This window comes from Mucilaginibacter dorajii (assembly GCF_024808255.1).
In the GTDB taxonomy this organism is placed as follows: Bacteria; Bacteroidota; Bacteroidia; order Sphingobacteriales; family Sphingobacteriaceae; genus Mucilaginibacter; species Mucilaginibacter dorajii.
On sequence record NZ_JANTYS010000011.1, the window covers coordinates 1 to 57,671 of the forward strand.

At 41.5% G+C, this 57,671-nt stretch carries 59 protein-coding genes, 1 other RNA gene and 1 riboswitch (1 of these 61 running past the window's edge); of the genes, 34 read left to right on the forward strand and 26 right to left on the reverse strand.

Translation table 11 applies throughout. From position 1 onward, the window contains the following. Positions 1-102 precede the first annotated feature (102 nt). The 7 genes from FHS10_RS15810 to FHS10_RS15840 form a co-directional block, all read right to left on the reverse strand. Positions 103-564, reverse strand: coding sequence for a lipocalin family protein (locus FHS10_RS15810; RefSeq protein ID WP_259092187.1), 462 nt, complete (start codon positions 562-564; stop codon positions 103-105). Positions 565-662: 98 nt separating this feature from the next. Then, entirely contained in the window at positions 663-2,042 is a 1,380-nt protein-coding gene (locus tag FHS10_RS15815) for a sigma-54-dependent transcriptional regulator (protein ID WP_259092196.1), read from the reverse strand. Between the two features lie 121 nt (positions 2,043-2,163). Next, an RNA gene (rnpB, locus tag FHS10_RS15820) (RNase P RNA component class A) lies at positions 2,164-2,557 on the reverse strand. Between the two features lie 164 nt (positions 2,558-2,721). Next, entirely contained in the window at positions 2,722-3,138 is a 417-nt protein-coding gene (locus FHS10_RS15825; RefSeq protein WP_259092199.1) for a c-type cytochrome, read from the reverse strand. Then, complete coding sequence (locus FHS10_RS15830) at positions 3,135-3,785, reverse strand: SCO family protein (RefSeq protein WP_259092201.1); 651 nt, start codon at positions 3,783-3,785, stop codon at positions 3,135-3,137. Before FHS10_RS15830 ends, FHS10_RS15825 begins: the two co-directional genes overlap by 4 nt. Beyond that, positions 3,782-4,183: a hypothetical protein gene (locus FHS10_RS15835; RefSeq protein ID WP_259092204.1), complete on the reverse strand. Its 402-nt coding sequence runs from the start codon at positions 4,181-4,183 to the stop codon at positions 3,782-3,784. Before FHS10_RS15835 ends, FHS10_RS15830 begins: the two co-directional genes overlap by 4 nt. A 56-nt stretch (positions 4,184-4,239) precedes the next feature. After that, complete coding sequence (locus tag FHS10_RS15840) at positions 4,240-4,710, reverse strand: DinB family protein (RefSeq protein WP_259092206.1); 471 nt, start codon at positions 4,708-4,710, stop codon at positions 4,240-4,242. A 331-nt stretch (positions 4,711-5,041) separates the two neighbouring features. On the opposite strand from FHS10_RS15840, the gene FHS10_RS15845 reads away from it, so the two are divergent. After that, positions 5,042-6,448 (forward strand): GH1 family beta-glucosidase, encoded by a 1,407-nt coding sequence (locus FHS10_RS15845; RefSeq protein WP_259092207.1) that lies wholly within the window; start codon positions 5,042-5,044, stop codon positions 6,446-6,448. On the opposite strand, the gene FHS10_RS15850 is transcribed toward FHS10_RS15845, so the two are convergent. Together FHS10_RS15850 and FHS10_RS15855 are read right to left on the reverse strand one after the other, a co-directional pair. Next, positions 6,420-8,447, reverse strand: coding sequence for an ATP-binding protein (locus FHS10_RS15850; protein WP_259092209.1), 2,028 nt, complete (start codon positions 8,445-8,447; stop codon positions 6,420-6,422). The genes FHS10_RS15845 and FHS10_RS15850 overlap by 29 nt on opposite strands. Before the next feature lie 149 nt (positions 8,448-8,596). Next, positions 8,597-9,778: an acyl-CoA dehydrogenase family protein gene (locus FHS10_RS15855; protein ID WP_259092211.1), complete on the reverse strand. Its 1,182-nt coding sequence runs from the start codon at positions 9,776-9,778 to the stop codon at positions 8,597-8,599. A gap of 273 nt (positions 9,779-10,051) precedes the next feature. On the opposite strand from FHS10_RS15855, the gene folB reads away from it, so the two are divergent. Together folB and FHS10_RS15865 are read left to right on the forward strand one after the other, a co-directional pair. Then, positions 10,052-10,414, forward strand: a complete 363-nt coding sequence (folB, locus tag FHS10_RS15860; protein WP_259092212.1) for a dihydroneopterin aldolase — start codon at positions 10,052-10,054, stop codon at positions 10,412-10,414. Continuing rightward, the gene (locus tag FHS10_RS15865) at positions 10,411-11,808 is read left to right on the forward strand and encodes an FAD-binding oxidoreductase (protein WP_259092213.1); all 1,398 of its coding nucleotides are present in this window, start codon (positions 10,411-10,413) and stop codon (positions 11,806-11,808) included. The genes folB and FHS10_RS15865 overlap by 4 nt, the downstream gene beginning before the upstream one ends. A 90-nt stretch (positions 11,809-11,898) precedes the next feature. On the opposite strand, the gene FHS10_RS15870 is transcribed toward FHS10_RS15865, so the two are convergent. Further along, positions 11,899-12,345: an acyl-CoA thioesterase gene (locus FHS10_RS15870; RefSeq protein WP_259092215.1), complete on the reverse strand. Its 447-nt coding sequence runs from the start codon at positions 12,343-12,345 to the stop codon at positions 11,899-11,901. A 135-nt stretch (positions 12,346-12,480) separates the two neighbouring features. Between FHS10_RS15870 and FHS10_RS15875 the strand changes: the two genes are divergently transcribed. After that, complete coding sequence (locus FHS10_RS15875; RefSeq protein ID WP_259092217.1) at positions 12,481-12,918, forward strand: Hsp20/alpha crystallin family protein; 438 nt, start codon at positions 12,481-12,483, stop codon at positions 12,916-12,918. Positions 12,919-13,031: 113 nt separating this feature from the next. Then, on the forward strand, positions 13,032-13,943 hold the full coding sequence (locus FHS10_RS15880) for an SAM hydrolase/SAM-dependent halogenase family protein (RefSeq protein ID WP_259092218.1): 912 nt from the start codon (positions 13,032-13,034) through the stop codon (positions 13,941-13,943). Positions 13,944-14,044: 101 nt separating this feature from the next. On the opposite strand, the gene FHS10_RS15885 is transcribed toward FHS10_RS15880, so the two are convergent. Further along, positions 14,045-14,458, reverse strand: coding sequence for an organic hydroperoxide resistance protein (locus tag FHS10_RS15885; RefSeq protein ID WP_259092220.1), 414 nt, complete (start codon positions 14,456-14,458; stop codon positions 14,045-14,047). A gap of 823 nt (positions 14,459-15,281) precedes the next feature. Between FHS10_RS15885 and FHS10_RS15890 the strand changes: the two genes are divergently transcribed. The 5 genes from FHS10_RS15890 to FHS10_RS15910 all read left to right on the forward strand — a co-directional run bounded on the left by FHS10_RS15890 (position 15,282) and on the right by FHS10_RS15910 (position 19,522). Then, a complete protein-coding gene (locus tag FHS10_RS15890) occupies positions 15,282-16,625 on the forward strand; it encodes a PhoH family protein (protein ID WP_259092223.1) in 1,344 nt (447 codons plus the stop codon). 120 nt (positions 16,626-16,745) lie between these two features. Then, positions 16,746-17,408 (forward strand): MBL fold metallo-hydrolase, encoded by a 663-nt coding sequence (locus FHS10_RS15895; RefSeq protein WP_259092225.1) that lies wholly within the window; start codon positions 16,746-16,748, stop codon positions 17,406-17,408. Between the two features lie 35 nt (positions 17,409-17,443). Next, positions 17,444-17,893 (forward strand): GNAT family N-acetyltransferase, encoded by a 450-nt coding sequence (locus FHS10_RS15900; RefSeq protein ID WP_259092227.1) that lies wholly within the window; start codon positions 17,444-17,446, stop codon positions 17,891-17,893. A gap of 193 nt (positions 17,894-18,086) precedes the next feature. Further along, entirely contained in the window at positions 18,087-18,719 is a 633-nt protein-coding gene (locus FHS10_RS15905; RefSeq protein WP_259092230.1) for an HAD family hydrolase, read from the forward strand. 29 nt (positions 18,720-18,748) lie between these two features. Further along, positions 18,749-19,522 carry a DUF6438 domain-containing protein gene (locus FHS10_RS15910; protein ID WP_259092232.1) on the forward strand — a complete coding sequence of 258 codons (774 nt, stop codon included), beginning with the start codon at positions 18,749-18,751 and terminating at the stop codon, positions 19,520-19,522. A 7-nt stretch (positions 19,523-19,529) separates the two neighbouring features. On the opposite strand, the gene FHS10_RS15915 is transcribed toward FHS10_RS15910, so the two are convergent. Beyond that, positions 19,530-21,011 carry an ATP-binding protein gene (locus FHS10_RS15915; RefSeq protein ID WP_259092242.1) on the reverse strand — a complete coding sequence of 494 codons (1,482 nt, stop codon included), beginning with the start codon at positions 21,009-21,011 and terminating at the stop codon, positions 19,530-19,532. A gap of 186 nt (positions 21,012-21,197) precedes the next feature. Between FHS10_RS15915 and FHS10_RS15920 the strand changes: the two genes are divergently transcribed. After that, entirely contained in the window at positions 21,198-21,587 is a 390-nt protein-coding gene (locus FHS10_RS15920) for a hypothetical protein (protein WP_259092244.1), read from the forward strand. Here FHS10_RS15920 and FHS10_RS15925 read toward each other — a convergent pair. From FHS10_RS15925 to FHS10_RS15940, 4 genes are all read right to left on the reverse strand, one after another. Next, a complete protein-coding gene (locus FHS10_RS15925; protein WP_259092247.1) occupies positions 21,584-21,904 on the reverse strand; it encodes a hypothetical protein in 321 nt (106 codons plus the stop codon). The two genes, FHS10_RS15920 and FHS10_RS15925, sit on opposite strands and share 4 nt — an antisense overlap. An 11-nt stretch (positions 21,905-21,915) precedes the next feature. Further along, on the reverse strand, positions 21,916-22,386 hold the full coding sequence (locus FHS10_RS15930) for a ferritin-like domain-containing protein (protein WP_259092249.1): 471 nt from the start codon (positions 22,384-22,386) through the stop codon (positions 21,916-21,918). Between the two features lie 114 nt (positions 22,387-22,500). After that, positions 22,501-22,872 carry a response regulator gene (locus FHS10_RS15935; RefSeq protein ID WP_259092251.1) on the reverse strand — a complete coding sequence of 124 codons (372 nt, stop codon included), beginning with the start codon at positions 22,870-22,872 and terminating at the stop codon, positions 22,501-22,503. A gap of 68 nt (positions 22,873-22,940) precedes the next feature. Further along, positions 22,941-25,943 (reverse strand): PAS domain-containing sensor histidine kinase, encoded by a 3,003-nt coding sequence (locus tag FHS10_RS15940; RefSeq protein ID WP_259092254.1) that lies wholly within the window; start codon positions 25,941-25,943, stop codon positions 22,941-22,943. 361 nt (positions 25,944-26,304) lie between these two features. On the opposite strand from FHS10_RS15940, the gene kaiC reads away from it, so the two are divergent. The 7 genes from kaiC (at position 26,305) to FHS10_RS15975 (ending at position 33,458) form a co-directional block, all read left to right on the forward strand. Further along, complete coding sequence (gene kaiC / locus FHS10_RS15945) at positions 26,305-28,047, forward strand: circadian clock protein KaiC (RefSeq protein ID WP_259092257.1); 1,743 nt, start codon at positions 26,305-26,307, stop codon at positions 28,045-28,047. Continuing rightward, positions 28,047-28,334: a circadian clock KaiB family protein gene (locus FHS10_RS15950; RefSeq protein ID WP_259092259.1), complete on the forward strand. Its 288-nt coding sequence runs from the start codon at positions 28,047-28,049 to the stop codon at positions 28,332-28,334. Before kaiC ends, FHS10_RS15950 begins: the two co-directional genes overlap by 1 nt. A gap of 10 nt (positions 28,335-28,344) precedes the next feature. Beyond that, positions 28,345-28,680, forward strand: a complete 336-nt coding sequence (locus FHS10_RS15955) for a circadian clock KaiB family protein (protein ID WP_259092261.1) — start codon at positions 28,345-28,347, stop codon at positions 28,678-28,680. Positions 28,681-28,682: 2 nt separating this feature from the next. Further along, positions 28,683-30,353 (forward strand): PAS domain-containing sensor histidine kinase, encoded by a 1,671-nt coding sequence (locus FHS10_RS15960; protein ID WP_259092264.1) that lies wholly within the window; start codon positions 28,683-28,685, stop codon positions 30,351-30,353. 221 nt (positions 30,354-30,574) lie between these two features. Beyond that, the gene (locus tag FHS10_RS15965) at positions 30,575-31,351 is read left to right on the forward strand and encodes an enoyl-CoA hydratase/isomerase family protein (RefSeq protein WP_259092266.1); all 777 of its coding nucleotides are present in this window, start codon (positions 30,575-30,577) and stop codon (positions 31,349-31,351) included. 42 nt (positions 31,352-31,393) lie between these two features. Next, positions 31,394-31,627, forward strand: coding sequence for a hypothetical protein (locus FHS10_RS15970; RefSeq protein WP_259092268.1), 234 nt, complete (start codon positions 31,394-31,396; stop codon positions 31,625-31,627). A 148-nt stretch (positions 31,628-31,775) separates the two neighbouring features. Further along, positions 31,776-33,458, forward strand: coding sequence for a MutS-related protein (locus FHS10_RS15975; protein ID WP_259092270.1), 1,683 nt, complete (start codon positions 31,776-31,778; stop codon positions 33,456-33,458). Positions 33,459-33,461: 3 nt separating this feature from the next. Here FHS10_RS15975 and FHS10_RS15980 read toward each other — a convergent pair whose 3' ends face one another. Then, entirely contained in the window at positions 33,462-33,755 is a 294-nt protein-coding gene (locus tag FHS10_RS15980; protein WP_259092271.1) for a chaperone modulator CbpM, read from the reverse strand. 6 nt (positions 33,756-33,761) lie between these two features. Beyond that, positions 33,762-34,667 (reverse strand): DnaJ C-terminal domain-containing protein, encoded by a 906-nt coding sequence (locus FHS10_RS15985; RefSeq protein WP_259092274.1) that lies wholly within the window; start codon positions 34,665-34,667, stop codon positions 33,762-33,764. 170 nt (positions 34,668-34,837) lie between these two features. On the opposite strand from FHS10_RS15985, the gene FHS10_RS15990 reads away from it, so the two are divergent. The 3 genes from FHS10_RS15990 to FHS10_RS16000 all read left to right on the forward strand — a co-directional run bounded on the left by FHS10_RS15990 (position 34,838) and on the right by FHS10_RS16000 (position 37,409). Beyond that, the gene (locus FHS10_RS15990) at positions 34,838-35,173 is read left to right on the forward strand and encodes a cupin domain-containing protein (protein WP_259092277.1); all 336 of its coding nucleotides are present in this window, start codon (positions 34,838-34,840) and stop codon (positions 35,171-35,173) included. 173 nt (positions 35,174-35,346) lie between these two features. Then, positions 35,347-36,651, forward strand: coding sequence for an MFS transporter (locus tag FHS10_RS15995; protein ID WP_259092279.1), 1,305 nt, complete (start codon positions 35,347-35,349; stop codon positions 36,649-36,651). A gap of 29 nt (positions 36,652-36,680) precedes the next feature. Then, positions 36,681-37,409 (forward strand): (Fe-S)-binding protein, encoded by a 729-nt coding sequence (locus FHS10_RS16000; RefSeq protein ID WP_259092282.1) that lies wholly within the window; start codon positions 36,681-36,683, stop codon positions 37,407-37,409. A 49-nt stretch (positions 37,410-37,458) separates the two neighbouring features. On the opposite strand, the gene FHS10_RS16005 is transcribed toward FHS10_RS16000, so the two are convergent. Further along, the gene (locus FHS10_RS16005; RefSeq protein ID WP_259092284.1) at positions 37,459-38,577 is read right to left on the reverse strand and encodes a hypothetical protein; all 1,119 of its coding nucleotides are present in this window, start codon (positions 38,575-38,577) and stop codon (positions 37,459-37,461) included. Between the two features lie 136 nt (positions 38,578-38,713). On the opposite strand from FHS10_RS16005, the gene FHS10_RS16010 reads away from it, so the two are divergent. From FHS10_RS16010 to FHS10_RS16040, 7 genes are all read left to right on the forward strand, one after another. After that, positions 38,714-38,878 carry a hypothetical protein gene (locus tag FHS10_RS16010; RefSeq protein WP_259092287.1) on the forward strand — a complete coding sequence of 55 codons (165 nt, stop codon included), beginning with the start codon at positions 38,714-38,716 and terminating at the stop codon, positions 38,876-38,878. 5 nt (positions 38,879-38,883) lie between these two features. Then, entirely contained in the window at positions 38,884-39,363 is a 480-nt protein-coding gene (locus tag FHS10_RS16015) for a hypothetical protein (protein WP_259092289.1), read from the forward strand. Between the two features lie 159 nt (positions 39,364-39,522). Next, positions 39,523-41,448, forward strand: coding sequence for a threonine--tRNA ligase (gene thrS, locus FHS10_RS16020; protein WP_259092304.1), 1,926 nt, complete (start codon positions 39,523-39,525; stop codon positions 41,446-41,448). A 1-nt stretch (position 41,449) separates the two neighbouring features. After that, a complete protein-coding gene (gene infC, locus FHS10_RS16025) occupies positions 41,450-42,016 on the forward strand; it encodes a translation initiation factor IF-3 (protein ID WP_259092311.1) in 567 nt (188 codons plus the stop codon). Positions 42,017-42,110: 94 nt separating this feature from the next. After that, positions 42,111-42,311 carry a 50S ribosomal protein L35 gene (gene rpmI, locus FHS10_RS16030; protein ID WP_174313688.1) on the forward strand — a complete coding sequence of 67 codons (201 nt, stop codon included), beginning with the start codon at positions 42,111-42,113 and terminating at the stop codon, positions 42,309-42,311. Between the two features lie 79 nt (positions 42,312-42,390). Next, positions 42,391-42,735, forward strand: a complete 345-nt coding sequence (rplT, locus tag FHS10_RS16035) for a 50S ribosomal protein L20 (RefSeq protein ID WP_259092314.1) — start codon at positions 42,391-42,393, stop codon at positions 42,733-42,735. A 246-nt stretch (positions 42,736-42,981) separates the two neighbouring features. Then, positions 42,982-43,650, forward strand: coding sequence for a LuxR C-terminal-related transcriptional regulator (locus tag FHS10_RS16040; RefSeq protein WP_259092322.1), 669 nt, complete (start codon positions 42,982-42,984; stop codon positions 43,648-43,650). A 97-nt stretch (positions 43,651-43,747) separates the two neighbouring features. On the opposite strand, the gene FHS10_RS16045 is transcribed toward FHS10_RS16040, so the two are convergent. Together FHS10_RS16045 and FHS10_RS16050 are read right to left on the reverse strand one after the other, a co-directional pair. Beyond that, on the reverse strand, positions 43,748-44,488 hold the full coding sequence (locus tag FHS10_RS16045) for an SRPBCC family protein (protein WP_259092334.1): 741 nt from the start codon (positions 44,486-44,488) through the stop codon (positions 43,748-43,750). 65 nt (positions 44,489-44,553) lie between these two features. Beyond that, complete coding sequence (locus tag FHS10_RS16050) at positions 44,554-45,810, reverse strand: serine hydrolase (protein WP_259092337.1); 1,257 nt, start codon at positions 45,808-45,810, stop codon at positions 44,554-44,556. Positions 45,811-45,844: 34 nt separating this feature from the next. Here FHS10_RS16050 and FHS10_RS16055 point away from each other — a divergent pair, with 34 nt between their 5' ends. Then, complete coding sequence (locus FHS10_RS16055) at positions 45,845-46,405, forward strand: hypothetical protein (RefSeq protein ID WP_259092340.1); 561 nt, start codon at positions 45,845-45,847, stop codon at positions 46,403-46,405. A 115-nt stretch (positions 46,406-46,520) separates the two neighbouring features. On the opposite strand, the gene FHS10_RS16060 is transcribed toward FHS10_RS16055, so the two are convergent. The 5 genes from FHS10_RS16060 to FHS10_RS16080 form a co-directional block, all read right to left on the reverse strand. Next, the gene (locus FHS10_RS16060; protein ID WP_259092342.1) at positions 46,521-47,618 is read right to left on the reverse strand and encodes a DUF5074 domain-containing protein; all 1,098 of its coding nucleotides are present in this window, start codon (positions 47,616-47,618) and stop codon (positions 46,521-46,523) included. 12 nt (positions 47,619-47,630) lie between these two features. Continuing rightward, a complete protein-coding gene (locus FHS10_RS16065; RefSeq protein ID WP_259092344.1) occupies positions 47,631-48,770 on the reverse strand; it encodes a DUF5074 domain-containing protein in 1,140 nt (379 codons plus the stop codon). A gap of 153 nt (positions 48,771-48,923) precedes the next feature. Continuing rightward, entirely contained in the window at positions 48,924-49,814 is an 891-nt protein-coding gene (locus tag FHS10_RS16070; protein ID WP_259092352.1) for a cell surface protein, read from the reverse strand. A 250-nt stretch (positions 49,815-50,064) separates the two neighbouring features. Next, complete coding sequence (locus tag FHS10_RS16075) at positions 50,065-51,213, reverse strand: YncE family protein (RefSeq protein ID WP_259092355.1); 1,149 nt, start codon at positions 51,211-51,213, stop codon at positions 50,065-50,067. A 9-nt stretch (positions 51,214-51,222) separates the two neighbouring features. Continuing rightward, positions 51,223-53,283 carry a TonB-dependent receptor gene (locus FHS10_RS16080; RefSeq protein ID WP_259092358.1) on the reverse strand — a complete coding sequence of 687 codons (2,061 nt, stop codon included), beginning with the start codon at positions 53,281-53,283 and terminating at the stop codon, positions 51,223-51,225. Between the two features lie 107 nt (positions 53,284-53,390). Beyond that, a riboswitch (cobalamin riboswitch) is annotated at positions 53,391-53,587 on the reverse strand. Positions 53,588-53,969: 382 nt separating this feature from the next. Here FHS10_RS16080 and FHS10_RS16085 point away from each other — a divergent pair. The 5 genes from FHS10_RS16085 to FHS10_RS16105 form a co-directional block, all read left to right on the forward strand. Beyond that, on the forward strand, positions 53,970-54,581 hold the full coding sequence (locus FHS10_RS16085) for a Crp/Fnr family transcriptional regulator (RefSeq protein WP_259092361.1): 612 nt from the start codon (positions 53,970-53,972) through the stop codon (positions 54,579-54,581). Positions 54,582-54,649: 68 nt separating this feature from the next. Continuing rightward, positions 54,650-55,369, forward strand: coding sequence for an alpha/beta fold hydrolase (locus tag FHS10_RS16090; protein ID WP_259092363.1), 720 nt, complete (start codon positions 54,650-54,652; stop codon positions 55,367-55,369). A gap of 235 nt (positions 55,370-55,604) precedes the next feature. Next, entirely contained in the window at positions 55,605-56,177 is a 573-nt protein-coding gene (locus FHS10_RS16095; protein WP_259092365.1) for a DUF6580 family putative transport protein, read from the forward strand. An 81-nt stretch (positions 56,178-56,258) separates the two neighbouring features. After that, positions 56,259-56,948, forward strand: coding sequence for an SIR2 family NAD-dependent protein deacylase (locus FHS10_RS16100; protein WP_259092366.1), 690 nt, complete (start codon positions 56,259-56,261; stop codon positions 56,946-56,948). Between the two features lie 72 nt (positions 56,949-57,020). Continuing rightward, positions 57,021-57,671, forward strand: partial view of a Dph6-related ATP pyrophosphatase gene (locus tag FHS10_RS16105; RefSeq protein ID WP_259092368.1) — the 5' portion only. It continues 66 nt past the right edge of the window; the window shows 651 of its 717 coding nt (coding positions 1-651); it begins with the start codon at positions 57,021-57,023; its stop codon lies beyond the right edge, outside the window.

The window sequence follows — 57,671 nt, forward strand, 5'->3', positions numbered from 1 at the left end:
AAACAAATTAAACAATAAATAGATATTTGAATTTACAGCAATAAAACATTAGTAATAAAAAAGAGGCTGATCATGATTTATGATACAGCCTCTTTCTGTTTTCTATTTAACCTTAACGTAGGTTTCAATAATAATATGATCAATCTTTAAGCTGTCTATCTTCTCAATGCCGGTTTGCACAAGGGTATCACCATTAAATTTTACTTTAAATTTAAAATCTCTGTTTTCCCAGTCGCGGGCGTCACAATAGGCAAGGTGCTCGGCATAATCATCACCAGATAGGGTGTAGGTACCGCTACCGGAGCTGTAAACAGGTTTGGCTGTTTTGCCGTGCAGCAGATCGTGGGTAAAGAACGCGAAATTTGTACCGTTAAATATTTTAACCATTTCCTCGTCCTTTGATGGTGTGGTTACCGCTGTATCGCCTTTGGTAATGCTTTTGCTTGATACCAAATGCCAGGTACCAATAAGTGGCTGCTCTGCTTTGGGTTCTGTTTTGTTTTCTTTAGATGTGCAGGATGCTAATACAATTGCGCAGAGAAAAGTAAAATGGTTTAGTTTCATGGTTTATGATTGGTTTGCACAATGTTAGCGATTTTGCTTACAATAAAAAAGAGGCAAACCCTTCGGACTGCCTCCTTTTTAAATTATTTTCAAATGTTTTACTCCCCGCGTTTAAGGCCGAATTTTTCGATCTTACTATAAAGGTGACTGCGCTGAATGTCGATATCGTCGGCAGTTTTTGAAACGTTCCAGTTGTTTTTCTCCAGCTTGAATTTAATGTATTCGCGCTCGGCAAAATCTTTATATTCCTGGAAATTATTAAACTGATCAAAATCTGTTTGTGGTGCAGCATTATTATCAGCGACGACAGCCACTGGTGCAGATGGGTTTGCAAAAGCGCGCACATCGTTATCGGTAATGGTTTTATCGCTTAAAATAATCAAACGTTCAACCATGTTACGCAATTCGCGGATGTTACCTGTCCATGGTAAGGCTTTAAGGGCATCAAGGGCCGCGTCAGAGATCTTTTTAACCGGCATGCCATATTCATTGCAGATCTCGTCTAAAAAGCTTTGTGTGAGCAAGGCAATATCGTCTTTACGGTCAACGAGTGGCGGCACGTGGATGAGGATCACGCTTAAGCGGTGGTAAAGGTCCATACGGAAATTACCTGCTTCAATCTCCTTCAGCAAATCTTTATTAGTCGCCGCAACCACACGTACATCTACGTCAATCTCTTTTTCGCCACCAACGCGGGTTATCTTGCTTTCCTGTAACGCACGTAATACTTTGGCCTGGGCAGATTGGCTCATATCACCAATTTCGTCCAAAAACAAAGTTCCGCCGTTGGCCGATTCAAATTTGCCTATGCGTTGCTTAATAGCCGACGTAAATGAGCCTTTTTCGTGCCCAAATAATTCGCTCTCAATTAATTCTGATGGAATTGCCGCGCAGTTAACTTCAATAATCGGGGCGTTTGAGCGGTTTGATTTTTCGTGTAGCCAGCGGGCCACCAACTCTTTACCACTACCGTTTGCACCGGTAACCAGCACGCGTGCATCGGTAGGGGCCACCCGATCAATAGTTTCCTTGATTTTTAATATAGCCTGTGAATCGCCCAGTATTGGGCGCACTTTGGATACTTTACGTTTTAAAACTTTTGCTTCAACTACTAAACTCCCGCGATCAAGGGCATTGCGTACCGTGATGAGCAAGCGGTTAAGATCAGGTGGTTTTGATATAAAGTCAAATGCGCCTTTTTTGCTTGCTTCAACTGCAGTTTCAACCGTGCCATGACCGCTTATCATAATAAAAGGCAGGTCGGGCTTTATAGCTAAACCTTCGGTAAGCACTTCCATGCCGTCCATCCGGTTCATTTTTATATCACAAAGTACCAGGTCGTAATCTTTTTTCTCAATCAGTTGTAAACCATCAACGCCATTATCAACATCCTCAACTTCGTAATCCTCATATTCCAGGATTTCGCGCAAGGTGCTGCGTATTGCCCGTTCATCGTCAATAATTAAAATTTTTGCCATGTTTTATATATGTGTAGGTAGTAATTGTTCAAACGCTAAATATATCAATTTGTATAGAAAAATAAACACTTTGATGCATGTAACAAAAATAACCCCTTCCTGTTTGCAGGAAAGGGCATTTTATCAGCAGCAAATCTGTAAGCCGGGTTCTGTATTGCTCCGGAGGGGGCAACTTCTATCATTAATCTGGCCCTGCCATTGCTGACAGGTTTAAACAACCTACCCATCTCAACGGCCCTGGCTAACCAGGATACGGGAACGAGCAGCTCCGCTTTCGAGACCTATTTGGTTTTTCAACTCCTGAGGTTTACCATCATCACCGGTCGCCCGGCAATGTCGTGAGCTCTTACCTCACGTTTTCACCCTTACCCCAATCAAAAGACTGCGGCGGTATTATTTCTGTGGCACTTTGCTGTCACCGGCTGCCGGTGCCTTCCCGTTAGGAAGCAGGATGCTCTGTGTTGCCCGGACTTTCCTCCGCCCAACAAGCAGGCAGCGATAGAACGTTTTGCGCTGTAAAGGTAGGGAATTATATTGAGGATCTTCGTTGAGGTTCGGGGTTCCTGTTTCAAGGCCCGAGTTTTTTGGGTTGAGAATCTAACTTGAGAACACCTAACAGAAGATGATTCAAAAACCACCACTTATTACTTGCTTCCCGCACCTTGAACTTCGACCCAGGTCAACGGCATTTAGCCATATCGCCTTCAACCATTTGTAAGTTGATAACCCCCATTTTATTGCCAAAAGAGTTGGTCACGTAAGTAAGTACTTTTGCTATTTCGATAGGGGCAAGTTCATCGGGTTTCATCTCATCATCAAATTCGCGTTTGTTGATTATTATTTTCCCTTTAAGGCCATTTTTAAGGAAGCAGGCTAAAAGGGTTTTGTTATTTTTTAGATAAATAGAATCGGTAAGGGGGGGGATCAGCGATTGTAGACCTTCGCCTTTTTCCCCATGGCAGTTTTGGCAATGTTGCTGGTAAATACTACTACCACCCGAATAATAGCGACTGAACTCAACCTGCTCATCGCTTTGGCAAGAAACAACAACCACTGTTATTAGTAACAATATCCCGGCTATCAGTTTAACTTTCATTTTGCGGCTACTTGTTCCGGCTCGGCTTTTAAGGTTTTGATATCGGCTATCAATTTATCAACCTCCTTAGGGTCGGTGCCCTCATAAGTACCGCGGATGCGTTTTTGCTTATCTATCAATATAAAAAAGCCATCATGGATGTATTGTCCGGCGGGATTCCTTTCCTGTACGCTTTGTAAATAACTTTTGGCAATGCCATAAGTGTCGCCCTTGTTGCCATGTAACAACCACCAGCTATTGCCGGCGATACCCATCTTATCTGCATAGCGTTTTAACACCGGCACCGTATCATATTTAGGGTCGATGGTATGAGATAGGATTCGAAAATTATTATCATCCTTAAATTCCTTATAAACATTAAGCATATTACGATGCATTAACGGACAAATAGAAGGGCAGGTGGTAAAAAAGAAATCGGCCACATATATTTTGCCATCCAAATTTTTAGCCGTAATGGTATCGCCGTATTGGTTAACAAACTTAAAATCCGGAATGGTGGCGTAGGTGGTATCAGTAACCTGTTTGCCATCAACTGTTTTAGTAACGGGGTTCTTGCTGCCTAAAATAGGAAGCCTGTTTGATTTTGAGGTGCATGAACTTAACAAGGCAAATGCCATGATGCCAATTAATGTTAGTTTCCTCATCATTTTTTATTTTGGTTAAGATATTTATCAGACTGTATGATGGCCTGATTAATTTGCGAATCAATTGCTTCGATTTTCTTCCTTTGATCATTAAGATAATCCATTATCTCCTGGTGCGATTTCCCCTTATTTTCTATGTCAAAATTGTGCATCCAATCGCCCATAACACTATCGGCACCATCAACAATTTTTAGATAAGCGATAGCCGAATCTTTTACAGTAGGTTTATTTTTTACCAGGCTATCCAGCAGCATTTTATTGTTCATTAAATGTCCATCGTTAGCCATTACTTTATCGTGCACAGCTATAACGCTATCTAAAAGCAACTTTTCTTGTTTTTTGGTATCGGCGCAACCAATTATGACAGCCGCAGTTAAGATAAATCCAATATGTTTTTTCATGTTTTGTGGTAATGAATATAAAACGGTAGCAAATATTGTAAATAAACAGGTTAATGTTAACTGTTTAATTGCCTTAAATAATAAACATAGTCAGTAATGGGTAAAGTTTCGGCGCCGGCAAGTTTTAGCTGCTGCCCGGCCTGCGCCCTTGTATGGGTACTATGGTTGATGACATGAGTAAGGATGTCACTTATCGCTGTGCTATAGCTATCGCCCATGGAGTTTTGGTAGCTTATTATCCTGATGAAATCAGCCTCCGGCATACGTTCCAAAAAGCCGATCCATTCCTCATGATATTCGGTGATTAGTTTTGCGCAATGTTCGGCGGTAAAATCGGTAGGCCATAATTCATTTGATGAATATGGGATAACTTCATTAACCCTATCTAACCAGCGCCGTTCGGCAACAAGCAAATGGGCCATCAATTGAATAGGCCTGCGTGGGCTATTGGCATCAATAATGAAGTTCAATAAAGCGTTATTGGCAAAGTTGTCGTAATTGAACAGTTTAATAAAATGGTTCTTCATAAGCACGAATTTCTGCAATGAATTTCAATTAACGTGAATAAGCCTTGGTTTAATTGAGAATAATTCCCGAAATTAGTACTGATGCTAAAATATAGCACTTAATGATTTGATAATATAGCTGTTACAGTAACTACACATCAGCGCAGTACCTTTAGATAAACAAAAATAAGGTTATGAAATTTATCAATGTGTTTTCAAGACTTATAAGCGGTTTACGCGAGTGGATGATGCTAAAAAGTATGAAATCGTCTTTCATACATTAATATTATTCGGTTTTATACCTGTCTTTCGCAAATATTATCGCAATTTTGGACCCTCGTAGTCCAATTTAATGAAAATTACTAATCAGCATACTGCTCTGAACAGAGAGTTTTTTGGCCCCGGTTTCGAGTGGGGTGTGTCTACAGCGGCTTTTCAAATTGAGGGCGCTCATGATGTTGATGGCAAAGGCGAATCTGTTTGGGATAATTTTACCGCAAAAAAAGGTAAAATATTAAATGCCGATCACGCGCTTACCGCATGTGATTTTTACAATCGCTATGAAGAGGATATCGACCTCATCAAAAAGTTAAACATTCCCAATTTTCGTTTCTCTATATCCTGGACACGTTTGCTGCCTAATGGCACAGGCGAGGTTAACCAGGCCGGCATTGATTATTACAACCGTGTTATTAATTATTGTCTTGAACAAGGCATTACGCCCTGGATAACCGTTTACCATTGGGATTTGCCCCAGGTATTGGAGCAAAAAGGTGGCTGGTCAAACCGCGAGGTTATTAACTGGTTTAGTGAATTTACCACCCTGTGTGTCAATAGCTTTGGTGATAGGGTAAAACATTGGATGGTGATGAACGAGCCGGTAGTATTCACTGGTGCCGGCTACTTTTTTGGCATTCATGCACCAGGCCGAAGTGGCATAAGAAGTTTTACATCGGTAATTCATCATGTTGTTTTAAGTATTGTTGCCGGTGCCCGTATTTTACGGGAGCAGCTTCCTGCCGATGCACAGATAGGCACAACATTCTCCTGTTCGCAAGTTGAACCTTTAACAGATAAGCCCCGCGATATTGCGGCAGCAGTTAGAGTGGATGCCCTGATCAATCGCTTATTTATTGAACCAATTTTAGGAATGGGCTACCCGGTTAGGGACCTGCCTGTTTTAAAAGGCATTCAAAAATATATTTTGTCTGGCGATGAGGATAATATGCATTTCGATTTTGATTTTATTGGTGTACAAAACTACACCCGCGAAATTGTTAAATACTCCTTCTTTACACCATATGTAAGCGCCCGCATTATTAAGGCCGAGAATAGAAAAGTTGAACTTACGGCTATGCGATGGGAGGTTCATCCACCATCAATTTATCATATGATAAAAAAGTTTGCCGCCTACCCAACAATCAAAAATATAATCATCACCGAAAACGGATCAGCCTTCCCCGATGAGGTTACCGATGGGGAAGTTAATGACCCTAAAAGGCTGCAATATTTGCAGGACTATCTTGCCCAGGTGTTAAAGGCAAAAAATGAAGGTTGTAACGTAAATGGCTATTTTGTTTGGACACTTACCGATAATTTTGAATGGGCGGAAGGGTATCATCCCCGTTTTGGTTTAATCCACGTTGATCATAATACGCAAAAACGCATCATAAAAATGTCGGGTAAATGGTTTGCCGATTTTTTAAAAAAGAAGGTAAAGCAGGAAGAACTCACTTTGGAAGCGAGAAATAAAATGTAGTCCCATTTTCAGTATCGCTTTCAAACCATATTTTGCCGTTATGTATCCCTATAATTTGCTGGCAAATAGAAAGGCCCAATCCAAATGATTTTTCGCCTTCTGTTCCTAAGCGTTTAGCATCAGTAAACATATTGAAAACCTGGCTTTTTAATTTATCAGGAATACCTATACCATGATCTTTTACAGATACCACAAATTCCAGATCCTGATCTTCAGCTTTTACCTCGATAACAGCGCCAGCCGGACTAAACTTAATGGCATTGCTGATTAAATTACTCACCACCCGCCATATTTTTTCACGATTAATGAAAAGTTTGACCCATGGCCGTGGAAGATCAACATTGATAGACTGCTGTTTGTCTGCGGCTTTAAACCTTAAAAGTTCAACACTATTATTTATCAGGGAATTTATGTCGACCCAATCTTTGTTAAAGGATACGTTTGCGGTATCGGCAACCTCAAGGATTTCGTTAATTAGCTCCAATGAGTTGAAAGAGGTTTCCTTGATAAGATTGATCATTTCCAGTTGTTCGGCTGTATATTCATCTTCGGTCATCACGTTTGAAAGTGATGCGATACCACTAAGAGGGTTGCGAAGATCATGAGCAACGGCTCTTAATATCCTATCTTTTTCCCGGCCGCCTTGTTTAAGTTCTTCGAGTGTGCTAACCAGGTGTCCCTTTTGGTCGTTGATTTTATCATTCAGTGTTTGAATAGCCTTTACATCACGACGAGAGCGTTTTAGGTTTCCGACAACCAGGAATATGATGATCACCGCCATTATTGATACCAAAACTGCAAGATAAATGTATATTAACTGTTGCCTGTTATTATCCTTTAAATTATCAATTTCACTTTGCTTTTCGTAATTGGCTTGCTGGGTGGCTACATCTATACGTCTAAGTGAATTCGATACTTTAAGCATTGAATCTTTTAAAGCCGAATATTTCTTTAAATGCGCTAAGGCTTTAAAATTGTCGATGTTTTCATAATAGCGGCTCATCAGGTAATTCCAGTTGGTTTCCACCTCGGCGTTGGGGATACTATCTAACTGGGCGTGTAGGTTTTGAAGCAGGTTCAATAAATCCGCCCGCCGGTTTAAGGTAAGGTATAAGCGACCGAGTTTTATTTCGGTTAATTGAGCGTCCTTGTTGTCATTTCCTTTTCTGAGGTTAATGATAATACTCTTTTTCAGGAAATTTTCTGCTATAATGTAACTACCAGTAGTCAGGGCGATGTCTCCCTGATCGCCATATATAACACCCCTGGCAATTTCAAGCATCTCTGCAACATTGCCAAAACGTTCTTTATTGGCATCAATATAATCGGTTGCTTTTTTCAAATAAAATGAAGCACTGTCAATTTTTCCGGCATTTTTATAGCTTTCTCCAACATCGGCCAATAATTCCTGTCGCTGATAAAACGACCTGAAATCATCTTTATAGGCGCTGCTTTTTTCAAAACTGATCTTGAAGTAACTGGCAGCCTCTAAAAAATGTGACTGCTTAAACATCACCATGCCCATGCGGTAAGTGTATTCGGCCAGGATCTCGTTATTAACCTGGCTTTTGCCGATATAATAACCCTGGTAAAAGCATTTGTAGGCGTCATCATAATGCGACATTGAAAAATAAGCGTCACCAAGGGCAAAATTTGCCTCAGCATAGTTAACCTGGTACTGGTGCTTGGTTACACTTTGTTTGGCCACCATCAGCATACTATCGGCATACAGCAGCGCCTTTTTATAGTCATGTTTTTGTTTCGACTGGTATACGAAATGGTAGCTGTATACACGAAACCTGTCATGAACAAAAGGGTGTTTAATTTTTTTAAAAGCCGAATCAACATATTGGGTGCCAATAAGCGGTCGCTTTTTTAGGTCTTTAAAATTATCAATAGTATCTGCAATGGCTTTAAATTCTTTAGAGTAATTGCCTGTGTCTTTGTTGTTTTGAGCGCAGGAATAAAAAAATAAAGAGAAAACGAGCGCAATACACAATCTGAGGTTTTGCGCCTGGTTTCTAAAGCAACTAAATGTAGATCGAACTGGAAACATTAAAATAGGGGGTGGTAACAAAAGTAGTATTTGTAAAATTTAAATACTATAGTTCTGCTACGGAATATTTACCTGTCTGTTTACAGCCGTTTTTATTTAAAAGCATCCTCGCCGGTGATATCCATACCGGTAATTAACAGGTGGATATCGTGCGTGCCTTCATAGGTAATAACAGATTCCAGGTTCATCATATGCCTCATAATAGGATACTCGCCGGTTATCCCCATGCCACCAAGTATCTGGCGGGCCTCGCGGGCTATGTTAATCGCGGTTTCTACGCTATTTCGTTTAGCCATCGAGATTTGGGCCGCAGTTGCCCTGTTCTCGTTTTTAAGCACTCCTAAGCGCCAAACTAAAAGCTGGGCTTTGGTGATCTCGGTAATCATTTCTGCTAATTTCTTTTGCTGTAGCTGAAAAGCGGCTATCGGCTTACCAAATTGCACACGCTCTTTAGCATATCTTAAAGCTGTATCGTAACAATCCATCGCAGCGCCAAGCGCGCCCCATGCAATACCGTACCGGGCCTGGTTTAAGCATCCTAACGGACCTTTTAAACCAATTGCATTGGGTAGGACATTTTCTTTGGGGACTTTAACGTTATCAAAAACAAGTTCGCCTGTTGCAGACGCCCTTAGCGACCATTTATTGTGGGTAGTAGGCGTGGTAAAACCTTCCATGCCGCGTTCCACAATCAGGCCGCGTACTTTTTTATCCTCGTCCCGCGCCCAAACGATGGCTATATCAGCAAAAGGGGAGTTGGAGATCCACATTTTAGCGCCATTGAGTATATAGTGATCGCCGGCATCTTTAATATTGGTGGTCATGCCACCTGGGTTTGAGCCATGATCTGGCTCGGTAAGCCCAAAGCAGCCCATGATATCGCCAGAAGCTAAGCGTGGTAAGTATTTTTTACGTTGCTCTTCAGATCCGTAAGCATAAATAGGGTACATCACCAACGAGCCTTGTACCGATGAAGCCGAGCGAATGCCCGAATCGCCACGCTCAATTTCCTGCATGATAATGCCGTAAGCCATGTAATCTAAACCTGCACCGCCGTATTCAACCGGGATGGTTGGGCCAAAAGCGCCTATTTCTGCCAGGCCTTTTACCAGGTGCATCGGGAACTCGGCTTTTTGGGCGTAATCCTCAATTATGGGGCTTAATTCCTTTTTTACCCAATCACGTACAGACGAACGGATCAGCTTATGTTCTTCGGTAAGCAATTCATCTAATTGATAGTAATCGGGCGATTCGTACAGATCTGTTTTGGCCATAACTTTATACTTGGTGGGCAAATATATAGCATTTAAGGTGGACTTATTTCATTCAAAAACCCCGTTTTTAGATACCGGAAGCCACTTTATATCAAAAACTATGTTTAGATGATTTAAACATAGTTTTTGGTGAAATTATTTTTTCAAAAAATTTTAAGCACGTGCAAAAACAAAGTCTCAACGGAAGTATTTGCTGGGGTACCTAACAGATTGAAGATGCATTTTGTTAATTAAACCGATTAGTAAACCAACAAAATCTGCTACTTTTGAAACATGATGACTATTGCTTTGCAGGGTGCTGAGTTTTTTGCATACCATGGATTTTATCCCGAAGAACAAAAATTAGGCTGCCGTTTTTTGGTAGATGTAGAGGTTGATTTTACGCCGAAAACCAATTTTAGTGACGATAATATCAATAATACTGTCGATTACGAAAAGGTATACAACATAGTTTGTGAAGAGATGAAACATCCGCGTAAACTGATTGAAACAGTAGCTGAGGCAGTTATTGACAGGATAGTGAAAAAGTATTCATTTGTGCAAGCCATCCGTGTGGCGGTTAAGAAACTCAACCCACCCTTGTTGGGTAAAATAGCTTGCTCAAGTGTTACCATTAATTATAAGCCGGCTAAATGAAGTATAATATCATAACACCAGGTGTGTTGGCACATATGAAAACCATAGTTGGTGCCGAGGCAATTATTACCCAGCATGCCGACCTGGAAAAATATAGCCACGACGAAACCGAAGACCTGGTATATTACCCCGAGGTTGTTGCCAAACCCAATACGCCAGAACAAGTGTCGGCCCTGATGAAGCTTTGTAATGATAACCGGATCCCGGTAACCCCCCGTGGTGCAGGCACGGGCTTAAGCGGTGGTGCTTTACCTGTAAAAGGTGGTCTGCTCATTGCCATGGAGCGTTTTAATAAGGTATTGGAGATTGACGAGCAAAACCTGCAAGCTACCGTAGAGCCCGGTGTGGTTACCGAAGAATTTATGAACCAGGCCGCTGCCAAAGGTTTGCTGTATCCCGTGGACCCGGCAAGTAAAGGAAGTTGTTTTATAGGCGGTAATGTATCTCATGGCTCTGGCGGCCCAAGGGTTGTTAAATACGGTACCATCCGCGAGTATGTGTTAAACCTGCAGGTAGTTTTACCAAACGGCGAAATTATTTGGACGGGAGCTAATACGCTAAAATACGCTTCGGGTTATAATTTAACGCAGTTGATGATAGGTTCAGAAGGTACCTTGGGGATAGTCACCAAAATTGTGGTAAAGCTGGTGCCCTTGCCAACGCTTGATGCGTTGATGCTGGCTTCATTTCCAACTAATGAGGCTGCCTGTAAAGCTGTTTCGGCTATATTCCGGGCTGGTATTATCCCGTCGGCTTTGGAGTTTATGGAACGAAGAGGGGTAGAATGGGTGAAAGAATATGACGACATCGCCTTCGATTTAAAGGACGGTGTTGAAGCATTTTTACTGATAGAAGTAGATGGCAATAACCAGGATGTGATTTTTGCCGATTGTGAAAAGATCAACACTGTTTTAGAGGCCCATGACTGCAGCGATGTGCTGTTTGCCGATTCATCGGCGCAAAAAGAAGAACTATGGCGCTTACGCCGTACCATGGCGGTATCAGTAAAATCAAATTCGGTTTATAAAGAAGAAGATACCGTGGTGCCACGTGCAGCCCTGCCGCAATTAATTAAAGGAATAAAGGAAACAGGTATTAAATATGGCTTTGAATCAGTATGTTATGGTCATGCAGGTGATGGAAACCTGCATGTAAATATCATCAAAGGCAACATGAGCGATAGCGACTGGAATCATAAGCTAAAAGATGGCATCAAAGAAATTTTTGAACTTACCGTTAGCCTTGGCGGCACGCTATCCGGCGAACACGGCATCGGCCTGGTACAAAAAGATTTTATGCCGATAAAATATTCTAACGTGCACTTTGTGCTTTGGAAAGGGATAAAAGCTGTGTTTGATCCGAAGGGCATCCTTAACCCGGGGAAAATATTTTAATTTAAGAATTTGAAGATTTGAGGATTTGAAAATGAAGTTAATTGAAGTTTCATTTTCAAATCTTCAAATTCTCAAATCTTCAAATAATAATTAATTTGTATTCAAAATCAACCTCGGCTCATCATAAGCAATCATACTCCGGCGCTCATCTGGCGGGATAGATACTGATTTATTAGCGTGGTAATCATAACTGATACACACCGTTTTGCCGGTGGTTACAATCTCTTCACCCTCGGCGGTAACTTTCACCAATACGTGCATTACATCAAAGCTGCTGTTACCAATGCGAATGGTGCGTACATAACAGGCAATTTTATCGTTAATGGTAATTTGCTTTAAATAATTGATTTCCGACCGGCCAATGATGATGCCCGCGTTATTCCAATCCCAACCAATAGCATCTTTCCAGTAATTGGTACGCGCAGTTTCAAAGTAGGTTAAATACACGGCATTGTTTACATGCCCCAGGGAGTCTATATCTGAAAAACGGATATGGATGTCCGTTTTGAACTTGTAATCGGTAAGTTTTTCAGTCATTTATGTCAATTTGTCTGTATGAAATCATTATATACGACAAAGTGTCGTGTATAATATTGATTTTATGTGTTGGTATAACAGTTGATTAATACTTCACGAAGTTAACAAAAACAAAAACTTAGAAAGATACATATCATGACATTAGTAAAATTTAACAACGGATTAAAAAACAACGCAAGGGGCCCATTCTTTAACGATGTATTCGATTCAATTTTAAACGATTCGTTTTTAGGCGATAAATTGGTTGCCCGTATCCCCGCTGTAAATATTGCCGAAACTGAAAATGAATTTGAAGTTGAGCTTGCAGTACCAGGTTTAAAGAAAGAAGATTTAAAAATAGCTTTAGATAAAAACATCTTAACCGTATCGGCCGAAAAGAAAACCGAAACTATTGAAGGTAAAAAATTCAGCAAACGTGAGTATAGCTATTACTCATTCAGCAGGTCATTCACCTTGCCAGAAAGTGCCGACCAATCAAAAATTGAAGCCGATTACACTGATGGTGTTTTGAAACTGACCATTGCCAAAAAAGAAGAAGCTAAATTTCAATCAAGAGAAATAGCTGTAAAATAATTTAAGACTGTTTTCATAAAGTAGTTAGTTTGGTTTGAAGGCCGTTCCCAATTGGGGCGGCCTTTTTTTGCGCTTAGTTACTTTTCTGGCGATTATTCCAAAAGCGTTACTAAATGATTATATTAGCTTCCATGAGCAAAAAACTACTCCTTATACTTTCCTTATTTATTTCCTATTGCAGTTATGCCCAAAACAAGATCGTTGTTTTTCAATCGGATTTTGGCTTGAAGGACGGCGCGGTATCGGCCATGAAAGGTGTGGCCATGGGTGTATCGCCACATTTGAAATTGTATGACCTTACACATGAAATTCCGGCTTATAACATATGGGAAGCCTCGTACCGTTTATACCAAACAGTAACCTATTGGCCGGCAGGTACCGTATTTGTATCGGTGGTAGATCCAGGCGTTGGTACTTCCCGCAAGTCAGTAGTGTTAAAAACCAATACCGGGCAATATATTGTTACGCCCGATAACGGAACTTTAACGCTGGTGTCTGAGTCGCTTGGTATAGCTGAGATTCGCCAGATAGACGAAAATGTAAACCGTCGGCGTGGATCCGAGAAATCATATACTTTTCACGGTCGCGATGTATATGCTTATACAGCCGCCCGTTTAGCTGCCGGCGTAATTACCTATGAGCAGGTTGGACCCGAACTGCCTAAAGAAGTAGTAAAATTACCTTACCAAAAAGCGGAATTGGAAAATGGAAAACTTAAAGGCACCATCGATATTTTAGATGTACAATACGGTAACCTTTGGACAAACATCGGCGATGACCTTATCAAACCATTAAACTTAAAAGTGGGCGATGTGCTGCATTTAATTGTTTACCACAATGGTAAAAAAGCCTATGAGGGCGATGCGCCATATAGCTCAACCTTTGGGCAGGTAGCCAAGGGCAAACCGTTAGCTTACCTTAATAGCTTGCTGCAATTATCATTTGCCTTAAACCAGGGCAGCTTTGCCGATGTATATAAAATTGGCAGCGGCAGCGAATGGAGTGTTTTGGTAAGTAGAAAGTAGTTGGCGGTTTGCAGTAAGCAGCTTTAAATATCAGTCGCCATTTAGTAGCTATGCATCGAGTCTTTGCTGCTAACTGAAAACTACCCACTGAAAACTGCCAACTAATCAGCAATTACCTTAACATCAATGTTACCCCTGGTGGCTTTTGAATAGGGGCAGCCTTTGTGGGCCGCGTCGGCCAGCTTTTGAGCTACATCCCAATCAATACCGGGGATATGTACATGTAATTCGGCAGAAAGGGCATAGGATGATGCGCCCTCTTTGTTGAAGGTGATATGTACATCAACCGTAGCCTGGGTAACGTTTACGCCGTCCCTTATGCCAACTGAGCCTAATGCACCCAGGTAACAGGCTCCCCAAGCGCCGGCAAATAATAACTCGGGATTGGCGTAACCATCTTCGCCACCCATCACTTTTGGTGCTTTCAGTTCCAGATCTATTACGCCATCTTCAGATTTTATGTGGCCGTCGCGACCGCCTTTTGCTGTTACTACAGCGGTATATATTTTTTCCATGATCAATTGCTCTTTTTTAAATCAACCGGAAAAGCATGGTTATGTTTGAATAAAGTGGAATTGTATGCTACCTGGTTTACCTGCAGCAGGGTTAACAAGTTGATTTAAATGGTACGCGCAATTCAAAATTAAAAATCATAATTGGCGACATTTAACAGAGAAAATTTACGATATTTTCAATTTTACGCATTTTTTGACTTTTAAAAACCTTCAATTTCCATTCAATGTGTGAATAAATGAGTTGTTGATAACGATGAACAATTACTATATTTTGATAAATAATATATTGTAAATCAACACATAGCATATGTTAGTAAAGGTACCACTGGTGTTAATAACCTGTTTATAACAAATTTATTTTTTTCTTGCCAAAACGTGATTATGTCCCGATATTGAAATCATCAAGAACGACGTACTTTGACAGCCTTTCAGGAAAACAGAAATTGAATCGGGCAAATCTTCGGAGGAGCTAAAGATCAAGTGAAGTTCACTGAGTCACATGAAAAAATGAAAATTACGAAAGTCTTTGAAAAAAGATTGTGATTAAAGGAGGTGCTGGAAACGATGCGGGGCTTTACGGAGACCCAAAACAGAACCAGTGATAATGCAGGAAATCAACCGTTCGCAAGAACAACAGATGGAAGGCTTATCCGTCATGGATACACAAAACTTGTTGCTACTGGGAAACTACGGTGGAGCAGTGGTTAGGAAACGGGAGTTCAAATCGAAAGAGGAGGCTCCCGTTTTCGCTTTTACAAGGTTTTTTTGTTTAGGATGACGTTTTCGTTTTAAACATATCTTAAAAAACCTAATTTAGTGGGATATGAATAAGGACGGCCAGCGTAACCAGAAGAAAATATTCGTTTTAGATACCTCTGTGATCCTTTACGATCACAATGCCTTTCAAAACTTCCAGGAGCATGATGTAGCCATACCTATACAGGTATTGGAAGAGCTTGATAACAAAAAGAACGGCAACGATACCCGCAATTTTGAAGCCCGCAGCTTTATCCGCCTCATGGACGAATTTTCGCGCAACACCATGGTGAACGATTGGATTCCGCTTAACGGCAAAAGCAAAGGCAGCTTTAAAGTGGCCATGGATGTTAAAACCACCGGTTTAAATGCCGAAGAAGTTTTTGGCTCCGAAAAAACAGATCACCGCATCCTGAATACCGCTCTTGGCTTGCAGGAAGAATACCCCAACAAAAAAGTGGTGCTGGTATCAAAAGATATTTGCCTGCGCTTAAAGGCCAAAGCGCTTAACCTGCATGCCGAAGACTATGAAACCGGAAAAATCAAAAACCTGGCCGAGCTTTACACCGGCAAAACCGATGTAGATAAGGTAACAGAAAAACTGATTACCCAGCTTAACAAACAAGAAAACCTGCCAGCCGAAAGTTTAAGTGTGCCCAGTTACACCAATAACCACTTTTATATACTAAAAAGCAAAAAAAATGACGTAGCGGGTTTTTACAACGCGCAAACCCAACAGTTAGAGAAAGTGACCGAGCAGCCAGTGTTCAATATTTCGCCCCGGAATATTGAGCAGGCATTTGCCATCCACGCCTTACTGCACCCGGATATTAAACTGGTGACCATACAAGGTAATGCCGGCACAGGCAAAACACTGCTGGCCCTGGCCAGTGCGCTGGAGCAACGAAAATTTTACCGGCAGATATTTGTTACCCGCCCTATAGTGCCTTTAAGCAATAAAGATATTGGCTTTTTACCCGGCGATATTAAATCAAAAATTGACCCATACATGGCACCAATATGGGATAACCTCAAATTCATTAAAGATCAGTTTGCTGATGATGATAAAATGCAGGCCAAAATTGATGAACTGGTAACTAACGATAAGATCTCGATAGCACCACTGGCTTTTATCCGTGGCCGTACGCTTAGCAAAATTTTCTTTATAGTTGATGAAGCGCAAAACCTTACCCCACACGAGGTAAAAACTATTATATCCCGCGCTGGCGAGAATAGTAAATTTGTATTCACCGGTGATATTTACCAGATAGATACCCCATATCTTGACGCTGAAAGTAACGGATTGTCATACCTGATTGATAAAGCTAAAGGTCATCCGCTTTATGCCCATATCACTTTACAAAAAGGGGAGCGGAGCGAACTGGCTAATTTGGCTACGGAATTGCTTTAACACGATTTATCGATTTTACAGGATTAGCAGGATTTAAAAATGTTAAACTTTATAAATCCTGCGCTGTATATTATATTGAAGTTAATCCTTTAAATCTTTTTAAAATCCTATAAATCGTGTATGAAGATCACCAAATACCTCCATTCCTGTCTTGTATTTGAGCTTGATGGTTATAAACTATTGTTCGATCCCGGTAAATTTTCTTTTGCAGAAGGTGAGGTTACCGCGGAGATGTTTAAAGATGTAAATGCGGTTATTATTACACACATCCACCCTGATCATTACGATGTTAAAATATTAAAAGAGATTTTAACGTTGAGTGGGGCAATTGTAATCACCAACACTCAAATTGGTGCCGATCTTGATAAAGCAGGTATTGTTTATACCATATTAGAAGAAGGTACAGCAAATTTCGGCCCTTTTATCCTCAAAGCTTTCCCGGTGGCGCACGAACCCATAATGGACAATCCCTTACCGCAAATGACGGGTTTTATCATCAACGACAAAGTATTGCACCCGGTTGATTCCATGGAGGATAAGCTATTGGAATATAAAGGCATCGAGTTGTTGTTAATGGTAACAATGGCGCCGTTCGCCAACGAACTTCGTATCTCGGGCTTTGCCGACAGGCTGGAACCCAAACAGATTTTGCCGGTTCATGATGGGTATGCCAAAGAGTTTTTCATTAAACAGCGCTACACGGCTTACGGCAAACACTTTGACAAACGGGGTATTAAATTTCACGAGATCTATAAAGTAGGCGATGGTATAACTATTTCATAGTTATATATTTACAGCCCACAGTTAAATCACCTAATATGCAAATCAAGCAGATTTCTATAGTCGACTACCAATTGGTTACCGGTTTGTTTAACCAATACAGGGTATTTTACAAACAAGTGTCAGATATTGCCCTTGCTGAAAGCTACATTAAAAACAGGCTTGAGCATAATGAGTCGGTTATTTTTGTGGCAATTGATGGTGATGAGCCGGTTGGATTTACCCAACTTTATCCGCTGCTATCATCGGTAAGGGCAACTAAGAACTGGTTATTGAATGACCTGTTTGTTGATGCTGCCCATCGTAAACAAGGTATTGGAGAAGCTTTACTACAAACAGCATATGATTTTGCCAAAAGCCATGGTGCAACATTTATTGAACTGGAAACCTCGGTTGATAATTTTACCGCGCAAAGTTTATATGAAGCTACCGGTTTTGTAAGGCAGCCGGCCAACACAACTTCATATTATTATCGTAAGGCTATTTAACTAATTTGGCATAAAATAAAAAAGTCCCCGCTTCTTACGGCGGAGACCTCTATGGAACCAACCTCCTGCTAAGCTGGCCCACATTAACCTTATCACACTTCAAAAGTGAAGATTAATAATGAAGAAAACATGAACTTCGTTTTCACAGCTTGGGTTAATTTTACATCTTTAGAAAAAACATCATTTACCCTATATGCTAAAGCCCGATAGCCTCATTTTTGACATGGACGGAACCCTTTGGGATGCCGTTGACACTTACGCCAACTCCTGGAACCTCACTTTCGAAAAATTACAAATTCAACGCATCATAAACAGGAATGAGTTAGTGGGCTTAATGGGGATGGAAGGTAAAAAACTCACCAAGGTGCTCATGCCCGATTTTGATGACGATAAGGCCCTGGATGTTTACCTTGATGTTAATGAAACCCGCCGGCAAATATTGCCAACCAGCGGTGGCAACGTGTACCCTGGCGTTACCGAGGGAATTAAGCGGTTAGCAACAAAATATAAGGTGCTTGTTTTAAGCAACTGCGCGATTGGTATCATCCCATTATTTATTAAATGGGCTGGTATTGAGGATGTTGTTACCGATTATATGGCTTACGGCGAAAACAATATGCCAAAACACCATAATATGCGTTTATTGATGGATAAACATCAGCTTGAAAACCCGGTTTATATTGGCGATACGCAAGGTGACGCTGAGCAGACACGTATGGCAGGTATACCATTTATATTTGTAAGCTACGGATTTGGCCATACCGGGGATTTTGATCTGAAGTTTGATGATTTTGAATCATTAACGGATTATTATATGAGCTTATAAACGGGTAGCAAGCCCGGTAAATTTACACAATGCTAAAACGCGGAATATATTTGTTGTTATTTGTGCTGATGACTGGCAATGCCTATGCCCAACGGGTAAAACTTGATTCTATCCGGTGGATTAATAAGGATCTGGGACATCTTTATTTTTCACGAGGGCACGTTTACTTTAATTTTGTTGGTTTTGATAAAGAGAAAAAAAACTACGCAGTAGTAAAAGATACCCTGTTGCTAACAGACACCTATACATCCAGCGCTGATAATTTTAAGGTAAAGCACCACATTAACGCGAAGTTCCTGATCAAGGATTTAACCAATAGCAGGCTTTACTTAAAAGCCATCGATTCAAATGCTATAGTATTAGCCGGGCCGGATACTTACCTGTTCACCAATTTTAAAAATAGTTATGATAAGGATGCAGGGTTCTCTAAAATCCGATTTTTATCATCTACCTGCCACGGTGATTGCCCCCAGTTAGAAATTACCGTTTTGGCTAATGGCGATTATCATTTAAGAGGAGGGGAGTATGCCGAACCTTTTAAGGGTGAGTTTACGGGAAAATTATCGCCACGCCAACTTGATACTTTAAATTACTGGGTGAAACATAGCGAGCTCAAAAAAATGTATAACTGGCAGCAAGCTGATACTGTAGCCGACGCGCCAAATTATTATTTCGAGATTGATTTTGAAAAAAGCAAAAAGAAATTGAGTATCACCACCAACCAACCGCCGTTAAACATAGCAGATTTGATTGAGTTTATGGTATCATCCTATAAAAAGATACATTTAACACCGGTTAAATAATATGGTATTAAGCGGGAATACTGAAATAAAATGTAGAACCGCTGCCTTCAATACTTTCTACCCAGATTTTACCGTGGTGGGAATGAATGATCTCGCTGGATAAATATAAGCCTATACCAAAGCCAGACACATTCCGTATTTTTTCATTATCCGCTCTATAAAAACGCTGAAATACTTTTTTTTGATCTTTGGGTTTAATGCCAACGCCTTCATCCGTTACAGCTACCCGCAAGCCTTCAGTAGTAAATGTACTGTTTACCAGTATTTTGCTCCCCCTGGCCGAATACTTAACGGCGTTACTTAAAAAATTATTCAATACCTGGCCAATCTTTCCTCTATCAGCTGTAACATTTAAAACCATCGAACCATCAAAAATTACAGTATGGTTATGGTTTGATTGTAAAAGCTCGGCAATACAATCGGCTATTAGCCGGTTCATATCAAACACTTCGGGTTTGGTTTGCAGCTTGCCCGATTCCAGTTTGGAAAGATCAAGAAAACCATGGATCAGATCGGTCATTTTATTGATCTGCGTATTGGCCTTCGCTAATGCGTTATGAATAAAAGCATCTTCAGATGCTTCCAGCTTTTTTGCCAGGAGCTGCACATATGATTTGATTGATGTAAGCGGCGTTTTTAACTCGTGGCTGGCCATTGCAATAAAATCATTTTTCCTGATCTCATCACGTTTATTTTCGGTAACGTCAATCACGGTTCCCAGCATTCTTGTTGGTTTACCATCTCTATCAGTTACCAATTTGCCTTTAACACTTATCCAATGTATAGAAGAGTTGGGCCAGGCTATCCGTACATCGTAAGCGTAAACTCCTGTTTTTATTGAATCGTTAAAGGCGTTCATCACAGCTGATCTATCTTCTGGCAATACTTGCGTATTAAATGCTTCTCTTGAAGACAGCATCGTATCTGCCGGATGACCTAATAGTTCAACCAACTGCGGCGAACATAAACTCAGCTCATCTTTAAATTCCCAGTCGAAAGTAGCAAAGCCGGTAGCTTCTGCGGCAAGCCTAAGCCGATGCTCACTTTCGGTAGCTTCCTGCCTTGCGTTAACTTCACCGGTAATCTCCACAATGGTATTTAAAATATACATCTCGTTACCCTCGCCGCAATAAAAAGGCGCGTTACTGCAAGACCAATACCTTATTTTATAATCACCGGTATCCGGATCGCGGGTGTCATATCGATAAGATGGGATATCGATTTTTTGTTTTGTTTCTACAACTTTGCTGAACGTTTTACGGGCGCCCGTTTCATCGTTAGGGTCGTGATCATCATCCGGAAAAACCTGGAAAAAACCTTTACCGATAATCAGTTCCCTTGTAGCATTGGTTATGGATAAATAAGCGTCGCTGGCGGCAACTATAGTAAAACGGGGTGCATCGGCCTTAACCAACAAAGAACCCGGCGATTTTTCAAAAATGATCCTGAAAATTTCGTCGGACAAGGCATTTGGTAGTTCGGCACACATTGATGTAGATTTTAGGTATTTAAGCTAAAAGTTATACTTTAAACTTGAAAGAAGTAATATTAGTAATAATATTTTTATTTAATCTGAAAGAAATGGCAATGATCTATAATTAAACCTGATTTTATTTGAGATATCTTATCGGCTTAATTTTAAGTTTTGTAGTTTTAGATAATTAAAACATCGTATATGAAAACCCGTACCCGAATTATTTTATTGTTGGTTGTATTGCTATTGCTTGGCGGCTTCTTTTATTACCGTTTTTACTTTGTTTTTGGCGAAGGCGCCAAAGCGGGCACAATGAATTATTTTGTTAAAAAAGGTTACCTATTTAAAACATATGAAGGCCGGCTCATACAAAATGGCATCCGTACCCAAACCCAGGGAACTATAGCCTCAAATGAATTTATGTTTTCTGTTACCGACGAGAAAGTAGCGCAGCAACTGAATAACAATGCCGGATCATACCTTGAGCTTCACTATAAAGAGTACCTGCATACATTACCCTGGAGAGGGGTAAGTGTATTTGTTGTAGATAGTATAATATCTGCTAAACCGTTAAGCCCGGTAACGCCTTAAAGCTCGTCGGCTTTACCCGAGTTTGCTTCGCGAATTTTATTTAAATTAAAAACCAGTTTACCGCCTTTGTTATTGGCTTTTATAAGGCCTTTATCAAAAAGGTAGTTCAAAATATCGTCGGCGTTTTTTTGATGAGTTGCGGGGCTTGTGCCGGGCTCAAGCGAACTTAGTTTCCGGGCCACTTCATCAGCCGTGGCCTCTTCAAGGTGGGCAAGTGCAAACACCACATTGTTTTGTGCACAAGCGCCGGCATCGTACTCGTGCGGTACATGCAGGGGCTTATATTCTTCCAAAAAATCCTGGTCGGCAGTATTCATTTTCCGCAATTTTAAACTGTAACAGAATCTCTTAAACCTTTAATAGTGTCATGGGCTGTTTTAAAACCGTTTAATTGCCAGGCCAGCAGGTTTACAACTTTATCATCTTCCCAAATCAGTTCTTTATCGTCCTGAGCTTTGCGGTAGTATTTTATAATAATATCTTCACCATATTCGCAATCGCTTAAAATGCCGTGTTTATCCTTGTTGATAAATGCCGCTTTTAAATTTACCCAGGTATGATAAAATTTGCCGGATAGCGTAGTGCCATCGGCAGGCTGACCGCCCAATACGTGTATATATTCTTTTAGCTCGGTAACGTAATTTTTGCTTTGATCAATGTGCTCATTAAAAAGCAAAACCAGGTTGGTGTCGTCGGTATCTTCCAATGCCTTTTGATAGCCTGTTATACGGTTATTATTTATTTTAATCAGATCGTTAAGTGCCGAGATCTGGTGTTGAATATGCTGTAATACTCCCATGATGCATTCTTTTTGAATAGCAACAATGGTTAAGTATTAATGTTTTATTTTTTAAGTATCAGGTAGTTAGTATCTGGTATCAGGATTTTATTATTACTGACAAATAATACCGGTTTAGCTGCCAGGTACAAGTAACGAGATCTTTTTGAGCAGCTCATCCATTTCAAAAGGTTTTGCTAAAAAGTCATCGGCACCAGCGGCAATGGCAGAGTCTTTTACATCGCGACTGGCCGAGATCATGATCACCGGGATATTTTTGGTTGACTCCAGTTGTTTCAACTTTTTACAAATGTCGCGGCCATCTTCGCCACTCATCCATATGTCTAACAGCAGCAAATCCGGCAGTTCATCTTTCATATCAAACACCGTAGAACCATCAACTGTTGATGTTACCTCATAGCCCTCAAACTCCAACAGTATTTCTATCGCATCTACAATACCCGGATCATCATCGGCTATCATGATCTTTTTATTTTTTTGGTTCATAATTGATATCGGCTTAATAAAGCCGGTAGTATATAAATAAACTATTTATTGTGCCTAATAAAGCAACCTTAACTGCCGTTACCATCTGCCGGTAATGAAAAGCAAAAAGTAGAACCCTTTCCTTCAATGCTGTTCACCCACATTTTGCCGCCTTCCCGTTTAATGATCTCCGACGAAATGTATAATCCTAAGCCCAACCCGGGGAAAGTATGTTGTTTATTGCCGCTTACACGGTAAAATTGTTCAAAAACCTTGTCTTGTTTGTCTTCGGGAATACCAATCCCAAAATCCTGCACGCAAACTATAGCCTCATTATCTTCTAACTTGGTGCTTATGATAATCTTATCGGTATGCGGACTATATTTTATAGCATTTGTTATCAAATTGGTAATCACCTGGCTAATACGGTCTTTATCTGAATAAATTTGACCGGTTGCGCTAAAATCCGCTATCAATTTATGTTTTTGGGTGGTATGCTGTAAATCGTCTACAGTTTCTTTAATTACCTGGTTAAAATCAAACCAAACCTTGTTAAACTGCAACCTGCCCGAATTGATCTTGGTAACATCCAATAAATCGCCTATTAAATTGGTTAACCGGTTTACCTGGGCATCCATACGGGTAACCATATCGGCTTTTTTGTGTTCGCCTTCTTTAGTTAACATAGCCCCGAGTACCTGCGCATATGCTTTGATGCTGGTAACGGGTGTTTTTAATTCATGACTGGCAATACCCAAAAAATCATCTTTTTGACGTTGCATCTGTTTCTGCTCATCAATATCAGTATTGGTGCCAAACCATTTGATGATTTTGCCATCATTTATAAAGGGTAAAGCCTGTGCAAGATGCCATTTATAGATCCCGTTTTTGTCCTCTAACCTAAATTCAAACTGGTAAATATCTCCGGTTTGCAATGAGCTTGTCCATGTTGCCATGCAGCCTTCCTGATCATCGGGGTGCACCCTGGTTAGCCATGAGGCCCCGGCAACTTCGTCGGCAGGCAAGTTAAAATAATCAACAGCCCGTTTGTTCACATAATCAAGCGTACCATCTGTACGTGCCGTCCATAACTGCACGGGCATAAAATCGGTAACAAACTCAAATTGGCTTATCTGGTCACTTAATTCTTCGTTTTTTAACTTTAGTTTTTGTTCGGCAATGGTTAAATCAGTGATATCGGTACATGAGCCAATATATCCGGTAAATCCTCCGTCGGTATTAAATTGAGGATTACCAATGGCGATGCATGATCTTATTTCACCATCGCCGCGGATTATTCTAAAATCTACCTCATAACTACTTCTGGCTGCAAGATCACTAAGAAATTTTTCGCCGGCACGTTGTCTGTCTTCAGGTACTATCGCGTTTGTCCACCCTGCGCCAAGATGTTCTTCATAAGGTTTGCCTGTCCAGTCAATCCACGTTTGGTTAAGGTAAACAATACTACCAAACTCATCAGACATCCAAAGCGCTATGGGCGAGGCATCGGTAATATTTTTCAATAAAGCTTCGCTATCTGTGAGCGCTTTTTTATCAGCTATCTCGCGTCGTAAATCCCGGGCAACGCTGGCGCGTCCCTGTGGTTTTCCGGTAACGGAATCATATACCAGCATGGTGGTACCCAATACAGGGATGGCCTCACCGGTTTCAAAATGTTTATAGTTTATCTCGCCGCTCCATTTACCGTCCCGCATCAGGCTCTTATTGATTTTATTAGCCAGTTTGGCGGTTTCACCCGGCATAATATACTGGCTGTTGTGGCGCTCTAACTCCTGCTGGCTTTTAATACCAAGCATCATTCTGCCGGCTGCATTTACATAGCTCACGTTACCATCCAGGTCACTTAAACTCACAAAATCTGAACTATGATCAATAAGCGTGAGTAGTTTATATTGTTCATTATGGGCTATTTTTTCAGGTCGAAGATCACGGGCAACGGATGCCATTCCAATGGGCTCACCGGTTAAAGGATCATCTATTCTGAAAGCATTTAAATAAACGGGGATGGGCTGTCCGGTTTGAAAATGGCGATATCGTACTTCGCCTTTCCAGTTACCTGTTTGCTGTACTGCCAATATCAGTTGATCATCTACAGTATCCTTATCATCTCCATAAAAATAATCAACCCCTGGCCTCAACGCCGCCCTGGTATCTTCTATGCCAAGAATTCCGTAACCAGCTTTATTGATATAAGTAACATCGCCATTCATGGCTCCAACTGCAATAACATCTGCGGTGCTATCAACAAGGGCAATTAGTTTTTGCTGTTCCTGCCTGTCAAGTTGTTCACGCGTTACATCCTGTACAATACCGGCAAAACGCCATAATTCGTTATCCTGATTAAAATATGCCCGTCCTTTGCACCTGATCCAGTGTTTGAGCTTGTCATTGTCATCAATTGTTCTGAACGTAATATCATAGTTACCGCCTGATTTAAAATCATAAGCGGTAGCTACAGCCTGTTTTAGCCGCTCGGCATCATCCGGATGTACATATTTTAAAAGACCGTCATAAGTGATTTCGGCATCTTTTGCGTAGCCACAAAGTACCTTACAACGTTCATCCCAAATAACAATTCTTTGCGGTGGGTAAAGGTCCCAGGTGCCAATATCTGCAGCTTCTAAGGTAAATTGTTTACGCTCCTCGCTTTCTTTTAGCTGCAACCGGGTTGATACCAATTCGGTAACATCGGTAGCTGTATTTAAAACTCCCCATACCTGCCCCTGGCTATTTTTCATTGGAGTAAATACAAAGTTGAAATAAAAGATCTGGAGCTGGTTATTTACAACAAGGTCAACCCGTGCTTCTGTAGCTTCATAAACGTTGCCGGTTTGGTAAACATCGTTCAGGATCTTGAAGATCTGCTGCGTTTTTAACTCGGGTAAAACGTCAAAATACGGCCTATTAGTTACTTCATCACCTTTGCCCCATATTTTAACTATTGATTTGTTGGCTATTTTAATTGTTAACTCCTTGCCAACATATAAACCAACCGGGCTCGGCGACTGCTCAATAAGTGTTTGGAAAATATGCTCGTTATTCAGAAAATCCTGGTCTGTTGAGATATTCATCTGAAAGTTAATTACGTAAATATAGGTCTTAAATTGATACGGATACTAACTAAAAAACGGGCAATTTGCATGTTTGGTTTTTAGCATAAAGTTTTATTGCCACAATTAACTTTACCACCGGATCTTTTAAATTAATTAAAAAGATAATAAATATATTATTTGTTTATTTGTTATTTGAATTTCGGGTCTATATTTAGTGTTAATTTATTGGCAAGACAAATGTGCTGTTAATCAATTTAATATTAAGATAACCGTAATAAATTATTGACAATTAAAACAATTTGGCCCGCAAAACATTATTCACCAATTAAAATTAAAGTAGGCGTTTTAAATGATACAGGCCGACAAAACCTTGTTTACTATGACAAATTTTCATAAACAACAAAAAAATAATTTTACAATGTTACCTAAAACCCCTACGGGCATAACGGGATTAGATGAAATAACAGGCGGCGGTTTACCTAAAGGCAGGCCATCATTAATTTGCGGTGAAGCTGGTTGTGGCAAAACGCTGATGTCGCTTGAGTTTATAATTCGCGGTGCTATGGAATTTCATGAGCCTGGTGTTTTTATGGCTTTTGAAGAAAAAGCAGAAGAGCTTACCCAAAACGTTGCTTCACTGGGTTTTGATTTAAATAAACTGCAACAGGAAAAGCTGGTAAAAATTGACCACGTACATATTGACCGCAGTGAAATTGAAGAGACGGGTGAATATGACCTGGAAGGCTTGTTTATACGCCTGGGGTACGCTATAGATAGCATTGGTGCTAAACGTGTGGTACTTGACACCCTCGAAAACCTGTTTTCGGGCTTATCAGATACTGCCATTTTACGTGCCGAGTTGCGAAGGCTATTTAATTTTCTGAAAGAAAAAGGAGTTACCGCCATTATCACCGGTGAAAAAGGGGACGGAAGTTCTTTAACCCGACAAGGATTGGAAGAATACGTATCTGATTGTGTGATATTGCTTGATCATAGGGTGATCAATCAGATTTCTACCCGAAGATTGCGTGTAGTAAAATACCGCGGCTCGCAGCATGGCACCAATGAATATCCCTTTTTGATTGATGAAGAAGGCATCTCTGTATTGCCGGTTACCTCTTTAAAATTAGAAAAAGAGGTATCATCAGAAAGAGTATCATCGGGTATTGCCGCGTTGGATGACATGTTAGGTGGCAAGGGCTTCTTTAAAGGCAGCAGCGTACTTGTATCGGGTACGGCTGGTACAGGTAAAACCAGTATCGCGGCTTATTTTGCCAATGAAACCTGTAGCCAGGGTAAAAAGTGCCTGTATTTCGCTTTTGAAGAGTCGCCAAAGCAAATCGTTCGTAACATGAAATCCATTAATGTCGATCTGCAAAAGCACATTGACAAAGGTTCATTGCAATTTTTCGCCTCGCGGCCCACGCTTTATGGTTTAGAAATGCACCTGGTTGCCATGTACAAAATGATCCATAAATTTAAGCCAGACGCAGTGGTGCTTGACCCAATAACCAATTTGATTACAGTTGGATCGGTAAGCGAGGTAAAATCGATGCTGGTTAGGCTTATTGATTTTTTACAGGAGATGCAGATCACGGTAATGTTTACCGCATTATCGCTCAATACTATTGTAAGCGAGCAGACGGACGAAGGTGTATCATCCCTGGTAGATGCCTGGCTGCTTGTACGCGATATTGAATATAACGGCGAGCGCAATCGTGGCATGTACATCATGAAATCGCGGGGGATGAAGCACTCTAACCAGGTACGTGAATTTATTATCACCGATAAAGGACTTGATTTGGTTGAGGTTTATCTTGGCCCGGAAGGCGTACTGACCGGTTCGGCACGTGAAGCACAAAAATTACGGGAAAAAACGGGCGTTGCCTTACGGGATTTTGCAGTATCACGCAAAGACAAGGAGATCATGCGCAAACGTAAAATGCTGGAATCAAAAATATCAACCTTGCAGGCTGAATTTGAATCGACAGAAGAAGAACTCAATAAGATTTACTTTGAAGAACAACTGAAAGAGGAGATCATTGAAAAAAACAGAGCTGAAATGACCAATTTGAGAAAAGGAGCCATTGATGCCGAGAACCAGATAAGGAGCAAAAAATAATGGAAGAGGAAGCGATAAATTACGAGTTGAGATTATATGTAGCGGGCAAGACAGCTAAGTCTGTCGCGGCGCTGGCTAATCTTAAAAAATATTGTGAAGAACACTTAAAGGGGCAATACGTTATAGAGGTGATTGATTTGCTGGTACAGCCCCAGCTTGCCGAGGGCGACCAGATATTTGCCATCCCAACGTTGGTGCGCAAAGTGCCTGAACCGATACGTAAAATAATAGGAGATCTGTCAAACGAAGAGAAGGTTTTGGTAGGTTTAAACATAAGGCCGCGTTAATACAATATAAATGTCAGAACAAGAACAATTGCCGTTATCTGCTGATAACCTGAATTATGACCATGATGATCATGTTTTCCGGTTGCGCTTGTTTGTAACAGGGGCTTCGCCAAACTCGTCGCGGGCGATAAGCAATTTGAAGGATATTTGCGAAACCTATTTAAAAGGGAATTACGAATTAGAGATCATTGATGTTTATCAACAACCGTTGATAGCCGAGAGTGAGCAAATTATAGCCTTGCCTTTATTGATAAAGAAGGCACCCGGAGTTGAGAGGCGCCTGATAGGCGATATGAGTAATAAAACAAAAGTTTTGCGCGGATTGGGTTTACCGGTTGAAAATTAAAAATGGATACTGCCAGATTAACATATGAAGAGCTTTTAGCTCAGCATCGCGAGCTCCGTTTTCAGTTGGAGGAAGCAAACGATACTATTGATGCTATCCGCAATGGGCAGGTAGACGCACTTATTGTTAAGGGCGATGAAGGGCATCAACTGTACACCCTTAAAACAGCCGACCAAACGTACCGCGTTTTTATTGAAAAAATGAACGAAGGGGCGGTTACGCTCAATCGCGGAGGGATGATCCTTTACAGCAATTCGCGTTTTGCAACAATGATGGGCCTGCCGCTTGAAAAAGTAATCGGTTTAACTTTTGAAACCTTCGTACCCGAGCTATCTGCAGAAAAATTCCAGGAAGTTATCAATAATGGCTGGGAGGAAGATTGCAAGGGTGAGATTCTGTTAATTAATAAAAACGGATTGTTTTTACCATGTTTATTATCGTGTACCACCCTTGATCTTGACGAAGGATTGTCGCTCAGTTTGATCCTTACCGATCTCACCACACAAAAAGAAGCTGAGTGGGAGTTAAAAGTTAAAAACGACGAACTAATAGCCGCCCATGCCGAAACTGAAAAGTTAAACAATCAACTGGAAGATACTGTAAGAGAGCGAACTAAAGATCTTTTGATAAGTAGGGAGCACTTTAAATTACTGGCCAACAATATCCCTCAAATGGCATGGACAAACCTGCCGGATGGCGAAATTGATTTTTATAATCAACAATGGTACCATTACACCGGCTTGCGTTTTGGCGATAGAGCAGGATGGGGGTGGCAGCGTGTTGTTCATCCCGATGACCTGCAATCCACATTAAAAAAATATGAATATTCTTTAAAAACCGGACAGACCTTTGAGATAGAGAACCGTTATCGTTGCTGGGATGGCGTTTACCGCTGGCATCTGAACAGGGCGGTGCCTTTAAAGGACGACCAGGGCGCGATTATTTTTTGGGTTGGCACGGCAACCGATATTGAGGATCAAAAAAGAGAAATGGAGCGTAAGGATGAATTTATTGGTGTAGCCAGTCATGAACTTAAAACACCGCTAACCAGTCTTAAGGGTTATATACAGCTCATTGGAGCCTATAAAAAAGAGCCTGTACCGGCAATTGTAAATCAGTATGTTGGGAAAGCCAGTGTGGCACTCAACAAATTGCAGCGATTGGTAGATGACCTGCTTGATGTAAGTAAGATTCACGCAGGCAGGCTGGAGTATGCTTTAACCGAAGTTGACCTTACCGGGCTTGTGGCCATTGCCGTCGAAAACTCAAGACATATTTATCCCTCATACGAGTTTGATAATCAAACAAATGAACATTATCATTTAAATGTTATTTGTAATGCGGAGCGACTGGAGCAGGTGATCATGAACTTTATCAATAACGCGGTAAAATACTCGCAGGTAAATAAAGAGATCATTGTTAAGGCCGAGATGCGCAACGAGTTGGTGCGTGTATCTGTTACCGATTTTGGCATCGGGTTATCACCAGAGCAAAAAGAAAAGATTTTTGAGCGTTTTTACAGGGTTGAAGATCAGAAATTTATGACCAGCGGTTTGGGTATGGGACTTTATATTAGTACCGAGATCATCAATAACCACAAAGGTAAAATAGGGGTTGAAAGCGAACTGGGTAAAGGATCTACCTTTTACTTTGAATTGCCGTTATTATTTTAAGCGGTATAATGTTTACGGGGGCGAACGCATCTAAATAGTAGTGTTAACCTTGTTAAAATATAAAATGTTCATTATCAGCTATTTGTAAAGTATATATCTGAAATGTGTTAAGTTATGTTAACCCAATTAGATGCGTTTGCCCTGATAATCTTTACTCAAAAATTGCAGGAGCATTAAATACTTCTGATATTGGCATACATCATTCTGTAAACCTTTAAAACATGCCAACTACCCAGAACGGAAATGTATCTGTTGTTGTAAGCTTCAATGGTGTAGCAACCATCAGCTTTTATCATCCTGCGCAAAATTCGCTCCCTGCCAATTTATTGCAACAGCTTACCCAAAGTATAGATGAGGTGGGAGCCAGGGCTGATGTGCGCGTAATCATCTTAAAAAGCGATGGCGACCGCACTTTTTGTGCCGGTGCCAGCTTTGATGAATTATTGCAGATTAAAGATAAAGAAACAGGTGCCCGCTTCTTTTCGGGCTTTGCAAGCGTGATCAACGCCTGCCGGAAATCGTCTAAAATAATTATCGCACGTGTACAGGGCAAAGCAGTGGGCGGTGGTGTGGGTTTGGCCAGCGCTGCCGATTATTGTTTGGCTACGCAGTTTGCAGCCGTTAAATTAAGTGAACTGGCCATAGGAATAGGGCCGTTTGTAATATCGCCGGCTGTAACCCGTAAAATTGGCCTGTCTGCCTTTTCTCAATTAACTATACGGGCTGCAGATTTCCAAACCGCGCAATGGGCCAGGGACAACGGCTTATACAATGAGGTTTATGATGATATTGCCGCCCTTGATTTGGCCCTTGATGAGCTTTCTGAACGGTTGGCGTCTTATCACCCCAATGCCTTAACAGGGCTCAAACAAATACTTTGGGAAGGAACAGAAAACTGGGATGAGCTATTGAAACAGCGGGCGGCGACAAGCGGTGAGTTGGTGCTATCTGAATTTACCCAAAAAGCGTTGCACCAATTTTTAGGCGGCAAAAGATAGATCATCAAAATAAAACATAAAAAAGCCCATCTTACTATAAAGATGGGCTTTTTTATTACCAACGGCGATAATGCCTGTAAGCTGGATAATACGGCCTGTGATGATATGGGCGATAGTAATTCCGGGCAACATAATAACGTGGTTCTCCGTAATAAACCGGGCGGGCATAATAAGTTTCGCGGGGATAATAACCGGGATAGTAGTTATCAACAATTACATGGCGGTGCGGGTAATGATAACCAAAAGACGCGCCGATTGAAATACTTTGAGCTTTAACCAACTGAAATGAAAACAATAGTAAAAACGCTATAACTGAAATTTTTAGGAGTTTCATCGCTTGAAAAATTAAGTTAATAATTTTGTTTATTACAACTATTGACGGCGAAATAAACCTTAGGTTTAAACCTTTTTTATAAATTTAAACATGTATTATTTTTTATTCACGCTGATAGTTTTAGCCATTGTGCTAACCATTTCATACATAGTATCATACTTTGGAAAATTGCGTGCCAGGGAAAGAAACCTGGATAAAATAAAAAACAAATGGGCCAAACCGGTAAGCTCAAAGCGTAATTTCGACCTGATAAAAATTTATCTTGATGCAGATTACAGTCCTCAAAAGCTTTCTGATATAACAGCAAAAGACCTCGACCTGAATAGCGTTTTCAACTACATTGACAGGACTAATTCAAAACCCGGAAAACAATACCTGTACAAAAAACTACACCTGCCACAAACATCGCCTGATACACTGCTACAGCTTGATGAACGGATAGGTATAGTTAACGCAGATACGCCAAACCGCGAATTGATAGAGCTTGAACTTTCAAAGCTTAACCATACTAATGCTTATCAAATTCCAAACCTGTTTTTAAAGGTCCATGAGCCACTTTTTGCACCGGTAATGGATATTTATATCAAGATTGTTCCTTATTTGATCTTAGCCGCGGTTGTTTCGCTCCTTATTATACCCAACACAATAAGCCTGGTTGTTTTGGCGGTTCTATTTGGATACAATGTGATCTTTCATTTTGCCAGCAAGAAAAAAACTACGGGTTATTCAGCCTCGTTACCCCAGTTATTAATTATGCATAAGGTGGCCGTATGGCTGGTAAAAAACGCTAAAACCGGTAATACAGATGATATTAAAAAAAGCCTGGTCAATTTAGTAGGCCTCAAAAGATCATTAAGCGTAGTGAATTTTGAAAGCGAACTGGTTATTGATTCCGGTTCGCCAGGTTACGCGGTTTTTCAGTTGATAAAAACGCTTTTTTTGCTTGAACCACATATTTATACCAATTCGATTAAGCACATTGGCCGGTATAGAGACGACATTGAAAAGGTATATAATTTTGTAGCCGAAATTGATGTGTTGATAGCTATACAATCGGTAAGAGAAGGCCTGCCATTTTATAACAAGCCCGGGTTTATTGATCAGAATGCGAAAATGGAGATCACTGACCTTTTCCATCCATTGATAGAAAGGTGTGTGCCTAATTCACTTTACACAAGGGCCGATAGGGGGGCTTTAATCACCGGCTCAAACATGTCGGGCAAAACAACATTTATAAAGGCTATAGCTATTAATACCTTGCTTGCTCAAACACTTTTTACCAGTTGTGCCAAGGCTTACAAAGCACCATTTCTTAAAATTCAAACCAGCATTAAGATAACTGATAGTATTGAGGAGCAGCAAAGTTTTTTCCAGGCCCAGGCATCAGCAATATTGAACATTGTTGAAGGCAGCAGCAGCGCCGAAGAAATAAAAAGCCTGGTAATTATAGATGAAATATTTAGGGGAACCAACACCATCGAGCGCATAGCGGCCGCTAAATCGGTATTATCATACATAACAGCCAACGATAACTTTGTATTTGTATCAACCCATGATCTGGAGTTGGCGGAGTTGTTGGATGAAGATTTTGCTATCTACTCGTTTGAAGATTCCAAATCGGGCCGAACATTGGTATTTGATTACAAGTTGAAAGAAGGCCTTTTAAAAAGTAAAAACGGCATTGCCATACTGGCTTCGATGGGATATCCCGAATCGGTTATTGAAGATGCCCATATTGTAAGCGAACGAATGATGTTGAAGTATATGGAATAACTGCTATTCCTCCTCGTATATCCTCAATCTGTTATGCATGCCAATTAGCTTTTGTTGCATTTGCTCCATGCGGTCAAGCAGGTGTGTGATGGCTTCAATACCGGCAACGTTAATATCAAGCTGATGCAAACTAATCATCTTCTCCAATTTCTGTAGTTCTGTTTCGGGGATGAAAGTATCATTGCTCTTTATCATAACACTCACTAAACCTGCCTGTTGTAACGAATTGATAAACGTATTATCTACATTGTGGTAAACGCAAAATTCACGCACAGTTATCAAATGTTCTGTTTTCATAATTGATCAGGATTTTGACAGTTCTTCAAACAATTGCTTTTGCTTATCGGTAAGGTTAACAGGTATTTGAATATCGTAGGTAATAAAAAGATCACCAGATTCATTTTCCTTTTTGTACACTGGCATGCCTTTTCCTTTTAGCTTCACCTTGGTGCCATTTTGAGTTTCGGGCTTTACTTTAACCTTTACTTTGCCGGTAGGGGTTTCTACCATGAGCTCGCCACCAAGCACCGCCGTATACAAATCAAGTTTTATGGTATTGTATAAATTTGCGCCATCACGTTTAAAACGGGCATCGGCAGGAATATTAAATTTGATAAATAAGTCGCCGGCCGGGCCACCGTTTGTACCCGCGCCACCGTGCCCCGCAATTTTTATGGTTTGACCATTCTCAATCCCGGCCGGTATTGTAATCCGGATATTTTTACCATTAACTGTTAGCGTTTGCTTATGGGTTTGTAAAGTATCCTGTAAATTGAGCTGAAACTCGGCATTCAGATCCTGGCCGCGATAACCGGTGCGCCTGCCACCACCAGCACTACCTGCACCACCAAACATAGATTGAAAAAAGTCGGAAAAGTCTTCGCCGCCACCAAAACCTCCGCCAAAGCCTTCAAATCCGCCAGGCCCGCCATTATTGTTTTGCCGGCTTTGTTGTTGCCTGCTTTGCTGTTCGTAAGCTTCGCCATGTTGCCAGTTCTCGCCGTATTTATCGTACTTTTTACGTTTTTCGGGATCGCTTAAAACCTCATTGGCTTCGTTTATTTCCTGGAACTTTTTATTTGCTTCGGTATTGTTAGGATTAAGGTCGGGGTGATATTTACGGGCCTGTTTACGATAAGCGTTTTTAATGTCTTTATCGGTAGCTGCTTTATCTATACCCAGTATTTTATAATAGTCAATAAAGGCCATGGAGAATGTATGTGTAGCTGATATAATAACCCCATAAAGATAGCATGGTTTTAAAAAATTATGGCAATACCGTTGTAATTAAAAGATTGTGCTGGTATTTCTAAGTTTTGATACTTGAACAAAGGCAATATTTAGTGAGACTATAGGTATTTAAGATGTAAATTAGCCGGATGGAAAACAAAATATTCAATCACTTTGCCGATATCCCAACCAGGGAAATAGCACCCGGTTTCTTCTCCAAACTTATCCATACCCAAAACAACACCATTAATTTTATTGAGGTAAAAGCAGGCTGTTCATTACAATTGCACCAGCATGTTCATGAACAGTCGTCATTTGTTATTGAAGGGCAGTTTGAACTTACCATAGCCGGGGTTCCGCAGGTTTTAGATTCGGGTATGTACGCATTGATACCCCAAAATGTGATACATGGTGGCAGGGCAATTACAGATTGTAAACTCATAGATGTGTTTAGCCCGGTACGGGAAGATTATAGATTTGTGTAACACCATCCCCATATTATCGCAGGCTTCAAAATATTGCGACTATAATCAAATTAGCCTTAGTCCAATATTGTTGTAACTCGCTACCATGCGATCTTTTGTTTTCTGCGCCATAATCCTGCCTTGATTCTTGACTCTTAATTCTTGATTCTTTTTTACCTACTTTTATCTTATCAATGGAAACCAAAAACAACAAGAAAACCATCCGGGCCTGGGCTTTTTTCGATTGGGCAAATTCGGCCTACAACCTGGTTATCACTTCAACTATCTTTCCGGCTTATTACGTGGCCATTACCTCAAATTCCAAAAATGGCGATAGGGTAATGTTTTTCGGTAAAAGCTTTGTTAATACAGCTTTATCTGACTATGCCCTTGCGGCGGCTTACCTGGTAATGGTGTTTTTGCTACCTATACTATCATCTATTGCCGATTATAAGGGAAATAAGAAAATCTTTATGCAGTTTTTTACCATTATTGGTTCGCTGTCGTGCTGTGCCTTGTTCTTTTTTACAAAAGATACTTTAGAGATGGGCATCATCGCTTTTGCCCTGGCGGCCATCGGCTATAGTGGCGGTTTTGTTTTTTATAATTCCTATCTTCCTGAAATAGCCACGCTTGACATGCAGGATAACGTGAGCGCCAAAGGTTTCACTTACGGCTACATTGGCAGCGTTCTGTTACAGCTCATTTGCTTTTTGTTTGTGTTAAAACCCGATTTGTTTGGCATTGTAGATAAAAGCTTGCCGGCAAGATTATCATTCCTGCTGGTTGGTTTATGGTGGATAGGTTTTGCTTTAATCCCATTCACAGTATTGCCGAAGGGTAGCCCCAACGCGCAAAGTCATGACCATAATATCATCAAAGGTGGTTTTATTGAGTTAGCGCACGTTTGGCAAAAAGTTAAACAAATGCCTTTACTTAAACGGTTTTTGCCCGCGTTTTTCTTTTACTCTATGGGCCTACAAACCGTAATGCTGGTTGCAACGGGCTTCGCGGCAAAGGTGCTGCATATGGGCTCGCCTGCTTTAATTTCTATCATTTTAATTATTCAGTTGGTGGCCATTGTTGGCGCAAACCTCATGTCACGGCTATCCGGTATCTATGGTAACGTGAGAGTACTTATTGGTACCGTAATCATTTGGATCGGCGTTTGTATAGCAGCTTATTTTACGGCAACCTCCAACCAGTTTTATGTTGTTGCTGTAGTGGTTGGTTTGGTGATGGGAGGCATCCAATCCATGTCGAGATCAACATACTCTAAATACCTGCCAGAAAATATCCCCGATACAGCCTCATTTTTTAGTTTTTATGATGTTACCGAAAAGCTGGCTATTGTGGGCGGTGTATTTAGTTTTGGCTTTATTGAGGAACTAACGGGCAGTCCGCGTAATTCGGTGTTGGTATTAGGTTTATTTTTCATTGTGGGATTGATATTATTGTTTTCTTTGCTGAAAGCTGAAAAAAGCATTCAAAAAATGTAGATTTTAGCGCCAAATAATTTTTGTGCCGAATGAAGATAGAGTTATTTGTACCATGTTTCGTCGATCAGCTATTTCCGGATACCGCTTTTAATACCATCAAAGTGCTTGAAAAAGCAGGTTGTAAGGTAAGCTTTAACCCCAACCAGACTTGTTGCGGTCAGCCTGCATTCAATGCCGGTTTCTGGGACGATGCCAAAGCGGTAGGCAGTAAGTTTTTGAACGATTTTTCGGAAGATAGCGTGATCATCACCCCATCAGCCTCATGTACAGGCATGGTTAAAAATTATTATAACGATCTGTTCACCAACACGGCGCTGCATAATAAATGCAGGGCCATACAGGGTAACATTTATGAACTATCAGATTTTTTGGTAAATATCCTGCAGTTTGATTACTTCGGTGCCGAACTGGATGGAAAAGCTGTATATCATGATAGCTGCGCCGCCCTGCGCGAATGTAAGATCAGGACCGAGCCACGGCAACTGCTCTCAAAAGTATTGGGACTTGAATTGCTCGAACTAAAAGACAACGAAACCTGCTGCGGTTTTGGTGGTACTTTTGCCGTTAAATTTGATGGCATCTCCACAGCTATGGCCCAGCAAAAGGTAGATAACGCCCTTTCCGCTGGTGCAGAGTATATTATCTCTACAGACGTTTCATGTTTAATGCACCTGCAAAGCTATATCGATAAAAATAGCCTGCCAATAACTACCATTCACCTTGCCGACGTGTTGGCGCTGGGATGGGGAAATGTGTGATGTTTTGATTTCGGAATTGAGAATTTCGCATTTATTGTCTGTTTCTGTTTTACTTTCCTACCCTTATCAACTCCATTCGCATGGTATCGCTGTAATACATCATATCCCAGTGCATGGTTCTGCCATCGTAATCGCGTATTTTGGCTTTAATGGTATCTGTGCGCGGGGCGTTGTAAAATTCTATATTGAATGTCTTTTTAAAGGCATTGTATTGATACGCTGACCGCCAGGCTCGTTCTTCTTCAAAAATATAGGGATTAGATGAAAACTCCATGTACCCAAATTGCTCTATGTAGATATTGCTCCAGGCACGTGGGTTATTGAGCCATTCATTTGGCTCATAATGTTTGCCATTGCGTGTTATAGCTGTAACCTTCCATTTACCCTCAAAGCCCGATGATGGAAATTTTGATGAGATATTAAAAATGCAAAAAAAGGCAAGTCCAATACACATAACCTTTAATAATGGCCTTATCAAAGTCAATTTAACCATTGGCAAATTACCGGCTTTTTGAAAGAGCAGTATTTTAAGATCTGACCATCGCAACATTAACAGGTAGGTTAGCCCGGCTGTAATGATCAATGAATTTATAAATGCTCCCGCATCAATGCTGTAAAAAATATTGATGAACACAATGTTCACCATCACCGGTAAAAGCGTGAACATACCTGCTAAGGTTGTGCGCCTGAAAAGTAACAATATGCCGCCGCCAATTTGGATACATCCTAAAATAACGGCAAATGTATAGGAGTGGCCAAAGTAATTCCAGGTTAACTCGAAGCCATTTAAGCTTCCTACCGGGATATCCAGCCTGCTGTAAACTGTGGCAAATTGTGTTTGCAGAATTTTTGCAAAACCGTACACCGAAACTTCAAACGCAAGAAAATAACGCATAATGCCCTGCAGCCAGGCATGCTTAATACCCCAGTTAAAACCCGGGGCTTTCTCTTTACGATGCCAGTAAGTGGCATAGGCTAATGCTGTTAATACGATAAATCCTCCTGTGTATAAAAATAATTTAATGTAAAAGGTTTCATCAAGGTTATCCCGGTATGGCACAAAAGAGGTGTACACCATATGAAAAGTAACAGCAAGCGCTATATACAAATACAGGCATTCAAAAAACTTATTAAACCAGCAGGAGCGGGGTGTTGTGTTTTCGGGCATAGGTTTTAATTTCTTTCCACGTCTAATATCAGGTAATTTTATCAAAACGGTGTTATCCCATTAACAAAGAACGCCGTGTATTTGATATTGGCGTAGATTTGCATAAATTTGATGTAATTGTGAAATATATTGTGTGATGGAAAAAAGCAAGCAATCATTTACCTTGGCCGAATTAGAACTTTTGAAAGAAGGCCTAAAAAGAAGCTACAAAGAGCGTTTTGAAATGGCCACCCGATTGTATAAAATACAACAGACCATGAACAAGGCATCAATATCGCACAAGCCATTTATCAATAAATAACCTGCGTGGATATTTTTGACGAAGAAATACTTAATTTTTGGAGGGCGCTTCAGGAATGTGATGTACAATATATCATGATCGGCGGCTATGCAACTAATTTACATGGCTATCAGCGCTTTACCGGAGACCTTGACATTTGGCTTAATGATACCCTCGAAAATCGACGGCGATTACGGAAGGCTTTTGTAAAATGCGACATGGGTGATTATCCGATGATCGAGCAAATGCAATTTGTACCGGACTGGACCGACTTTCACCTGAATAATGGTTTGCGAGTGGATATCCTCGTTGAGATGAAGGGACTGGAAGGATACACATTTGATGAATGCTTACAAATGGCCTCTATTGCTGACATCGAAAATGTTAACATTCCTTTTTTACACATAAATCAATTGATAGCGAACAAAAAAGTTGTAAACCGGCCGAAAGACCAGGTTGATGTGTCTGCACTTGAACAAATACGAAAGTTAAGGGAAGAAAGTTAATTATCACCTCTTTTGACAAGGTAATCACCCTCAATTTCAAAATCGAAATTCCCAATTCCGAAATCATAAAAATAATCCTATTTTTGCCCCACAAAATATATGATCACTTTGTAGGTGATTGTGAAACGTAATTTTATAAACTTTAAATCATAGTTGTAGATGATTAGTATTACTCTCCCCGATGGGTCCGTTCGTCAGTACGACAAGGGAATCACTTCCGCACAGATCGCGTTGTCGATCTCTGAAGGATTAGCACGTAATGTATTAGCTGCCGAAGTTGATGGCCAGGCTTGGGATGCAAGTCGCCCCATTGAGCAAGACGCGCACGTTAAATTATTAACATGGAACGATGGTTCAGGTAAATCAACTTTCTGGCATTCATCGGCCCACTTAATGGCCGAGGCTTTGGAAGCTTTGTATCCGGGCACCAAATTTGGTATCGGTCCGGCTATTGAAACCGGCTTTTACTATGACGTTGATTTTGGCGACCGTGAGTTCTCGTCAGACGAGTTTAAAAAGATTGAAGACAAGATCATCGAACTGGCCAAAACCAAAGAAGAGTTTATCCGCAAGCCGGTTAGCAAAGCCGATGCTATTGAATATTTTACCGAAAAAGGTGACGAGTACAAGCTGGACCTGATCAAAGATCTTCCTGATGGCTCTATCACTTTTTATAGCCAGGGTAATTTTACCGACCTGTGCCGTGGGCCGCATATCCCCAACACGGGTTTCATTAAATCGGTTAAACTGATGAGTGTTGCCGGTGCCTACTGGCGCGGTGATGAAACACGTAAACAGTTAACCCGTATTTACGCCGTAACTTTCCCTAAAGCCAGCGAGCTTACCGAATACCTGCACATGATTGAGGAAGCTAAAAAGCGCGATCACAGGAAATTGGGAAAAGAGCTGGAACTATTTGCCTTTTCAGAAAAAGTAGGCATGGGCTTGCCTTTGTGGTTGCCAAAAGGAACTGCCTTGCGCGAACGCCTGCAAAACTTTTTGCAAAAGGCACAGGTTAAAGCCGGCTATGAACAGGTAATTACACCGCATATCGGTCATAAAAACCTGTATGTAACATCGGGCCATTATGAAAAATATGGTGCCGATTCGTTTCAGCCTATAAAAACCCCGCAGGAGGGAGAGGAGTTCTTTTTAAAACCAATGAACTGCCCGCACCACTGCGAGATCTATAAAACAAAACCACGTTCATATAAGGATTTGCCTGTTCGTTTTGCAGAATTTGGTACCGTATACCGTTACGAGCAAAGCGGCGAGCTGCATGGTTTAACCCGCGTACGGGGCTTTACACAGGATGATGCCCACTTATTTTGCCGTCCAGACCAGGTTAAGGAAGAATTTAAAAAGGTAATTGACCTGGTGTTATATGTATTTAAGGCGTTAGGCTTTGAAAACTATACCGCACAGGTTTCCCTGCGCGATCCGGAAAATAAAGCCAAATACATCGGTACTGATGAAAATTGGGCTTTAGCCGAAAGCGCGATCATTGAGGCTGCTGCCGAAAAAGGTTTAAGCACTGTTGTTGAATTGGGCGAGGCCGCGTTTTATGGCCCCAAACTCGATTTTATGGTGAAGGATGCCTTAGGCCGCAAGTGGCAGTTGGGTACTATCCAGGTAGATTACAACTTACCCGAGCGTTTTGAGCTGGAATACACCGGTAGCGACAACTTAAAACATCGCCCGGTAATGATCCACAGGGCGCCATTTGGGTCGATGGAGCGCTTTATTGCCGTGTTGATTGAGCATTGCGCGGGTAATTTTCCGCTTTGGTTATCTCCTGAGCAATTTATTATCCTGCCGATATCAGAAAAATACGAGGAATATGCAAAAAAACTTTCTGATGTGTTAAAAGATTCCGATATTTGCGGGCTGATTGATTTCAGAGACGAGAAGATTGGTCGTAAAATACGCGACGCTGAAGTCAAAAAGATCCCTTATATGCTTATTGTAGGCGAAAAAGAGGCAGCCGAGGGCATGGTTTCTGTAAGGAAACATGGCTTGGGTGATTTAGGTAGTATGAGCATTGAAGATTTTAAAGAACAAATAATTAAAGAAATAAAAGTATAACTTGGCATTAAACAAACCTTTCAATAGAGGACCAAGGCTTCCTTTCAAGAAGAAAGAAGCTGAACACAACATCAATCAATTCATCAGGGCTCAGGAAGTTCGTCTGGTAGGCGACAACGTTGAGCAGGGAATCTTTTCTCTGAGAGATGCACTTGCTATTGCGCAGGAGCAGGAACTTGATCTGGTTGAAATATCTCCAAACGCCGTACCGCCGGTTTGTAAAGTAACGGACTATAACAAGTTCATTTACGAGCAAAAGAAAAAGCTAAAAGAGATCAAGAGCAATGCCAAGCAAACTGTTATCAAAGAGATTCGTTTCGGACCGAACACTGATGACCATGACTTTGAGTTTAAATTAAAGCATGCCATTAAGTTCCTTGAAGCGGGCGAAAAGGTAAGAGCGTACGTACACTTTAAAGGCCGTGCCATTGTATACAAAGAACAAGGCGAGATATTATTGCTGCGTTTTGCACAGGCATTGGAAGAAGTAGGTAAAGTTGAGCAGTTGCCAAAGCTTGAAGGTAAAAGGATGTTTTTAACCCTTGCGCCAAAAACGGCCAAAAAATAATTACAAATGTGGGGCTGTTTATATCACAGATATGTACATCCCGTAAAAATAAAACGTTGAGAAACGTAAATATCTAACACAAATAAATAGAGTTATGCCAAAAATGAAAACCAATTCCAGTGCTAAAAAGCGTTTTAAGCTTACTGGAACCGGTAAAATCGCAAGAAAGAACGCATACAAAAGCCACATCTTAACCAAGATGTCGACAAAACGTAAACGCGCCCTTGGTCACACCAGCTTAGTTTCTAAAGCTGACATGGGTAACGTTAAACGTATGCTTTGTATCGGAAAGTAATTCACAATTTTTTTTAACCAGGTATTAGAGTTTTAAGTTCGGCCACGCAGGCAGGCACTCACTACCAAAAACAAACAACATGCCACGTTCAGTTAACGCAGTAGCGTCGAGAAGACGCAGAAAAAGGATCATGAACCTCGCCAAAGGTTATTGGGGTTCACGCAGCAAGGTTTATACCGTTGCAAAAAATACAGTTGAAAAAGGTTTACAGTACGCTTATCGTGACCGTAAAACCAAGAAAAGAGAATTCAGAGCTTTATGGATCCAACGTATCAACGCTGGTGCCCGTCAGCACGGAATTTCTTACTCTCAGTTAATGGGTAAATTGACAGCTAAAGAAATCGGTTTAAACCGTAAAGTATTGGCCGATTTAGCAATGAACCACCCAGATGCTTTCAAAGCTGTTATTGATGCAGTAAAATAATATCTGTTAAGAGTTTATCTCTTGATTAAAAACGGCCTGGTAATTTTACCAGGCCGTTTTTTTGTGCCGTTTTTTTTATTCTGGTTTATACTGATACAAATGCATCCGGAACATCAATAAACTTGATCGGCAATAATTTAAGTCCAAATTAAATAGCTGATAATGAGGGCACAATCTATGATTACCCCTCATGCGGGTTTAAACACCTTTAATTTTATGCATATTTATAACCTCCTGTTAATCAATATGAAACTATCAAAGGCTATCCAAAATAAAATAAAAGAGTTTGCACCCCATGCCGAACGAATGCCTGGCGTTGTAATTTTGCATTTAGTAGGGGAGTTTCCCGTGGTTTACATGTCGGCAAATGGATTGATGCTCTTGGGTGTTACGCTGCAGCAACTGATAGACCTGGGGCCAGAGTATTACAATCGATTTTTTAATATCGAAGACATGGAAGATTTTCTGCCAAAAATTTCTGCCCTTTTAAATAATAACAAAGCAGGTGAAAGCTTTTCCTACTTTCAGCAGGTAAAATACGCCGGCGAAAAGGAGTGGACCTGGCACATCAGTTCCACCCGCCTTTTTATGTGGGACGATGATGGCAAGCCTTTACTCACCATAACTACAGCCATCCCGATTAACCGCATGAAGCATATTGAGGCTAAAGCCGAGCGTTTGCTCAAGGAAAATAACTTCATCAAAAAACACGTGGCTATTTTTTCTACACTAAGCAACCGGGAAAAAGCGGTATTAAAACAGGTAGCTTTAGGCAAAACATCGGCAGAAGTAGCCGACGAACTTTTTATTTCTGCCGAAACCGCTCAAACCCACCGCCGCAATATTCGCAGCAAATTAAATATTACCAACGCTGTTGAGTTTGCAGAGTATGCCAGGGCGTTTGATTTGATATAGATTTTCTGTGATCCGAGGTGGGGAGTCTGAGGTCTGTGTTTTGATACATTAATACAGACCTCAGAACACCGATGCCAGTTCACAGATAGGATAAAATCTACTCTATCACAATCACCTCTACCTCATCCAGCGCAGCTTCAAAACCGTTGTCAATATCCATGTATTGTTTAAAGTTCTGCACGTCCTGATCTACCATTTTTTTGAAGAGGGGGTTTAATACCTTGGCGATACCGGCACCCACGCCCCCCGCGGGTGGCTGGTAGCTAATCACAATGTCGACCACGGTACCACCATCTATAGAATCCTGGAAACGTACTTTGCCGGCGTTGTTAATTACCGAATCTGGTAACGAACTCCAGCCAATCATTTCATTGGGCTCATCCTTCACAATTTCGGCATGCCAGCTTACGGTGGCTACATCAGCCGGTAGTTTTAATACCCAGTGCGAATATTTAGAGTCAATAACTTCAACACTTTCCAGGTGTTTCATAAACAGGGGCAGGTTATCAAGCTTGCGCCAAAAATTATAAACTTTGTGCCTCGGTTGGTTTACTGTAAATGACGACCGGATGTTTACGTTAATGGGATTGGTTGATAGTTTACCTATGCGTTTGTATAATTCGCAATGCCCGGTAATGCCGCGGTTTAACAGGTAGCCGCCTGCGCCAATTTTTAAAATACTTGAGAAAGGACTCGAAAAGATATTTTTAAAGCCCGACCATCCCAATTTTACACCGCCAACTACAGATGTATAACGTTCGGGCCAGTTCAGGTTTATCCTGTCGTCGCCATATAATGCGGGGTAATTGTCGGTGTATTCAATTATTGTGCTTGCCATATTCAATTTAAATAGGTGTAAAATTTAAACGCCGAAAAGCACGGTAAGTTTTAAGCAACCAGCTTTTATTTAACCTTTCTGTAATTAAATTTAAATTTGGTTAAGTCTGGCAGGTTTTTCTTAGGTCGTTTCAGCTCGTATTGATAGACCACTTGCCCCAGGTTTTTTAAAAATGGCAGGCAAACGGTAGCGTACTCATATTTATTGTCGTTGTAAATACCATCTTCGTTTGATTGTACAACTGCTGTGAGCATAAATTCTACCTTATTTTTAAAGTCAACAATGTAGGCGTTGTCAATATCATAACCGTAGCTATCGCCGTACTTATTAAAGATCCTGATATCGGGATTGATCACCGCAGCGCTATCGGCACCGTAAAAAAGCAACTTGCTTATGGCCAGGTAGTTTTGCGGCGGGCTGTACGTTGGCTTTGCGCTTTCGGTAGGGAACATGCTCATATACTTATAAATGAGCTGATAATCACCGGCAGTTAAATTAAAGCGCTGAGCCTGGGGAAATACTTCGGGAAATAACAAACGTTTTAAAACCATTTGCTGATCAGGAATAGTATAAACATTTTTCTCGCTGAAGTCGAAAGGTTTATTTACAAGTCGGTCGCTGCTATCCATGTAGGCCTTGCCTTGTAACATGTTATCCAGGTGCATGGGGTAGTTAAGACTATCATACAAGGCCGGCTTTTTATAAATCAGCTTATTGCCATCGTAAAATTCAATAGGGTTGGTATGCCTGGTGCATTCGCCGGCATCGCCAATGGCCAGCCTGCCAACTATGCGGGAGTTGTTTAATCCGTACTTTTTTAGTTTCTGATTGATTTCCGCACGGCCGATAAATTCATACAGCCTGTTGTAAGCATCGTTATCGCTCACCAGCAATATCTTTTTGATATAGTTTTCTATCGAAGGTAAACCCTTTGCCGCCGAAGTATCCTTACTTACCTTGGTTTGCCCGGCAAAAGCGCTGTCGGTTATCATGACCGACTGTTTGGTTAAGCCTTTAATTTTTAGCTCATTGATCTTCTCTAAAGCAAAAATCAATGTCGGCAACTTTACAGTACTGGCAGGGTAGAAGTATCGTTTAGAATTGAAGCGATAATTGTATGATTTAAAATGCGGTATATTGTTTTTGTCCCGGTTTATTTGAGTATAAAGGATCTGAACCTCGTTTTGGGTGGGATGGCTCAGGATGCCACCAAACAATTCGGGGTGGGCCTGGAGTAAGCTTTTCAAAAACACGGTATCGGTGCCCTGGGCTGTCGCTGCATAATTTATCATCACAAATAGAAAAATGAACCCGTATTTCATGCCTATATTTATATCAAATTTATTCCTTGCTACCATGATAAAAACCATCAAAGACTTTAATCCAGCTAAAATTAAAGATTTAGAAGGATTATATACCTATGGCGCATACAAAGACGGTTTTAACCTAACCGCCAGCCTTGATAGTAAAGTAAAAGCCGACTTTAACCAGCAGATAGTTAACGAAATTGTTTTATGGAAGGTAAACAGGTATGTTAACCTTGCAGATGCCGATTGGCTGGACGATTTTAACAGGCTGAAGTTTATTGATGAGTTAGATGGCAACCAGGCCTTTGTTAAAAGTATTTTAAGTAGTATGTTAAAAACGCATGGTATCAGGCTACCCATGGCCAGTACCATGCTTAGGTTCAGGAACCCTAACGTTTTCCAGATTATTGATGTGCGCACCTTCAGAATAATTTATGGCGAGGACCCGCGCAGGAAAAAGCTCATGGATGCTAATGATGACAACAGCATCGACCTGTATTTTGAATACCTGCTCATTTTAAAGAAAACCTGTGCCGAAAAGGGAATAGTTTTTAGTGATGCCGATAGGATCCTTTATCAGTATGATATTGTAGAGAATAAGGAAATTTAAAAGACACGAATTTCACCAATTGAAGCGAATTATTCGAATTAAAATTACAGCGATTTTGTGCTAATTCGCTGTAATTCGTGTCTTATTCATTCGCTTCAATTGGTGTAATTCATGCTTAATGAAACACCGGAGTTGCCGGGTAAAGATAACCTGTAAACGGAAGATCTTTAATTAGCGCACTGGTTATAGGGTTGTAAAATGCCAGATCGTTTACGGAATCATTTACACCATAACCCGATTTGATGATATTAACTACCAACTGGTTAGTTGCAGGATTGTAAGCAACACCTGCCCCATACGTTATTTTACCTGCCGGTAAAGTGATAAACGGCCCGGTTAATAAAGCGGGATTACCGTCGGTGTATTTGTAAATGGTGTTAGCACCCTGGTATACGTCGTTTTTGGCTATATATACAGTTAGATCTGTAGTCGAAGCTGTAATAGAACCCGGATGCCATGCACCCCAGGTATCATTTACGGTAAACGGAAGCGCAACGGTACTGGTAGCAAGGGTGGTACTATTGATTTTTACCAGCGAAGTACCACCGGCAGCCCATACCGAGCCATCAAAAGTTTTTGCAAAGCCTACACTTAAACCCGGGATCTTTTTAGCTACAGAATAATCGGAAGCGTTTAAAATTACTACACCATCTGTTTCTGTTTCAATAAAAATATAGTTGCCTACCTTGATCATATCACCGGCCTGGCCTGTAACACCTGTAAGTGCGCTACCTAATGCAAGTGTTTGTAAAGTAATAGGATAAACACCGTTACCTGTGCTTACCAAACCTTTGGTGGCATCAATACCCAAAAACGCCCGCCAATCGTTGGTGGCTGCTGATGCTATTCTGCCGGTTTCTTTTAAGGTCGATGCATCGGTAACTACCAATGGGCCGCCTGATTTTGATAGCAGGTACAATTTATTGTTATAAACGGTACCAAACTCCAGTGTTGTTTTATCTGTCCCCAGCTTTGCACCGGGATTTTCGGTGGTGAAAATACTATCGGTAATGCTTAGGGTTTCGGTACTGTAAAAGCTTACCGATCCTATAGCATGACCAAACCAGCCTTCGTTAACCATAAAAAAGCCCTGGTCATATTTACCATGCCCTTCGGGTACAATTTTGTGATCCTTGTGGCAGGCCGTTATGCTTACCAGCGCTAAAACTGGTATAATGTAAGGTAATAATCTGGAGGTAATTGATTTTTTCATATTGGTGTTAAATTAGTGAAATACTACGATAGATGGAAAAAAGTAACCGTTATATGCTACATCATTGATGAGCGCACCGGTAGTGGCATTATAAAAGCAAAGATCGTTAAAACTAAAATTAGTGGTAAAGCCCGAGTGAACGGTATTTACAATAAGCTGGTTGTGAGCAGCATCATAGCCAATACCCGAGCCATATAGCTCGCGGCCAACTGGCACAGTTAAAAATGGCGTAGTGAACGACGCGCTGTTGGCCGCGGTATACTTGTGAACATTAGTACCGCCAGAACTTGTTGCATTTTGCGCGATAAATACAGCGTTCTCGGTAGTAGAAGCGGTGATAGATCCCGGATGCCAGGCAGCCCATGAACCGTAAATTGAAAACGGAATGGTTACGGTGGTAGTGGTTAGCGTAGATGGATCAATGCGTACCAACTGTGTACCGCCGGCTGCCCATATAGCGCCATCGGGCGTGCGGGCAAAAGCGCAAAGCATACCTGATATGGTTTTAGCTACCGCATAGGTTGAGGCATCCAATACCACAACGCCGCTTGTTGCCGATAATACAAATACATAGTTACCTGCTTTAATCATATCACCAACCTGTCCGGTTACCGTTGTTAATTTGGTACCCAGGGCCAAAGTTTGCAGGTTAACCGGGTAAATACCCGAGTTTGTACTGATTAATCCTTTGGTAGTATCAATCCCCACAAAAGCCCTGAAATCATTACCGCTTTTGGCTGCAATGCGGTTAATCTCAACCAACGTATGTGAATTGGCCACCACAAACGGACCGCCAACCTTACTTACCAAAAATAACTTATCGTTAAAAATGGTACCGTACTCCAACGTGCTGGATGTTGGGTTGAGGTTTTTACCCGGGTTTTCTTTAGTGAAAGTGCTATCCGCAATGGCACCGGTTGCAAAATTGTAAAAGCTTACGTTGCCTGTGCCGTGCCCGTACCAGCCTTCGTTAATGATAAAAAAGCCATTATCGTATTTAGCGGTTCCGTTTACCTTTAGTTTTTTATCAGCAGTGGTGGTTGTGTTTTGTAAGTTGCTGTTATCCTTTTGGCAGGAGCTTATCAATGTTGCTGCCAATAGCGCGAAGGCCAGCGGCAGGGCTTTGATTAGTGTAGATGTTTTGATCTTCATTTGTTTAGATATGTGGTGGTTGTAGATAAAAGGCATTTTTATGTCTATGTCATTGCGAGGCACGAAGCAATCTCATAGACATGCTTATTCGCTCTGTAGGGCTACGAGATTGCCGCGCTACGCTCGCAATGACATAAGAATTTACTACATGTTTTACGGCTTCAATAAACTAATATCTGCCGCGCCGGTAAACTCTGTTGATTGCTCGCCAAGCCAGCCCATATTGGCTAATATGCCGGTTTGTACTTTTATAAAATCAATCCCTTTAAGACTCACAGCATTGCCATTGGCATCAATTGCGCTCGCGATGTCTATCTGGTCGCCGCCGGCTGTGTTATCGCCATAGCCATAATCAAAAGAGGCACTGGTGATGTACGATGGATCATCCATGTTGATATTGCTCGATGGCAACAAACTACCGGTGTACGTAGCGGTATTCCCTTTAATGCCTAACGGGAAGTAAGGGTGTACGTTATAGATATTAGTTTGAATTACACCTGTGTTACCTTTGTTATCTTTCCAGGGCACACTGCAGGTATCACAAGCCGGCCTGGTATAAGTTACCGAGTAATTGCGGGTGTAGCCCTCTTTGTAATAGGCGCTTCCTTTGATCTCATACCAGGTATCATCGGGTTTACCGTTGCCATTGGTATCCTGCATCACCCAAATTACACCAGGTTCGGCAAACAGGGCAAAGGCGTTGCCGTAAACAACAAAGTCTTTTTTGCCGTCAACATCCATCACGGTATGGTCAAAGCCAACTACAATATAGCCGCCCCATGCACCTAAGCTTACCAGGCCCTGGTCGGTTTTTAGCGTAGCTTTTGCAGCCGCGGTATCGGCAAGGGTAGTGTTAATGAACTGACCTGGTGCAGGGTTAAAATCGAACAGCGTAGTTACGTATGCGTTACTGGCAGCCGTAGTGGGGTGTACGGTTGTTTGCGGCGTAACAACAGCACCCTTATCTTTTGTACAGGACGCCAGTGCCGCCATAGCTAACAGGAACGCTATGGCAAGGTTTCTTTTTAAGTTAGTTTCGATCATTTTTTGGTTTGTTTTATTGATGTAGATGAATTGATATGAGAATTGTTGAGTTTATGTTTTCATAATTAAACGTTGTCATTTCGAACTCTTAGATGGGGAGCGTGCGAGGCAAGGGTGAGAAATCTCATACAAGCGATAGGCACCGTTGCTCATCACACGTATAAGATTTCTCCTCGCTCCCCCCAATGCCCAATGCTTGCTCGTTCGAAATGACATTTCGTTAAATTGTGTATCAGCATTAACCAAATAATTAATAAGCAAATGCAAAATGCCCCGGAATATCTCCTGTAATTGCCTGCCATTTCTTTTTGCCCGAAGGATCAAAATCATAAACAACGCCCGGTGTTACGTAGTCTTTGGCATCGGTAACCAAAACCTCTTTGGTCACCGGGTTTACCGCTATTCCGTAAGGTACTTTGATTAACGCGTCGGTGCCATCGGTAATAAATTTGGTGTTAAGCACGGTTTCGTCCTTCACGTTAAGCATGCTGTAAGTAGTGGTGTTTTTACCTGTTTTATAGCTAAACTGATAGCTGTACATATAGGCTATGTCGTCATCAATCCAAAGGTTGCTTACGCCAAAATCAAACTCCTTTTTCACCGCATCAGTTTTGGTATCGATGACAAATAGTTTTGAGGGGATGTCATAATAATCGCCACGAGAGGTTACATAAATGTCGCCGTATTTATCGGCCTTAACCCGGTCAAGATTGATGGCCACGTCTATTTTTTTGATCTCGGTAAAGGAAGCCAGGTCGATAACCGAAACCGTGCGCTCGTAATTTGGCGGACTATAGCCGCCCGAGTTAGCTACATATAACTTTTCGCCAACTATCGCCATTTCTTCGGGCTGGCGGCCAACCGTTACTTTGCGTGTAATTTGCAGGGTGGTGGTGTCTATTTCGTCAACCGCGCCATTTGGTGCTTTAGGATCGCCCACAACACCCAAATAAGCGCTTACATAGGCTTTGCCGTTATGAAAGGTTACATACCTGCAATTGGCTATATCAACCTGGGTAATACGCTTGCCGGTTTTGGCATTAAGCACCTCAACCTTGTTTGATACATTTATTACCACATAAACCTTATTGCCGTAAATGCCGATATCGTTACCAACATCACCAAGGCTTTTGGTTATTTCGGGATTTAACTCGCCGTAAATATTTTTGTGATATTGCCCTTTGGTGTAATCAAAATAATCAAGCGACGCCTTGTTTGAGCCCATATTCCCCTCATTAAGCAGGTAAAAACCCTTAATCGGGTCAACCGTGGTATCTGTTGGCGGGGTAACCGGAGTAACCACCTCTTTAATGGGACTAACATCCTTACGGCATGAGCTGTAAACCAGCAACAGGCAGGCCGGTAGCAGGTAAAATATTTGGTGTTTAATGTTTTTCATATCTGTATATTAAAAACCTGAGCTTATGGTAAAACGGTAATTGCGCTTCGGCATCGGGAAATTGAGGATCACATCATAATCCTGGTTAAAAATATTATTTACCTCGGCGGTTAGTTTTAATTTGTGTTTGTTGTAACGTGTTGTGTAGCTAAAGCTGATATCATGCGTGTACCATGGCTGCACATAATTTTCGGGGATGTTGGCTTTCGAGTCATACCGTTCGCCGGTATAAATGTAGCTATAGTTAAAAGCCAGCTTGCGCCATTCGGCACCAATAAGTACCGAACCGCTGTTTACCGGTGTATAGGGAATTTGCTGCCTGTAGTTAAAATCGGTCTTATCGGTTACATCAATTGCTTTTTGGTAAGTGTAGCTTATGCCGGTGTTAAGATAGATGTCGGCCGGCAGTTTCCAGGTTGTTTGGGCATTTACCTCAAGTCCCCTGATCTGCACTTTGCCCAGGTTATACATTGTCCATCGGGCAAGGTTGGTACCCGGTACGGCTACAATTTTATCGCTCACCTGGTTGTAATAGGCATCTGTTTGAATAGCAAAATATACCAGCGAACGTTTATCTGAACTTTTGGTGTAAGTGATGCCCAGATCATACTGTTTGGTAAGTTCGGGTCGCAAAAAGGAATTACCGATAAAGGTATAATACAGGTCATTAAAAGTAGGCAGCCGGAAAATGCTCTTATAAAAACCGCGTACCCTAAAATCAGGATCGGCAGATGGTTGCCATGAAAACAGCAGGGCAGGGGTTAACTTACTTTTTTTACCGGCTGCCGATAAGGTATCAACCAAGTCTTTTACAAAAGTACCCAGCAAACTTGCCTGTACACTAAAATGCTTAAAGTGCAGATCTGTTGCAGCTGCAGTTAACACGGTATTGCGGCGGGGGTGAACAAAACGGTATTGTGCCGAATCGTTTTCGGTAGCGTTTAGGGTGTTAAACTGGTAGTCGGTCGATAAACCTACATCCCAAAATGAGTTGATGCGATATTTGCCGGCTGCCGAAAAGTAGAGCTCCTGCTCATCGTATTTGTTTTCGAGTAATCCACGCAGCGTGGTTATTTCCGGGTCGAAGTAATGGGTATGGTCGTTGGAGTACTTGGCGCTTAGCATCAAACTATAGCTTTTACCAAAGTTTTTGTTGTAGGCCGATTGTACAAAAATATCCCTGTCTTTTTGGCGCTGCTTGTTATCAAATTTGTTGTTAACCACCGCGCCCGGCAAACCCCTGTTTGAGTTGTACAGGTAAGCTTTGGCATTCCACGAGCTACTGTCTTTTAATTTGGCGTACAAGCCGGCCTCTACACGTTGGGCATCTATATCGCCGTTATGCCTTACGGCTGTGGTGTCATAAACCCCATTGGTCGACCGGAATTTATATCGGCCGTTTGCATGCGTAAGCTCGGTGCTAATGGTGCCGTAAAGGTTGTCTGTTAATTTATACTGCCACAACAGCGATGGATTGAGCAGACCAAAAGAACCCGTTTTAAGGCTTACCTTACCGTTGGAGTTACTGCCCGGCTCAAAGTAAGGCTGTTTTGCCACCAGGTATATAGAGCTGCCTGCCGCGAAGCCTTTGGCCGGCTGAAAGATGGTGCTTTTTTGGCCATTGTATAAAGCGATCTCCTCAATGTTATCCAAAGAAAACTTGCCCAGGTCCACCTGCCCGTTCTGGGCATTGCCAAACTCAACACCATCATAAAACACAGCCACGTGGTTTGTACCCAGGCTGCGCACATTAATGGTTTTTAAACCGCCAACGCCGCCGTAATCTTTCAATTGAACACCAGAGAAGAAGCGAATGGCATCGGCAACAGAAAGGCTGTTGAGTTTTTCCAGTTCGGCACCTTTGAGTACCTGTACGGGAGTGGCCGATGTATTACGCGATGATATGCGGCCTGCGCGTACCGATACCTCTTTGAGCGAATGGGTTTTAACCGTATCTTTTTTTGTTTTGCTGCTATCGGCCGGATGGGTCTGGGCAAATAAATTACCTGGAAACTGGCCAGCGCCGGTTACTATAAAAAGAAGAATGAAGTATTTGTAAAACTGCCGCAATATCCTGCCCGTAAAAAATCAAACAAACAGCAAGCGGAGCGTGAAAACACGAAAAATGGAAATACACGATAGGTATTCTCATTCCAGCTTCAATCCCCGAAAGCTATGAATTAATATGTGCGATGGCAGGTCTTCTGACTTACTCCCCTTAGTCCTGTCTTCCCACCGGTTAGCTAACAGGCAGTGACTTGATGAATGGACTTTAGTATAATGGAGCTTACAGCTGCGGGACAGTTCTGGAATTACACCAGATTCCCTTTTAATCCCGGTTGTTAACCCGGGAACCAAAAGCGCTGCAAATGTAGTAAATAAGTGGGAACTTATTTTTTTATAAAAGGGGGATTTGGGGAGAGTAAGATTATTTGCACTGAGCAAATCAGGCTGTTGCAGCCTGTGGCCGGTGTTTTCACCGCAACACGCCGATGCCTGTCGTGACTACATCTGCTCTGTGTATTCCGTGGTTAACTTATTAAGTTAGCTTATAAATATTGGTCAGGCTGCGTTCTGCTTTAACGACTTTTATGAGGGTTACGATAGTATGTAGGAGTGGTGCGGTGAAACCACCAACTACAGGCCGAAAGGGTACTTAAAAATGTAGACAAGGAAAATGACGTACAAATAACAAGGGAAATTTTATAATTGTAAAGAAGTAGCAACCTCCTTTTTACAACTAAACAGCTAAAACAGTGCGCCAATTAAAAAATGATTTACCGGCCTGGTATGACCAATTAAGGGAAAAATACCCTGTTGTAACTTTAGATGAGTGGCAATTATTGCACTCCATGGCAAGCGTAAAGCATATTAAAAAAGGTGAGCCCCTGTTACGCTACGGATATATCGCACGGCATGCAGCCTTTATAATCTCGGGTACGTTCAAATTTTCTATTCTTGATGAAGAGGGCGAGGAAAAGATTGTAAAGTTTGGTTTTCAGAACGATTTTTTGGCCAACTGTGAAAGTTATAATAAAAAAGCGGCTTCGGCTATTAGCATAGTAGCTATTGAGGATGCCGTTGTATTACGTATTAACATTAAACGCATACAGCCGCTGTATAGCCTGCATATAAACCTTTTTCGTGTCAATATTCAGCTGATAGAGGAATTGATGGCGCAACAATCCGAACATCAGCAAATTTTGTCGCTCCGAAGCCCTCTGCAGCGTTATAAGTTTTTAATGGAAAACCGGCCCCTCATTATTCAAAAAATATCGCTTACCAATATTGCCAGGTATTTGTATACAAGCCGGGAAGCGTTAAGCCGGGCAAAACTGTTTCTTCATAAAAGACCGCAAAGTTTGTGATTTGAATCACGGCCAGCATCTGCCCTCTATAATAGTTTTGTTTCAAAAGCAACCCGATGAAACAAAGCATGATTTTATTACACGGCTTATTTGGCGCATTAAGTAACTGGGAGGATGTTATCTCCCATTTTAAGTCGGATTATAATATTCACGTTCCGCTGCTGCCTATATATGACAATTATAAAGGCGATGGAATTGAATATATGGTTAAATTTCTTGATGACTATATAGAACGTAATAAGCTCGAAAATGTAGCTCTGGTTGGCAATTCACTTGGCGGGCACGTAGCTATCGTATACTCCTACAGATATCCGCAAAAAGTGGCGTTCCTGGTACTTACCGGCAGCTCAGGTCTGTATGAAAATACCGGTGTGGGTGGTTTTGTGAAACGTGGAAATATGGCCTATATCCGTGAGCGGGTGGCTTACACTTTTTATGATGCTGCAGTAGCTACCAATACATTGGTTACTGAGGTATATCAGGTTACTACCAACAATGAAAAATGCTTCGCGATATTAAAAATGGCCAAATCTGCCCAACGTAACTATGTGGCTGATATTTTACCCCGGATCACCACACGTACATTGTTGATTTGGGGTAAGGACGATAAGATTACTCCGCTGGATGTTGCCTTGCAGTTTAAACGTTTTTTGCCACAGGTAGATTTACAGGTATTGGAAAATTGCGGTCATGCGCCAATGATGGAGCGACCGGGAGAATTTAATTGCTTGTTACAATCATTTCTCCAGGATTATGCTATATCAACGGCGAATTGTAGAGAGGTATGAGGTATAATATGGTATTTAGCTTGTGGTCGGTGTTTTACCGTACCACGCCAATGCCTGTCGCATCTACATGTGCTCCATGTAATGAGTAATCAAATTGTGCGGCCTGCGGTCGGTGTTTTCACCCTACCACCACGTCGGTATAAAACAGGCCTTTTATAAATCTCCGTTTCGCTCCCCAATAAAATTTTATTTATTTGCACCGATAAATGAGTAATTTTACCGCATAGATAATACCATGAATAAAAAAGATACCATTGCCAGGAACATTATTTTGATTTTGATGATCGTTGTTGCGGCCGCGTTCAGGCTTTTGGCCTTTAAATATAAAGAGCTGAGCAACTTTACCCCGGTTGGTGCCATTGCCATATTTGGCGGTGTATACTTTACCGAAAAGTGGAAAGCTTATGTAACTGTGCTGGCCACCCTTTTTGTTACCGATATTGCTATCAACTACCTGTATACCTCCAAACTGGTACTCTGGTACAGCGGCTCTGAGTGGACTTATCTTTGCTTTGTGCTGATGGTATTAACCGGCAGCCTCATCAAAAAGGTAAACGTGTTGAACGTGCTGCTGGCGTCTATTGCCTCGGTGTTAATCCACTGGTTAATTATTGATCTGCCTTTTCTGTATGGTACCATGTACCCGCATACTTTAGCAGGTTATGGCCAGTCGTTAATCAAAGCTATTCCTTTTGAGCGTAACCTGGCTTTGGGTAACCTGGTATTTGGCCTGGTCTTATTTGGCAGCTTTGAACTGGCTAAACGCAAGTACACTTTTTTACAAACTCAAAAACAACTGGCACTGTAATACATAAAACGGTTTAGCAAAGCGACCTGCCGGTAAAACGCAGGTCGCTTTTTTTATGTACCGATAATTTTATATTGCGATATGAAAAACCTGGTAATACTCACCGGCGCGGGCATCAGCGCCGAAAGTGGTTTAAAAACCTTCAGGGACAGCGATGGCCTGTGGGAAGGCTACAACATTGAAGATGTAGCAACGCCCGAAGCCTGGCAGCGTAACCCGGCCCTTGTGCAGCAGTTTTATAACGAGCGGCGCAAATCGGTACTGGAAGCCCAGCCCAATGCCGCCCACTACGCGCTGGCTAAGCTGGAAGAGCAGTACACCGTAACCATCATCACCCAAAACATAGATGACCTGCATGAGCGCGCCGGCTCAAGCAATGTGGTACACCTGCACGGCATTATCACCCGCTCGCAATCCAGCGTTAACCCGCAGCTTACTTACCCTATTAACGGATGGGAGATAGGCATGGATGAGGTATGCGAATTGGGCTCACCATTACGTGCCCATGTGGTTTGGTTTGGCGAGGCCGTGCCGATGATTGAGGCAGCGGCAAAGATATTTATGAAGGCCGAGGTTTTTATGCTGGTGGGATCGTCGCTGGCGGTGTACCCCGCGGCCGGGTTGATCAACTATATCAGGCGCGAAGTACCCAAATATATCATCGACCCAAAGATTCCGGAAGTGAGCGTTCGGGGCGAGGTGATAGCGGTTCGCGAACGGGCAACCGTGGGAGTACCGCAGGTAGTTGAAGAGTTATTGAAAAGTTACTAAAAAGTTCATTTTTTTTTCTCAATTACTTGCCTGAATTTGTCGGTAAAGTTTACTATAGTTGATTACAATTTGATGAAAAGTTGCATTTTTAACTGGAGCGGAGGGAAGGATAGCGCCCTGGCTTTGTACCATTGTTTGCAGGACCCAAATATCCAAATCAGGTGCCTGGTAACCACCATCAATGACGCCGCCGACCGTATCTCGATGCATGGCGTACGCACGGAATTACTGGTTAAGCAGGCCGAAAGCATCGACATCCCGCTGTACCAGATCCGCCTGCCCGAAATGCCCGGTATGAACGAGTATGATGAAGTGATGAGTTATCATCTAAATCACTTTAAAAATGAGGGAGTTACGCACGCTATCTATGGAGATATCTTCCTGGAGGACCTGAAAGCATACCGCGATGCCCGCCTGGCCGAAGCCGGCCTTACCGGCATTTATCCTTTATGGAAACGGGACACTACGGAGCTGATCAATGAGTTCTTAAATCTTGGTTTTGGAACCGTAATCGCCTGTACACAAGAGCGTTTGGCGCACATAGCAGGGCAGGAGATAAGCTTGGAATTGATCAATTCCCTCCCTGCTGATGTAGACGTTTGCGGCGAGAATGGCGAATTTCATACCTTCACTTTTAAGGGCCCTATCTTCAAAGATGCCATCGCCTACAAAACCGGCATCAAGGTTTTCAAGGAGTATGCCGCTCCTAAAAACGTTGACGAT

Excerpts from the sequence above, each read along its gene's own strand:
- FHS10_RS15810 (WP_259092187.1), bottom strand. The coding sequence starts at position 564 with ATGAAACTAAACCATTTTACTTTTCTCTGCGCAATTGTATTAGCATCC.
- FHS10_RS15815 (WP_259092196.1), bottom strand. The coding sequence starts at position 2,042 with ATGGCAAAAATTTTAATTATTGACGATGAACGGGCAATACGCAGCACC.
- FHS10_RS15825 (WP_259092199.1), bottom strand. The coding sequence starts at position 3,138 with ATGAAAGTTAAACTGATAGCCGGGATATTGTTACTAATAACAGTGGTT.
- FHS10_RS15830 (WP_259092201.1), bottom strand. The coding sequence starts at position 3,785 with ATGATGAGGAAACTAACATTAATTGGCATCATGGCATTTGCCTTGTTA.
- FHS10_RS15835 (WP_259092204.1), bottom strand. The coding sequence starts at position 4,183 with ATGAAAAAACATATTGGATTTATCTTAACTGCGGCTGTCATAATTGGT.
- FHS10_RS15840 (WP_259092206.1), bottom strand. The coding sequence starts at position 4,710 with ATGAAGAACCATTTTATTAAACTGTTCAATTACGACAACTTTGCCAAT.
- FHS10_RS15845 (WP_259092207.1), top strand. The coding sequence starts at position 5,042 with ATGAAAATTACTAATCAGCATACTGCTCTGAACAGAGAGTTTTTTGGC.
- FHS10_RS15855 (WP_259092211.1), bottom strand. The coding sequence starts at position 9,778 with ATGGCCAAAACAGATCTGTACGAATCGCCCGATTACTATCAATTAGAT.
- folB (WP_259092212.1), top strand. The coding sequence starts at position 10,052 with ATGATGACTATTGCTTTGCAGGGTGCTGAGTTTTTTGCATACCATGGA.
- FHS10_RS15865 (WP_259092213.1), top strand. The coding sequence starts at position 10,411 with ATGAAGTATAATATCATAACACCAGGTGTGTTGGCACATATGAAAACC.
- FHS10_RS15870 (WP_259092215.1), bottom strand. The coding sequence starts at position 12,345 with ATGACTGAAAAACTTACCGATTACAAGTTCAAAACGGACATCCATATC.
- FHS10_RS15875 (WP_259092217.1), top strand. The coding sequence starts at position 12,481 with ATGACATTAGTAAAATTTAACAACGGATTAAAAAACAACGCAAGGGGC.
- FHS10_RS15880 (WP_259092218.1), top strand. The coding sequence starts at position 13,032 with ATGATTATATTAGCTTCCATGAGCAAAAAACTACTCCTTATACTTTCC.
- FHS10_RS15885 (WP_259092220.1), bottom strand. The coding sequence starts at position 14,458 with ATGGAAAAAATATATACCGCTGTAGTAACAGCAAAAGGCGGTCGCGAC.
- FHS10_RS15890 (WP_259092223.1), top strand. The coding sequence starts at position 15,282 with ATGAATAAGGACGGCCAGCGTAACCAGAAGAAAATATTCGTTTTAGAT.
- FHS10_RS15895 (WP_259092225.1), top strand. The coding sequence starts at position 16,746 with ATGAAGATCACCAAATACCTCCATTCCTGTCTTGTATTTGAGCTTGAT.
- FHS10_RS15900 (WP_259092227.1), top strand. The coding sequence starts at position 17,444 with ATGCAAATCAAGCAGATTTCTATAGTCGACTACCAATTGGTTACCGGT.
- FHS10_RS15905 (WP_259092230.1), top strand. The coding sequence starts at position 18,087 with ATGCTAAAGCCCGATAGCCTCATTTTTGACATGGACGGAACCCTTTGG.
- FHS10_RS15910 (WP_259092232.1), top strand. The coding sequence starts at position 18,749 with ATGCTAAAACGCGGAATATATTTGTTGTTATTTGTGCTGATGACTGGC.
- FHS10_RS15915 (WP_259092242.1), bottom strand. The coding sequence starts at position 21,011 with ATGTGTGCCGAACTACCAAATGCCTTGTCCGACGAAATTTTCAGGATC.
- FHS10_RS15920 (WP_259092244.1), top strand. The coding sequence starts at position 21,198 with ATGAAAACCCGTACCCGAATTATTTTATTGTTGGTTGTATTGCTATTG.
- FHS10_RS15925 (WP_259092247.1), bottom strand. The coding sequence starts at position 21,904 with ATGAATACTGCCGACCAGGATTTTTTGGAAGAATATAAGCCCCTGCAT.
- FHS10_RS15930 (WP_259092249.1), bottom strand. The coding sequence starts at position 22,386 with ATGGGAGTATTACAGCATATTCAACACCAGATCTCGGCACTTAACGAT.
- FHS10_RS15935 (WP_259092251.1), bottom strand. The coding sequence starts at position 22,872 with ATGAACCAAAAAAATAAAAAGATCATGATAGCCGATGATGATCCGGGT.
- FHS10_RS15940 (WP_259092254.1), bottom strand. The coding sequence starts at position 25,943 with ATGAATATCTCAACAGACCAGGATTTTCTGAATAACGAGCATATTTTC.
- kaiC (WP_259092257.1), top strand. The coding sequence starts at position 26,305 with ATGACAAATTTTCATAAACAACAAAAAAATAATTTTACAATGTTACCT.
- FHS10_RS15950 (WP_259092259.1), top strand. The coding sequence starts at position 28,047 with ATGGAAGAGGAAGCGATAAATTACGAGTTGAGATTATATGTAGCGGGC.
- FHS10_RS15955 (WP_259092261.1), top strand. The coding sequence starts at position 28,345 with ATGTCAGAACAAGAACAATTGCCGTTATCTGCTGATAACCTGAATTAT.
- FHS10_RS15960 (WP_259092264.1), top strand. The coding sequence starts at position 28,683 with ATGGATACTGCCAGATTAACATATGAAGAGCTTTTAGCTCAGCATCGC.
- FHS10_RS15965 (WP_259092266.1), top strand. The coding sequence starts at position 30,575 with ATGCCAACTACCCAGAACGGAAATGTATCTGTTGTTGTAAGCTTCAAT.
- FHS10_RS15970 (WP_259092268.1), top strand. The coding sequence starts at position 31,394 with ATGGGCTTTTTTATTACCAACGGCGATAATGCCTGTAAGCTGGATAAT.
- FHS10_RS15975 (WP_259092270.1), top strand. The coding sequence starts at position 31,776 with ATGTATTATTTTTTATTCACGCTGATAGTTTTAGCCATTGTGCTAACC.
- FHS10_RS15980 (WP_259092271.1), bottom strand. The coding sequence starts at position 33,755 with ATGAAAACAGAACATTTGATAACTGTGCGTGAATTTTGCGTTTACCAC.
- FHS10_RS15985 (WP_259092274.1), bottom strand. The coding sequence starts at position 34,667 with ATGGCCTTTATTGACTATTATAAAATACTGGGTATAGATAAAGCAGCT.
- FHS10_RS15990 (WP_259092277.1), top strand. The coding sequence starts at position 34,838 with ATGGAAAACAAAATATTCAATCACTTTGCCGATATCCCAACCAGGGAA.
- FHS10_RS15995 (WP_259092279.1), top strand. The coding sequence starts at position 35,347 with ATGGAAACCAAAAACAACAAGAAAACCATCCGGGCCTGGGCTTTTTTC.
- FHS10_RS16000 (WP_259092282.1), top strand. The coding sequence starts at position 36,681 with ATGAAGATAGAGTTATTTGTACCATGTTTCGTCGATCAGCTATTTCCG.
- FHS10_RS16005 (WP_259092284.1), bottom strand. The coding sequence starts at position 38,577 with ATGCCCGAAAACACAACACCCCGCTCCTGCTGGTTTAATAAGTTTTTT.
- FHS10_RS16010 (WP_259092287.1), top strand. The coding sequence starts at position 38,714 with ATGGAAAAAAGCAAGCAATCATTTACCTTGGCCGAATTAGAACTTTTG.
- thrS (WP_259092304.1), top strand. The coding sequence starts at position 39,523 with ATGATTAGTATTACTCTCCCCGATGGGTCCGTTCGTCAGTACGACAAG.
- rpmI (WP_174313688.1), top strand. The coding sequence starts at position 42,111 with ATGCCAAAAATGAAAACCAATTCCAGTGCTAAAAAGCGTTTTAAGCTT.
- rplT (WP_259092314.1), top strand. The coding sequence starts at position 42,391 with ATGCCACGTTCAGTTAACGCAGTAGCGTCGAGAAGACGCAGAAAAAGG.
- FHS10_RS16040 (WP_259092322.1), top strand. The coding sequence starts at position 42,982 with ATGAAACTATCAAAGGCTATCCAAAATAAAATAAAAGAGTTTGCACCC.
- FHS10_RS16045 (WP_259092334.1), bottom strand. The coding sequence starts at position 44,488 with ATGGCAAGCACAATAATTGAATACACCGACAATTACCCCGCATTATAT.
- FHS10_RS16050 (WP_259092337.1), bottom strand. The coding sequence starts at position 45,810 with ATGAAATACGGGTTCATTTTTCTATTTGTGATGATAAATTATGCAGCG.
- FHS10_RS16055 (WP_259092340.1), top strand. The coding sequence starts at position 45,845 with ATGATAAAAACCATCAAAGACTTTAATCCAGCTAAAATTAAAGATTTA.
- FHS10_RS16060 (WP_259092342.1), bottom strand. The coding sequence starts at position 47,618 with ATGAAAAAATCAATTACCTCCAGATTATTACCTTACATTATACCAGTT.
- FHS10_RS16065 (WP_259092344.1), bottom strand. The coding sequence starts at position 48,770 with ATGAAGATCAAAACATCTACACTAATCAAAGCCCTGCCGCTGGCCTTC.
- FHS10_RS16070 (WP_259092352.1), bottom strand. The coding sequence starts at position 49,814 with ATGATCGAAACTAACTTAAAAAGAAACCTTGCCATAGCGTTCCTGTTA.
- FHS10_RS16075 (WP_259092355.1), bottom strand. The coding sequence starts at position 51,213 with ATGAAAAACATTAAACACCAAATATTTTACCTGCTACCGGCCTGCCTG.
- FHS10_RS16090 (WP_259092363.1), top strand. The coding sequence starts at position 54,650 with ATGATTTTATTACACGGCTTATTTGGCGCATTAAGTAACTGGGAGGAT.
- FHS10_RS16095 (WP_259092365.1), top strand. The coding sequence starts at position 55,605 with ATGAATAAAAAAGATACCATTGCCAGGAACATTATTTTGATTTTGATG.
- FHS10_RS16100 (WP_259092366.1), top strand. The coding sequence starts at position 56,259 with ATGAAAAACCTGGTAATACTCACCGGCGCGGGCATCAGCGCCGAAAGT.